Below are 57,671 nucleotides of genomic sequence, written 5' to 3'. Positions count from 1 at the left end.
GCACATTGGCCATGACAGCCTGAGCTTTGCCGAGTTGTATGGCGAGTGGCTGGAATGCCGTACTTTGTCTGATGGCCAGCTGCGCTTGCTGCCCAAGCGCATCGAGCAGTGGCCTTCGCGGCCACGCATTGTCCCCGCAGTATTCTGCCGTGAGGGCGACGAGCGAGCATTGCGCCGGACGCTCGACAGCCTGGCCGTGCAATCCTATCCCGCGCAGCGAGTGCTGGTGATCGGCCCGGCCTCGCTGCAAGCCAGTGTCGGCCGCGACGTCGACTATCTGCTCGGCGACGAGTACGCGCAGGCTCTGCTAAATGGCTGGTTGCAGGACGATCAGCAAGCTGACTGGCTGCTGCTGATGCGTGCTGGCGATTGTCTGCAACCCCACGCGCTGGTGATCATGGCCGAGCGCATGGCGCTGCGCAGCGATATCCAGTGCCTGTATTTCGATGAAGGAGCGAATGACAATCTCGCACCGTCCGAGCCGGTATTCAAACCGGATTTCAACCTGGATTTGATGCGCAGCCTGCCCTATGTCGGCCGCCTGCTGGCGTTCAAAGCCAGCGGTGTGCGCGCACTGGGAGGCTGGGACGGGGAGTTCGGCGGGTTGGCAGCACACGATCTGCTCTGGCGTATGGTCGAGGCGCACGGGCCACAGGTGATTGAGCACATCGCCGAGGTGCTGGTGCAGTGCCAGTACCGTTATGCGGACTGGTTGCAGGAAAGCGCCAGCCACCCTCAGGCGGCGCGTATCGTGCAGGCCCATCTGCAGCGCCTGGCAATCGGTGCGAAGGTAGTCGCTGTCGAAGGCTCGCTGATCACCCGCGTGACCTATGAGCATCCACACGTGGCCAGCGTGTCAATTGTGATTCTCGCCGACGGCGAGCTGCAGGCGCTTATGCAGTGCGTCGAATCACTGTTCGCGCATACCGCCTACAGTGGCTTCGAGGTGCTGCTGGTGGCCGACGAAGACACCCCGGCGGCGCTGCTCGACTGGCTACAGGCGATGGCCGGCCTTGGCAGTGCGCAACTGCGCTGCATCAGCGTTATGGGGCGCGGCAGGGCTGCCAGCTTGAATCAGGCCAGCGTCCACGCCTGCGGCGACTACCTGTTGTTTGTCGACAGTGGCTGCCTGCTGTTTGACGATCAGTGGCTGGCCGAGATGATGCACCACGCTCAGCGTCCCGAGGTGGGGGTGGTCGGGCCGAAGCTGCTGGATCCTACTGGCGCTGTAATCTCTGCGGGTATGGTGCTCGGTATGCAAGGGGCAGCTGGCAGTGCGTTTGCGTCCTGCGCCGGCAACGCCGAAAGTTACATGAATCGCTTGAGCCTGGTCCAGAACTGGAGCGCGCTGAGTCTGGATTGCCTGTTGGTGCGGCGTGAGCTGTTTGATGCCTTGGGCGGATTCGAGGCGCTGGCATTGCAACACCAGTTGCACGACGCCGACCTGTGCCTGCGCGCTCGTACCGCCGGCTATCTGGCAGTGTGGACGCCATTCTCCAGAGTCGCCCGCACTCCTCATAGCGACCCGCAGGTGGCGACGCAAGCCGAGGAAAACGACCGTCTGGCGTTCTATGAGCGCTGGCTGGCGTGGGTCGCGTTGGATCCGGCCTACAATCGCAACCTCAGCCTGGTAGTGCCCAACTTCAATTTTGAACCGGGGCTGCGCAATGGCTGGGATCCTTTCATAGCTCGGGCCATGCCATCGGTGCTGGCGCTACCGACCAACGCCACAGCGATCGGCCACTACCGGGTAATTCAACCGTTTGTCGAACTCGAGCGGGCCGGCTGGGTGCAGGGACGCATCGATTACAGCGCCTCTGGCCTGGTCGAACTCGAGCGCGAAAAGCCCGATGTAATGATCCTGCAGTGCCGCTACACCCCGGGCAACATCCATGACATGACTCAGTACAAGCGTTTCTCCAACGCGCGCCGTGTGTATGAGCTGGATGACTACATCATCGAGCCTGCGAAGAAGAACGATCATGCCCGCAACATGCCCGGCAATATGCGCGAGCTGGTCGGTCAGGCCATTGCCCTGTGTGATCGAGTCGTGGTTTCGACCGAGCCGCTGGCCGATGCGCTGTCGCATTTGCATCACGATATCCGCGTAGTCCCGAACATGCTCGCAGCGGGATTGTGGACAGGCCTTGCCAGTCAGCGTCAGACCAGTGCACGGCCGCGGGTAGGCTGGGCGGGGGGCACCAGTCACCGGGGTGACCTTGAGCTGTTGGAGGATGTTGTCAAAACGCTCGCCGATGAAGTCGATTGGGTGTTCTTCGGTATGTGTCCAGAGCCCCTGCGGCCGTATGTGAAGGAGTTCCATGAAGGGATCTCGTTCAGCCAGTACCCGGCCAGGCTGGCCAGTCTGAACCTCGACCTGGCGCTGGCGCCGCTCGAGCGCAACCTGTTCAACGACTGCAAGAGCAACCTGCGTCTGCTCGAATACGGTGCCTGTGGCTTCCCGGTGATCTGCAGCGACACCAAGGCCTATTCCGGATATCTGCCATGTACTCGGGTGCGAGAGAACACCAGTGATCACTGGCTTGAGGCGATTCGGATGCACCTGGCCGACCCATTGGCCAGTTACCGCCAGGGTGATGCCCTGCGAGAGGCAGTGCTGCGCGACTACATACTCAACGAACATCATCTGCAGCATTGGGCGAATGCCTGGCTGGCGGACTGACCTTTGGCACCTGCTCCTGGTGGGTGCTGCAACGACCATTTCAACAGGTGTCATATGATCGAAATCGCAATCGGGTCCGCCAGTGATGTGACCGTGGTCCTGCTCGGGCATGACCAGGCAGGTCATCGCCCTCGGGCGCTTCACTACTATCGTGCGGCGGAGGTTGCCTGTGTGGCCGTGGAGCCGCTGCTGACGGGCACTTCGAGCGCAACGTGCAGCGCACGGCTGCTCGCAACGCTGACGGCGGTAGAGACGCCTTTGGTCATGCTGACGTTGGATGCCGATTTTGTCATCCCGACCGCGCTCGCTTGCGCTCAGGCACGTCTGCGCGAGTTGCCCCAGGCAATCGCAGCGCAGGGTTATGCCTTGGCGTATCAAGCTGACAGCGCCCGGCTAACTTATCACGCTGTCGGCACTGCCCTGGAGCATGCTGATGCCGGCAACGTCCGTGCGCGTCTGCAACAGTACGCACAGACCGGGCTGCAGGCCTGGCGCGCTGTGGTGCGCTTGGCAGACCTGCAGGTAGCTGTAGCGAGTGTACCGGACGACCTCGATTTCGCGGGCTGGCGCCTTGCGCTGTCATGGGCGATTCTGGCTCGTGGCGACGTGGCGATACTGCACCAGACTGATGTCGTGTGTGAACTCGCAACGGATCAGGCCAGCGCGCATGCGCGCGAAGAGCAACTGGCCAGCGCTGTGCGCTTGCTGCGGCAGTGGGACAGTGCGGGGCAAGGTATCGCTGCCGATGAGCACGGCTTTGAACTGGTCAACAACTTTGTCCGGCAGACTTGGGATCAGCAGCAGGCGCGTTTGCTGGTAACTTCGCGCTGGAGCAGTGTGATCGATGACCCGGAGCGTGATTTCGAGCCGCGCCAGTACGTCGAACTGCCTTACTACAATGCACAGCTGTTTGCTCAGCTGACGGCGGTGGAGTTCCTCTGTCATGCGTGGCCGACCGGTCAGCAGCATCAGTATGCGCTGGAAGGGGTGTGGGTGCGCCAGGGCGAACTGATGCGCGAGCACGCCAATGACACCCCAGAAAGCCTGGTCGAGCGCTACTGGCAGGCACTCTCTCTGGGCTTGTTCAGTCGCGAAGTGTGCCGGCGCTTGCAACTGATGCTGCTTGATGATGCCGACTCGGCCCGCGCCCGCGAACTGGCCAACTGGCTCGAGCGCCTTGGGCAAGTACCAGGCGCCGACAGTCAGCAGTTGCTCCAGGCAACACCTTCGGGCCAAGTCCTGGCAGCTATCGAAGCCAGTACTCCGGATGAGCAAGGTCGGACACGGGTGCTGGCGCATCTGGCACGCAACCCAGCTGCGACTGTCTGCTTTGTGCTGGTGGACCTGGGCAACGATGACGCCGCTCTGCAAGCGAGCTTCGACAGCCTGCTGGCCAGCGGCATGCGCAACTTCAAACTGGTGGTGCTCAAAGCCGGTCGACCGCCGGCGGTCACCACCCCGCGCGACACCTTGCACTTTGTTCAGGTGACAGAGGGCAACTGGGTCTCGCACCTCAACCGCATCGTCAACCAACTGACCAGCGAGTGGCTGATGCTGCTGCAGGCCGGTGACACGTTGCTTGCCGGCGGCCTTTTGCGTCTTCTGGCAGAGCTTGCAGATGCACCGGTCTGTCAGGCTATTGCCAGTAATGAAGTTCAGCGCGACAGCGATGGGCGACTGCTCGCCGTAGTGCGGCCTGGCAGCAATCTGGATTTGCTGCGCAGTCAGCCCGGGCTGATGTCGCGCCATTGGCTGGTGCGGCGTGAGGCGGTGGTCGAGCTGGGCGGTTACAGCGAAACCTGCCCGCATGCACTGGAGTTAGATCTGTTGCTACGCCTGGTCGAGAGCCAGGGACAAGGCAGCCTGGCGCACATGGATGAATACCTGGTGATTGGCCAGCAGGCCACGCCAGCACTGGCCACCGAAGCGCTCGGCGTGCTCAATCGGCACCTCGCCCAGCTGGGATACCGCGGCCATGTGCGTGCGCAGGAGGCGGGTGCACTGAGCATCGACTTCCGCCACTCGGCGACGCCACTGGTGAGCATCTTGCTGGCTAATCAAGGCGATATGGCGCAACTGCAGGCGTGTCTGACCGGCATCCTGCAGCGTACCCGTTACCCACGCTATGAAGTATTGGTCGCACGGCCTGTCGAAGGCGGCTCGACTTCGGGTGAGGCGCAGGCGTTCGGCAGTCGCGTGCGTCTGGTCAGCGCTCCGACGGGCAGTTCGCGTAGCCAACTGCTGTCGTTGGCGGCTGCAGAAGCGCGTGGTGAATACCTGTTGCTGTTGTCCGAAGCCTGTCAGGTGATCAACCCCGCCTGGATCGAAGCCTTGCTCAACGAAGCTCAGCGTCCTGAGGTGGGTGTGGTTGGCGCGCGTCTATGGGCGCCTGACGGCACCTTGGCGCACGCCGGCTATGCCCTCCTGGAAGGTGCGCAGGTGCACAGTCCATGGCAGAGCTTCACTGCGCAGCGGAGTGCTGCAGATCGCTGGCCGCTTTCTGTACGTAGTTGTGATGCGGTCAGCGGCGATTGCCTGATGGTGCGCAAGGAGGTGTTCGACGCGTGTGGTGGTTTGGCTAGGCGGGACGGTGCTGATATCGAGTTGTGCCTCACAGCACGCGCTACCGGCTTGATGGTGGTGTGGACGCCGCGGGCCGAGCTACTGCTCACCGCACAGTGTGCGGTCCAGGCTGGCCATGAGCTGGCAGAGCGCTGGCCGCATGCGTTTAGCGGCCAGCTAAGGGGGGGGATTGACGCACCTGGGCCGGTCGCGCCCGCAAGCCTGCAGTGGCTCGCCCAGCTCGGTTAAGTGGCGCGGGAATTGCAAAGCCGGGCTTAGTGCCCGGCTTTTTCGTCGCTGGGCGGCAAATTATTGACAGGGCAGGGCGACCCCAGTTGTGCTGCGGCGTGCGCGAGGTTCGGGATGCAGAAAAAAGTGGCCGTGGTGCAGTCCAATTACATTCCGTGGAAGGGCTATTTCGACTTGATTCGCAGTGTCGACGCGTTTGTTCTGTACGACGATGTGCAGTACACCCGACGCGACTGGCGTAACCGCAACAAAATCAAGACCGCCCAAGGTGAGCATTGGCTGACCATTGCCGTGAAGAACCGTGGGCGGTATGAGCAGTTGATCAACGAAGTTGAAGTCAGCGACGCGGACTGGGCGGCTCAACACTGGAAAACGATCGAGATGAGTTACCGCCGCGCGCCGTGTTTTGCGCAGATGGAAGCACCGCTGCGTGCTCTGTTCGAGCAGGCCGCCAAGCTCCAGCATCTGTCCAGCATCAATCATCTACTGATCGCTGGGCTGTGCCCGCTGTTGGGAATCCACACCCCGCTTTATCGCTCCGAAGATCTGCCCGGTGCTGATGGTCGCAATGAGCGCTTGATCCAGCTTTGCCTGGCTTTGGGCGCCAGCGAATATCTGTCCGGGCCTGCCGCCAGTTCCTACATGGATGAAGCGGCGTTCGCCGCTGCCGGGCTCGACGTTTCGTACATGAATTATGCCGGTTATCCCGAATACCCGCAGATGTACGGTGAGTTCGCGCATGCGCTGAGTGTTATCGACCTTTTGTTCAACACCGGAGCAGATGCCCCGGCTTTCCTGGAGCGCCGGGCGTGAGCGAAAACATCCTGCAGGACGTCGAGGCTTACTATTCGTCGCGTATCCGCAGTCATGGAGCGACCCCCGAGGGGGTCGACTGGAATGGCCCCGATTCGCAGCAGCTGCGCTTTGAGCAATTGCTCAAGCTGGTCCCGCTCGCGGAGCGTGAGCAGGGGTTCAGCCTGATCGACGTCGGCTGCGGCTATGGTGCCCTGCTGACTTGGCTGCGCGAGCGCAGCTTCGCGGTTGACTACCATGGCTACGACCTGTCGGCGGAAATGATCAACGCTGCGCTTGCCAGGCATGGCAGCGACGCCAATGCCTTTTTCGAAGTGGCCGCAGCGCCCTCGCGCCAGGCTGACTACGCCGTGGCGAGCGGTATCTTCAATGTCTGCCAACAGACATCAGCTGAGGCCTGGCAAGGCTATATCGCCGAGGTCTTGCGTTGTATGGATGCCAGCAGCCGCAAGGGCTTTGCCTTCAACTGCCTGACCAGCTATTCCGACCCACCGTTCATGCGCGATTACCTTCATTACGCTGATCCGTGCTTTTACTTTGATCTGTGCAAAAGAACCTACTCCAGACAGGTGTCACTCTTGCACGACTACGGCTTGTACGAGTTCACCCTGCTGGTGCGCAAGGCATCGTAAGCGGCCGTCCGGTTTTCCTGTTTCCTGGAGATTCACATGCTCAAAAGCGGTTCCACTTCTGTTACCCAGTCTGACGAAAGCCAGCTCGAGGCTCGCGAGCAACTCTGGCAGGCGTTCACCAAGGCGCCGCTGGACGACGCCGAGAAAGAACGCAACCTGGGATTGTTCATCCGCTCAGCTTCGCTGGCGCGACTGCTGGCGATTTCCGACCTGTACCGGGAAATCGTTCATTTGCCGGGCTCGATTCTCGACTTCGGCACCTGGCGCGGGCAGAACGCCGTGCTCTGTGAAAACCTGCGAGCAGTATTCGAACCGTTCAACAAGCAACGTCGCCTTGCCGCGTTCGATACTTTTGCCGGCTACAAGTCGCATGACAATGACGGCAAGGTCAACAACGAGCACTTCCAGGACGGTTGCTACCACACCGGCAACGGCTACGCCGACTATCTGCGTCACCTGCTCGGTCTGCACGAAAGCATCAATGCGTTGCCACAGGTGCCCAGTGGTCACCAAGTGGTCGAAGGGGACATCAAGGACACCCTGCCGCCGTTCATTGAAGACAACCGCAACTTGCTGGTAGCGCTGGCGTTCTTCGACATGAATCTGGAAGGGCCGACGCGCTTCGCCCTTGAACAGATTCTGCCGCGCTGCGTACCCGGCTCGTTGCTGGTGTTCTTCCAGTTGCAGCGCGACTTCCTCCCCGGCGAGGGCTATGCCTATGCTGCCGACGTGCTGGGTAAGGTACGCCATGAGATCAAGCGCTCAGAAACCTACCCGTCGCTGTGTATCGTCAAGCTGCTCTGAGGAGGACTGCGCATGTTCCTTATCATTGGTAATGGCATGGTTGGCCTGGCTATCGCAGCGGGTTTGTCGCGCAGTGTGCCGGCTGATCAGATTCAGGTCATCGGCCCCGCCGACCGAACCAACAGTGCCTCGATGGCCGCTGCGGCGATGCTCAACTCGTTTGCCGAGCTTGAGCCGGGCGCGCTCGATCAGCCGCGAGATCGGCTCAAGTTCGAATTGAGTCAGGCCTCTGCGCGCTTGTGGGGCAACTTTGTCGAGGAGTTCGACATCCCTGCTGCCCACTACCGCTTGGGTACCGTGCTGGTCAACAACAATGCCTCAAACGCATTTGAAGACGCGGCATTCGATGCCATCGCCGGTTACCTGGACGAGTTCGCCGAGCCCTTCGAGCGAATCGAACCGAATATGGAGCCGGCCTATATGCCAGGTTCCAGCTACCGCAGCCGGCAGGCGTTGTTCCTGCCACGTGAAGGCGTGGTCAATCCCGACGGAGTAATCCATGCGTTGCAAGCGAGCCTGGTCAAGCGCGGCGTGCGCTTTATTGACGGCACTGTACAGGCGCTGGACAAGGTTGGCGGGTGCACCCGCGGTGTGACCCTGGCAGATGGCCGCGTGCTGGCAGGCGAGCGCGTTGTGCTGGCCAACGGCAGCATGGCCACCCGGCTCTGGCAAGAGCAGGACTGCATCCGCGTGATCAATGGCGTCGGCGCCACCGTAGTGCTGAAAAACCCTGGCATCAAGGGTCGCTATGTACTGCGCACACCAAATCGTGGTGGCGCCTGTGGCATCTACCATGCGCCCTATCAGGATGACTTGTTCGTGGTCGGCGCGACCAACCTGGTGACCACTGTCGATGAGCAGTATCCGCGCGCCGAAGCGGTTGCCGCGTTGATCAACGGCGCGATCAATCAGGTCAACCAGATGCACCGTGCCAGTGGCCTGGTGCGCTACAACTTTGGCTATCGTCCTGTCAGTCTCGATGGCTATCCGGTGCTCGGTCAGCTCAATGACAACACATTCATTGCCACCGGCACGCGCCGCGATGGCTACCACTTTGCTCCATGGCTGGCCGATAACTTCGCCGCACTGCTGCTCGACAAGCCGATTACAGGGCAAGCGCGTGCCTACTTTGAGCATGCCCGGCCGCAGCGCAGCGCGCTGCTCGACCAGCCGATCGAGGCCTGCTGCCGCAAGTACGCAGCCGTCAAATGCTCTGCGCTTTCGCAGCACGGCTATGACGCTGGCCATACCGATGCCGACCAGGCGATGGAGCAGTACTACTATCACCGGGCCCGCGATTTTTTCGAGATGCACGGGCTTGAGCAGGCGATACAGGTGGACTTCCTCGATGCCTTGATCGGCGGCTATCTGTCGCTGGACGACTTCACCTGAAACGCGTGACCGGAGAAACGAACGTGGACAAGCAGGTTATTCCTTTCAACAAGCCTTTCGTGGTTGGCAAAGAGCTGTTCTATATCGCACAGGCGGTCATGAACGGTGGCATTGCCGGCGATGGTCACTTCAGCCGGCTGTGCCATCAGTGGCTGGAAAGCAATCTTGGTTGCCACAAGGCATTGTTGACGCACTCGTGTACCGCTGCCTTGGAGATGGCTGCGATCCTGGCTGACGTGGGGCCTGGTGATGAAGTCATCATGCCGTCGTTCACCTTCGTTTCCACCGCCAACGCCTTTGTCCTGCGCGGCGCGATACCCGTGTTTGTCGATATCCGCCAGGACAGCCTCAATCTCGACGAGCGCTTGGTTGAAGCGGCCATTACCGAGCGCACCAAGGCGATCGTGGCGGTGCACTATGCCGGCCAGCCTTGTGACATGGACGCGCTGATGCGGATCTGCGAGAAGCACGGCTTGATGCTTATCGAAGATGCTGCACAGGCTATTCTGGCTCGGCAGAAGACGCGTGCGCTAGGCACCATTGGCCACCTTGGCTGCCTGAGTTTTCACGAGACCAAGAACGTCATTAGCGGGGAAGGCGGTGCATTGTTGATCAATGATCCGAAGCTGATCGAGCGCGCCGAGATAATCTGGCAGAAAGGCACCAACCGCAAGGCGTTCGCCCGTGGCGAAGTCAGCAAATACACCTGGGTTGACGTTGGCTCGTCCTTTCTCCCAAGTGAGTTGACCGCAGCGTTCCTGTACGCACAGTTGGAGCAGGGGGAAAGCATCAACGATCATCGGCGATCGTTGTATGAGGCTTATTACAATCAGCTCGGCGCGCTGGAAGTTGACGGTTGTTTCACCCTGCCACGCACACCGGGCGGCAAGCCGGCCAATGCACACATCTTCTACGTGTTGATGCGTAGCAGTGTCGAGCGGGACGCGTTGATCCGCTTCCTGCGCGAGCGTGAGATCTATGCGGTGTTCCATTATGTACCTTTGCACGACTCGCCGGCAGGTCTGCGCTTTTCGCGTAGCGTCGGAGAGCTGCCGATAACCCGCAAGGTTTCCGACTGTCTGGTGCGTCTGCCGCTGTTCTCCGACATGGCGGGTTGCCAGGTCGATGAGGTTTGCGCGGCCATTCAGGACTTTTTCACCCAGCTCACTAGCGCTTGAAACCCAAGCGCAGTCGCCCCGATTCTGGAGTTTCAACCGATGTCCAATCCTGCGCTGGGTCAGGGTTGCTCACCCGAGCAAGCTCTGGCCAATCTGCGGCAGCTGTACGCCAGGCCAGAGCATCCTTATTACATCCTGGCGCCGGACTACCGGGAAACCTCCTCAGGCATTGCCTCGCTGCACTACCTCTGCCATCTGCTCAATCTGCGCGGGCGAGAGGCCTATATTCTGGGTAAGGCTCAGGTCAACCCAGACCTGAAAACACCTTTGCTCGATGCTCAGGCGGCCCAGCGTCATGTCGATACTGGCCAGGTACCGATTGCGATCTATCCAGAGGTCGTCGAAGGCAATCCGTTCGAGTGCTCGGTGGTGGCGCGTTTCCTGTTGAACTTCGAAGGGTTCATCACTGGCCGCGGTATGGCTGCTGCTCCATCCGACCTGTTGTTCTATTCCGGCGCGTTGATTGCAGCGCGTCACGGTAACCCCGAAGGCGACCTGCTGTGCCTGCCGACCATCAATGTCGATCTGTTTTGTGCAGCTGCGCCCGGGACCGTGCGCGAGGGCAAGTACCTGTACCAGAACCGCTTCGCATTGGAGCAGATCGACTATTCGCAGTTGCCGGCCGACATTCGCCTGCTGAGCATGGCCAATGCCCTGACCCTTGCCCAACTTGCTGATCTTTTGCGCAAAGCGCAGGTGATGTACACCCACGAGTGGTCGATGACGTGCGTGATTGCCGTGCTCTGTGGTTGCCCGGTGATTTTCATACCGGGTCATGGCATTGATCAGCAGTTCCTTGATGCCAGCTTTGTCGGTAGCAGCGGTTTTGCCATGCTCGATCAGCCCGATGCATTGCGCCACGCCAGCGCTGGCGTCGAAGGTGCATTGCAACGCTACGTTGAGCGTACCGCGCCGTTCTGGCAGCAACTTGAAGTGTTTGTCGACAAGACCCAGCAGGCCGCGCGGCGTGAGCAACAGGGCAATGCCCTGGGTGTTCTGGGCTGGCTGCGGCAGCGTTATCCGCTGGCTGAGCCGCTGCGCCTGATCAACGCAAAACTTGACGCAGCTGCGGCACCCACGATTGCCGTAGTGGTGCGCGCCAGCACCGATCAGGTGGCTCTGGCGCGTACCCTGGACAGCCTGCAGCGCAGCCTTTACAAGCGTCTGGAGGTGATCGTTCTGAGCCGCGATGAGCCGGATCAAGCAACGGCGCGGTGGCTGCCAGGTGATTCAGAGCAATGGCAGGCGCCGGTCAACACATTACTCGCGGACAGCACCAGTGACTGGTTCATGCTGGTCGAGGCGGGTGTCGAATTTACCGCCAGCGGCATGCTGATGGTGGCCTTGAAACTACTTGAGACCCCGCCCAGTTGTCTGGCGCTGTTCGGCGACGAAGCGGTACGCCTGGACGGTGGAGCTGTTGATCTCTGCCTGCGGCCGGAGCTGAACCTTGATCTGCTGCTGGCGCAGCCTGCCAACCTGGCCCGACACTGGTTGTACCGACGCCTCGCCGTGCTGAGCCAGCAAGGTTTCGGTCTGGCCAGCGGAGCGGCGGCGGAGCTGGCCTGCCAGCTGCGATTGCTCAACGAGCACGGGCTGAGTTGCGTAGCGCACGTCAGCGAGCCCCTCTTGGTCGCCGACGGTGCGCCTGTCCGCGACTGCCCTGACGAGCGCGCTGTGATTGCAGCGCATCTATACGAGCGCGGTTATGCCCAGGCACAAGTACTGGCGCTGGCGCAGGCGGCTGGCTGTTACCGTATCGATTACCAGCACGCGCAGCAGGCCACCGTCAGTATCATGATCTATGTGCAAGGTGGTCTTGTGCAGTTGCAGCGTTGTCTGGAAATCCTCCTCACGCAAACCACCCACCCTGCTTACGAAATCGTCCTGATCGAGCCGGGGTCCGACGATCCAGCTGTGGCGCAGTGGCTGGAGATGGTCAGCCAGATTGACCAGGCGCGCTTCCAGGTGCTGCGGTTCATGCCTGGCCAGTCACGCGCTGCCTTGTGCAATGCTGCGGCGCAGGAGGCTCGCGGTGATTATCTGGTCTGGCTTGATGCTGGCGTCAGTGTGCTTGACGGGGGCTGGCTGCAGACGCTGCTCAACCAGGCCCAGCGCCCGGAAGTAGGGGCCGTGGCCGGCAAGTTGCAGACGGGCACTGGCTTGCTCCACCGCGCCGCGCTGGTACTAGGCCTGGGCGGCAGTGTGAGTAGCGGCGTAGACGGCGCTGCCCATGACCATGTCGGCTACATGGGCAGGTTATGGCTGGAACATGATTGCAGCGCGCTTGCGGATGAGTGTCTGATGGTCCGCCGCGACAGTTTCCTGCAGGTAGGCGGTTTTGCGCTCGATCCTTTGCTGGTGCCTTGGGTCGGCGCGGATTTGTGCCTCAAGCTGCAGCAGACCGGCTACCTTAACGTCTGGACCCCTTATGCACGGTTTTTGATCGAAGCTGAGGTGGTCTCGCCACCCGGCGCCGATGAAGAAGATGCGCTGTTCGCCCGCTGGCTACCGCAATTGCTGCACGACGCTTGCTACAACGAGAATTTCTCGTTGGTGGCAGGCGAGGCCTTCGCAGTGCAAAGCAATGCCATGAGCTGGCGTCCACTCAAGGACATCGCGCCTACCGTCCTGGTGTTGGCCTCTGCTTGCGAGGGGGATGGCCAGTTGCGTCTGATCCAGCCCCACCAAGCCCTTGGCCGCGCAGGTCTGATCGATGGCACGGTTCATATGGGCTTGATGTCGCCCGTGCAGATCGAGCGCTTTGCGCCTGCAAGTATTGTCATGCAGCGGCCGATTGACGAAGACCAACTGTTGACGCTGCGCCGCTTGAGAGCGTTCTCGCAGGCCTTCAAGATTTGTGACCTGGATGGCTTTGCGCCGGGCCTGGCAGCTGGAGGCGGCGCTGCCGCTCTGTTGGAGCACCTCCAGCCAGGATTGATGCAGGCGGACCGCGTTGTGGTTTCCAGCCCTGTGCTGGCTGACCTGTTGCGTGGGGCACATGACGATATTCGCTTGCTTGAGAGTGCGTTGTCGGCAGATTGGGGTCGCCTGCAAGGGCAGCGCCGCACGGCCGAGCGGGCGCGCGTCGGATGGCTGGGCAGCACAGACGCCGCTCTGCTTGAAGTGGTCGTGCCAGCGCTTGCCAATGAGGTCGATTGGGTGGTGATCGGCGAGTGTCCGTCCGTGCTGCAGCCATTTGTCAAAGAGCTGCACCCGGCAGTTGAGCCTGGACAGTTGGGGCTGGCATTGGCGGCACTGAATCTGGATCTGGCGCTGGTGCCGCTTGCCGATACGCTGGTCAATGCGTGTGGGAGTGACTTGCGAGTGCTGCAGCACGCGGCCTGTGGTCATCCGGTAGTCTGTAGTCGGGTGGCCGGATTGGCCGGTGCGGACAGTTTGCCGCTGTCGCGGGTGGCTAACCAGACAGAGGAGTGGTTGCGGGCAATTCGCCTGCACCTGGAGGATCGCGATGCATCTGCAGCCTTGGGCGATGCGCTGCAGGCGGCTGTCCGTGCTGACTGGTTGCTGGCCGGGCCGCGTCTGCAGGCCTGGCGTCAGGTGTGGCTGGAGCGCTAGTCTGCGCGTGGGCAGGGCGCGCCGTGAGATGATCGACGCTCGGGCCGTGGCTTTCTTTGCAGAGCGCGCAGGAGGGTGATTCTCGATTGTCTGGTGAGTCGTGACTTGGCAGTCGAAACGTGCATCTTTACTCTATTGGGTCAGCGGGCAGTAAATTGCCATAGTAAAGGCGCGATCGTAAGGTCGTGGCCCCTGCGAATATCCGCCATATCTACCGGGAAGCCACAATGATTGGCATTAAAAGCATCGCCAGCTACGTACCTGCCGAGGGCGTCGACAATTACGCCCAGGGTGCGAAATTCGGCAAAGACCAGGATTTTATCTTCGGCAAGATCGGTTCGACCTTCTTGCCGCGCAAGGACGCCGATCAGGAAACCTCTGACTTGTGTGTCGAGGCCGCCAAGGCATTGTTTGCCAGTAATCCAGGGCTGGACCCGGCAGCCATCGATGCAGTCATCGTGGTTACCCAGAACGGCGATGCCGAGGGCCTGCCGCATACTGCCGCGATCGTTCAGCACAAGCTTGGCCTGGCAACCCATATTGCTGCTTTCGATATTTCCCTGGGCTGTTCCGGCTACGTTTACGGCCTGTACGCTATGAAGGGCTTCATGGAAGCGGCAGGGCTCAAGAACGGTTTGTTGATCACTGCCGACCCGTACTCGAAGATCGTCGATCCAGAAGATCGCAACACGACCATGCTGTTTGGTGATGCCGCGACGGCCACCTGGATGGGTGAGCAAGCCAGCTGGCAGCTAGGCAAGTCGTTGTTTGGCAGCGATGGCGGCGGTGCAGAACATCTGCGTACCACTGACGGCAAGTTCTTCATGAATGGTCGCCAAGTGTACAATTTTGCCTTGGTCAAGATCCCTGCTCATCTGCAACAGCTGCTCGATGCCAGCCAACTGCAGGCTGACGATATCGACTTGTATTGCCTGCATCAGGGCAGCGCGGCGATCGTTGACGCGGTCTCGTTGCGCTTCAAGGAGGGCGAGCACAAGCACAAGTTCGTCAAAGACATGGTCGAGACCGGTAATACCGTATCCTCGAGCATTCCATTGCTCCTCGAAAAGCACGTGCTCGGCTCCCGGCATCAGCGCGTTGCCCTCAGCGGTTTTGGGGTAGGCCTGTCGTGGGGCTCGGCGATCATCGAGCGTTGCGACTGAGCACCGCCCATCTCCTCGTTGTCGAAGCGCCGCCTTGTTCAAGGCGGCGTTCTTTTATCCGCCATGCGCCAAACCTTACAAAAGGATGAGCATTCATGGCTCAAGCGCTGCCTGTATCTTGGCGTCAAGTCCTTGAATTCACTGGGCTGGCACGTTGCCAGCAAATTATTTTGAAATTTCGCTAAAGCAACCCGCCCTGACGACGATAACTATTACGAAGGTTCTCTGTGCCACACCCGGCGAATTGCCAAGGCCGGAAGCCGTAGTACCCAATCCAACGAGGAATTCGTCATGGCTTTGACTGTTAACACCAACACCACCTCTCTGGGCGTTCAGAAGAACCTGAACCGTGCTTCCGATGCACTGAGCACCTCGATGACCCGTCTGTCCTCCGGCCTGAAAATCAACAGCGCCAAAGACGACGCTGCCGGCCTGCAGATCGCTACGCGTATGACTTCGCAGATCCGTGGTCAGACCATGGCTATCAAAAACGCCAACGATGGTGTTTCGATCGCTCAGACCGCTGAAGGCGCGATGCAAGAGCAGACCAACATTCTGCAGCGTATGCGTGAACTGGCCGTTCAGTCGCGAAACGACTCGAATAGCTCGACCGACCGTGACGCGCTGAACAAAGAGTTCCAGTCCATGCTCCTGGAAATCGACCGTATCGCTGACAGCACCCAGCTGAACGGCAAGAACCTGCTGGACGGTACCGCTGGCGTCATGACCTTCCAGGTCGGCTCCAACGTTGGCACTCAGAACCAGATCACCATCAGCCTCAGCGGCGCGATGAAAACCACCGGTGCTGGTGCAGCACTGACCGGTCTGGCTGGCAAAACCATCGCTGGTGCAGACACCACTGCTGCCCAGAACAACTTCAGCGCCGCCGTCAGCGCCATCGACGACGCTCTGAACGCGATCAACAGCTCGCGTGCTGACCTGGGTGCTTCGCAGAACCGCCTGACCAGCACCATCAACAACCTGAACAACATCAACGAAAACGCTGAAGCTGCTCGCGGCCGTGTTCAGGACACCGACTTCGCTGCTGAAACTGCCCAGCTGACCAAGCAGCAGACTCTGCAACAAGCTTCGACTTCGGTTCTGGCCCAGGCCAACCAGCTGCCATCGGCAGTTCTGAAACTGCTGGGCTAATCTGCCAGTAGGTTCTCGGCGGGGGAGTGCGTTGAAGCGCTTCCCCGCTTTTTCGTTGCGAGGTGGTAGAAATGGACATGAGCGTCAAGCTGAATCTATCCTACCCGGCCGCGCGTCCGACCGAGCAGGTCGCCGAAAAGCCGGTTAGTGATGTAGCGGTATCCCGCCCTGAGGAAGGCAAGCGTCTCAGTGACGGTAACAAACCTTCAGCGGAGATCGATGCTGAACAAGTACGAAGTGCTGTTGCCGAGATCGAAAAATTTCTGAGCAACGGTAGACGCAACTTGGAATTCTCCACGGATGAAGAATCCGGCAAGGTCGTTGTCAAAGTCATCGCCAGCGAAACCGGTGAGCTGATTCGTCAATTGCCCTCGGAAGAGGCTTTGCGAATTGCAAACAGTCTGAGTGATGTCAACAGTCTTCTGTTCGACGCCAAGGTTTGACCGGCGGCGAACTATAATGATGCGGTGAAGGCCGGGAGCGCAGGAATGGCGCCTGGCCTATCAATGAGAGGGAAAACAGCATGGCAAGCCCGATAGCTTCCAGTCTTGGCCTTGGGTCCGGTCTTAATATTACCGATATCGTCAAGGTGCTGGTCCAGTCCGATACTGCCGCCAAGCAGGCGCAGATCTCCCGGCAGACCAGTAACAACGCTGCGTATATATCCGGGGTTGGCGCGCTGCGCAGCGCTCTCACTGCGTTTACCACTGCCATGGGCAAGCTCAACGACAAGTCTGCGCCGTCCTTCAATGCCTATGCAGCGACGTCGGCGAGCGACAGTATTGTCAAGGCGACGGCTGGCAATACCGCAGTTGCAGGCAGTTACAGCATCGAGGTGAAGAACCTTGCCACGGGCTCGAAAGTTGCCAGCGCAGCCTACGCCGAAGGTGCAAGCAAGTCGGTAACGGCCGGTGAGATGGTGATCGAGCAGAATGGCAAGACCTACAAGGTCACCATTGGCGATGATGCCACTCTGCAAACGGTGCGCGACCAGATCAACAAAGAACTGAGCGCCAGCGGCATCTCTGCCAACATCATCACCGGGAAGGATGGTGCCCGCCTAGTGCTGGGCTCTACTACCACTGGCGCGGGTAATGATCTCAAGGTCTCGGGTATCCCTGAGCTTGAGATCGACGGGACCAAGTCGATGGCCAGCGAAGGCGCTGGCTACATCGATGACGTTGCCAAGGATGCGCTGCTGACCATCGATGGCCTGGAAGTCAGCAGCGCCTCGAACACGGTCACTGACGCCATCAGTGGCTTGTCGTTGGAGCTGACTGGCAAGAGTGCCGTGGGTGTGGCGACCAAGGTGACTGTTGCCGCCAACAATGACGGCCTGAAGACCTCGGTGCAGGCTTTTGTCGATGCCTACAATACCATGCAAAGAGCCATCACCGCGCTGACCAGCACCAGTACTGACGCCGATGGCAATCTGGTGCTTGGTTCGCTGACGAACGACCCGACCACTCGCTCGCTGCTCTCCGATGTGCGCGGCGTGTTGGCAGAGGTAGGTGCAGGGGACCGCCTGACAACGTTGAGCCAGTTGGGTATCAATACCCAGAAAGACGGCACCCTGGAGTTCAGTGCCAGCAAATTCACCGCAGCGATGAGCGACAAGAAGCTTGGCGCTGAAGTGCAGGAACTGTTCACTGGCACAGGCGGTATCTTCGAGCGGATGAACAAGGCAATTGATCCGTATAACGCTACAGATGGCAGTCTGGCTGCACGCAAGACCAGCCTGGACAAGACGGCCAAGAGTCTGACCGACCAGCAGGCGGCGCTTGATCGTCGCACCGAGTCGCTGACCGAAGCGCTGACCAAGAAATACGTTGCACTGGACACCGCGTTGGGCAAGATGAAAGCCCAGGCCGAACAGATCACTTCGATCTTCGACGCTATCAACGCCCAAGCCAAGAAGTCCTGATCCGGCAACGCTGAGTCTCCCAAAAGCCCGGCTGCGTCCCTTCGACGCGCCGGGCTTTTTTATTTGCCGCTAAAGTTTTTTGACGCGGCGGCGATATACAGGGTATACGCAACCTTTTTTGCTGGAACGAGGCAGATCCATGAACCCGATGTTGGCCCTTCGGCAGTACCAGAAAGTGAACGGCGCGGCGCAGACCTCCGAGGCCAGCCCGCATCGCCTGGTGCAAATGCTCATGCAAGGTGGTCTTGACCGCCTGGCTCAGGCCAAGGGCGCGATTGCGCGCAATGACATTGCCCAGAAGGGCATCCTGCTGGGCAAAGCCATCGACATCATCGGCGGCCTGCGTGAAGGTCTCGACCTGGAAAACCACGCCGACAGCCTGGCCGAGCTTGATAATCTGTACACCTACATGAGCCGGCGCCTGGTCGAGGCCAACCTGAAGACCGACACCGCGATCATCGACGAAGTCGCCCGCCTGCTGATCACGGTCAAGGAAGGCTGGGATGCGATCGCCGACCAACAGCCGGAAGGCTGATCCAAGGAGCGTGGCATGAGCATGGTGATCGAGCGTATCGAACAGACCCGTGAGGCGCTGCTGGCAGCGCTCGCCGGCCGCGACTGGGATGCAGTGAGCGAACTCGACCTCGAGTGCCGCCTGTGCGTCGAGGACGTGCTGTCCGAGGCCACGCACAACGAAAGCCAGGTACGTGCCAGCCTTGAGCAGCTACTCGAGGTCTATCGGCATCTGATTGAAGTTGCAAGTGGGGAACGTCAAACTTTAGTCGACGAGATGACGCAAATCCGTCAGGCGAAAAATGCCGCCAAGGTATACCATCTGTTCAGCTGACACTGATGAGATACAAAAACTGAGCGCCATAAATTTGACTGTGCGTTTTTTTTTGACTTTACTAGTGGCTGTATTCGAATTTCAGACGTCCGAACACTGACCATTCAGTCGGAATGATGTCGAGCACGCCCTCAGGGCGCCGATATGACTAGGGAAGTTGCTATTGCATGTGGCGTGAAACCAAGATTCTCCTGATCGATGACGACAGCGCCCGCCGCCGCGATCTGGCAGTGGTTCTGAACTTTCTCGGCGAAGACAACCTGTCTTGCTCAAGCCAGGACTGGCAGCAAGCGGTAGAGTCGCTGGCCTCCAGTCGTGAGGTGCTGTGCGTACTGATCGGTGCGGTCAATGCGCCTTCCAGTGTGCAAGGGCTGCTTAAGACAGTGGCAGGCTGGGATGAGTTCCTTCCGATGTTGCTGCTTGGCGATGTTTCTGCTGCAGAGTTCCCTGAGGACCTGCGCCGCCGGGTGTTGTCCAACCTGGAAATGCCTGCCAGCTACAGCCAGCTGCTCGACTCCCTGCACCGCGCCCAGGTCTATCGCGAAATGTATGACCATGCCCGCGAGCGTGGCCGTCAGCGCGAACCGAACCTGTTCCGCAGCCTGGTCGGCACCAGTCGCGCCATTCAGCACGTGCGGCAGATGATGCAGCAGGTGGCCGACACCGACGCCAGCGTGCTGATCCTCGGCGAGTCAGGCACTGGCAAGGAAGTGGTTGCGCGTAACCTGCACTATCATTCCAAGCGCCGTGAAGCACCGTTCGTGCCGGTCAACTGTGGGGCGATCCCGGCCGAGTTGCTCGAAAGCGAACTGTTTGGTCACGAAAAGGGCGCGTTCACCGGTGCGATCACCAGTCGCGCTGGGCGCTTCGAGCTGGCCAACGGCGGCACGCTGTTCCTCGACGAGATCGGCGACATGCCGCTGCCGATGCAGGTCAAGCTGCTGCGCGTGCTGCAGGAACGTACCTTCGAGCGTGTCGGTAGCAACAAGACCCAGAGCATCGATGTGCGCATCATTGCCGCCACGCACAAGAACCTTGAGGTCATGATTGAAGAGGGCACCTTCCGCGAAGACTTGTACTATCGCCTGAACGTGTTCCCGATCGAGATGGCGCCGCTGCGCGAGCGAGTTGAAGACATCCCGCTGCTGATGAACGAGCTGATCTCGCGCATGGAGCACGAGAAGCGTGGGTCGATTCGGTTCAATTCGGCCTCGATCATGTCGCTGTGCCGGCATGGCTGGCCTGGCAACGTCCGCGAGCTGGCCAACCTGGTCGAGCGCATGGCGATCATGCATCCCTACGGTGTGATCGGGGTGTCCGAGCTGCCGAAGAAATTCCGCTACGTCGACGATGAAGACGAGCAGTTGGTCGACAGCATGCGCAGCGACCTGGAAGAGCGCGTTGCGATCAACGGCCATACGCCGAATTTCTCCAATCACGCGATGCTGCCGCCCGAAGGCCTCGACCTCAAGGACTACCTCGGTAGCCTCGAGCAAGGCTTGATCCAGCAGGCGCTGGACGACGCCAATGGTATCGTTGCGCGGGCCGCCGAGCGCTTGCGGATTCGCCGTACGACGCTGGTGGAGAAAATGCGCAAATACGGCATGAGCCGTCGCGACGGCGAGGAACAGGCAGAGGATTGACGCCTGCCGTTTCCCTTGCATAGGGCTGCAGCGCAGCCCTGATAAGCCCTCCACCCCGTTAACCCTATCTCCGGCACGGCTATTGCTATATCGCAGGCAACACACCGTTTTTATGACGGTCAGCCACGCGAGAGAGCACGATGCCCCACGCCGCCCCGATTTCCCGAGCCGCTGATCCGCAGGGTCGCATCCCGGTCGAGCAGGAAAGCCGACAGGGCCTTGAACACGCATTCGCGTTGTTCAATCAGGTTTCCAGCCAACTGAATCAATCCTACGGCATGCTCGAGGCGCGGGTGCGCGAGCTCAAGGGCGAGCTGGCTGTAGTCAGTGCGCAGCGCATGGCTGAACTGGACGAAAAGGAACGCCTGGCCAATCGCCTGCAGAACCTGCTCGACCTGTTGCCAGGCGGGGTGGTGGTGATCGATGAGCACGGCAGGGTGCGCGAGGCGAATCCTGCGGCCTGCGAGTTGCTGGGCGAGCCGTTGCTCGGCGAATTGTGGCGCCAGATCATTGCCCGCAGTTTCGCTCCACGCAAGGACGACGGCCATGAAGTGTCCCTGCGCGATGGCCGCCGTGTGTCGATCGCTACTCGTTCGCTGGATGCCGAGCCTGGCCAGTTGGTCCTGTTGACCGACCTGACCGAAACCCGTCGCCTGCAGGATCAACTCGCCCGGCATGAGCGCTTGTCCTCGCTCGGGCGCATGGTTGCCTCGCTGGCGCATCAGATCCGCACGCCGCTGTCGGCGGCCATGCTCTATGCCAGCCACCTGGCGGATCCGCAGCAACAGTTGCCCAGCGAAACCCGTCAGCGCTTTGCTGGAAACCTCAAGGAGCGCCTGCACGAGCTTGAGCATCAAGTGCGCGACATGCTGGTGTTCGCCCGCGGTGAGTTGCCGTTGGCTGATCGGCTCAGTCCGAAGGGTTTGTTCCAGGCGTTGCAACAAGCTGCGCAGGTGCATGTGCAGGGCCATGCAGTGCGTTGGCAGTGCGACACCCACCTGGGTGAGTTGCTGTGCAATCGCGACACCCTGGTCGGGGCACTGCTCAATTTGCTGGAAAACGCCCTGCAGGCAAGCACGCTGCCGGCGCGGGTAAAAATTCATTTGTTCCGCCGTGGGCATGCGCTGCACCTGTGCGTCAGTGATGCTGGCTGCGGCATCGCGCCGGCGCTGCTGGCGCGCCTCGGTGAGCCGTTTCTGACCACCAAGACTACCGGTACCGGGCTCGGTCTGGCCGTGGTTCAGGCGGTGGTGCGCGCACATCAGGGCGAAGTACGCATGCGCTCGCGAGTAGGTCGGGGCACCTGCGTGCAGGTGATCCTGCCGCTGCTGGGCGAGTTGCCTGGGGAGGCGCGCTGATGGGTATCAAGGTGCTGCTGGTCGAGGATGACCGGGTGCTGCGTGAAGCGCTTGGCGATACCCTCGAGATCGGCGGTTTTGCCTATCGGGCGGTGGGCTGTGCCGAAGAGGCGTTGGCCGCTGTGGCCGGTGAAGCGTTCAGTCTGGTGGTGAGTGACGTCAACATGCCGGGCATGGACGGCCATCAGTTACTGCTGCAATTGCGCAGCAGCCATCCGCAATTGCCGGTGTTGCTGATGACCGCCCATGCTGCGGTTGAGCGTGCAGTCCAGGCCATGCGCCAAGGCGCGGTGGATTACCTGGTCAAGCCGTTCGAGCCGCAGGCGCTGTTAAGTCTGGTGGCGCGTCATGCTGGCGGTCGCGTCGGCGGAGCCGATGAAGACGGCCCGGTGGCATGCGAGCCGGCCAGCCGGCGCTTGCTGGAGCTGGCTGCGCGAGTCGCCCAGAGTGATTCGACGGTGTTGATTTCCGGCGAATCGGGTACCGGCAAGGAGGTCTTGGCGCAGTACATCCATCGCCAGTCCGCGCGAGCGGCGCAGCCGTTTGTGGCGATCAACTGCGCAGCAATCCCGGACAACATGCTCGAGGCAACCTTGTTCGGCCACGAGAAGGGCGCCTTCACCGGCGCCATTGCCGCTCAGCCAGGCAAATTCGAGCAGGCCGATGGCGGTACCTTGCTCCTTGACGAGATTTCCGAAATGCCGCTGGGCTTGCAGGCCAAGCTGCTGCGGGTGTTGCAGGAGCGCGAAGTGGAGCGGGTGGGTGGACGCAAGCCGATCGCGCTGGATATTCGCGTGCTGGCTACCACCAACCGCGACCTGGGCGCTGAAGTGGCGGCGGGGCGCTTCCGTGAAGACCTGTTCTATCGATTGTCGGTGTTCCCCTTGGCCTGGTGCCCGCTGCGCGAGCGCAGCGGCGATATTCTGCCGCTGGCCGAGCGCCTGCTGGCACGCCATGTGGCGAAGATGAAGCACGCGCCGGTCCGGTTGTCTGCCGAGGCGCGCCACTGCCTGCAGAACCATCCGTGGCCGGGCAACGTGCGCGAACTCGACAATGCCCTGCAGCGGGCGCTGATTCTGCAGCAGGGCGGCTTGATCGAGGCGGCGGATTTTTGTCTGGGTGGGGTCATTGCCTTGTCTGCACCGGCAGCGCTGGTCGCGCCTGCACAGGCAGTCACTAGCGATTCGCCTGCTGATTCCGGGGTGTTGGGCGATGACCTGCGCCGGCACGAATTCCAGATGATCATCGACACCCTGCGCGCCGAGCGCGGACGGCGCAAGGAAGCGGCCGATCGACTGGGCATCAGTCCACGTACCCTGCGCTACAAGCTGGCGCAGATGCGCGATGCAGGCCTTGATGTCGAGGCCAGCCTGTTCGGCTGATTCACCTTAATTAACCCGCTTACAGGATGGCTGGCATCGCTCTTGCTAGCACCAGCCTATCCGCTGCATGAGTGTCAAAAAAATGCGGCCGCCGGAGAGAGAAGTTCATGAGCCAAGGTGTTGAATTCAATCGTCTGATGTTGGACATGCGGTCCATGCAGGCCGATGCCATGTCCCTGCCCAAAGTGGCAGCTGCGCCTGAGCTGGCGCCAGGGCAGAGCAGTTTTGCCGACATGCTCGGCCAGGCCATTGGCAAGGTCCATGAAACCCAGCAGGCCTCGAGCCAGCTCGCCAACGCTTTCGAAATTGGCAAGAGCGGCGTGGACCTGACCGACGTGATGGTTGCTTCACAAAAAGCCTCGGTGTCATTCCAGGCGTTGACCCAGGTGCGCAACAAGCTGGTTCAGGCGTACCAGGACATCATGCAGATGCCGGTTTGAGGACTAATTGACTCATGGCCGAAGCAGTCGTCGATAACGCCCCCGCCAAGAGCGGGCCGCCAGTGGCCAAGCCGCCGCTGTTCGGCATGTCGTTCCTGGAAAACATCTCGCGGATGCCCGCCCTGCGTCAGGTCGGCCTGTTGGTCGGGCTGGCTGCCAGTGTGGCTATCGGCTTTGCCGTGGTGCTCTGGTCGCAGCAGCCGGACTACCGGCCGCTGTATGGCAGCCTGGCCGGCATGGACACCAAGCAGGTCATGGAAGTGCTTGGCGCTGCCGACATCCCCTACAACGTGGAGCCCAACTCCGGCGCTCTGCTGGTCAAGGCCGACGACCTCTCCCGTGCGCGCCTGAAACTGGCAGCCGCTGGCGTGGCGCCAAGCGACGGCAACGTCGGCTTCGAGATGCTCGACAAAGAGCAGGGTCTGGGCACCAGCCAGTTCATGGAGGCGACCCGTTACCGGCGCAGCCTGGAAGGCGAGCTGGCGCGCACCGTGTCGAGCCTGAACAACGTCAAGGCCGCCCGCGTCCATCTGGCGATCCCGAAAAGCTCGGTATTCGTGCGCGACGAGCGCAAGCCAAGTGCGTCGGTACTGGTCGAACTGTATCCGGGCCGTGCGCTGGAGCCGGGCCAGGTGATGGCGATCGTCAATCTGGTGGCGACCAGCGTGCCGGAACTGGACAAGACCCAGGTCACCGTGGTCGACCAGAAAGGCAACCTGCTCTCCGATCAACTGCAGGACTCTTCGCTGACCATGGCCGGCAAGCAGTTCGATTACAGCCGACGCATGGAAGGCATGCTCACCCAGCGTGTGCACAACATCCTGCAGCCAGTGCTGGGCAATGACCGCTACAAGGCTGAAGTGTCGGCCGATGTCGACTTCAGTGCAGTCGAGTCGACCTCCGAGCAGTTCAACCCTGATCAGCCAGCCCTGCGCAGCGAACAGTCGGTCGACGAGCAGCGCACCAGCAGCCAGGGACCGCAAGGCGTGCCGGGTGCTCTGAGCAACCAGCCGCCAGCTGCGGCTGCTGCACCGCAAAACGCCACCGCCGCGGCAACCCCAGCGGGTGCCATTCAGCCTGGCCAGCCATTGCTGGATGCCAATGGCGCGCAGATCATGGACCCGGCCACCGGCCAGCCTATGCTCGCACCGTACCCGGCCGACAAGCGCAAGCAGTCGACCAAGAACTTCGAGCTGGACCGCTCGATCAGCCATACCCGTCAGCAACAGGGCCGCCTCAGCCGCCTGTCGGTGGCAGTGGTAGTGGATGATCAGGCCAAACTCGATGCTGCGACTGGCGAAACCACCCGTGCACCGTGGGGCGCCGAAGATCTGGCGCGCTTCACCCGCCTGGTCCAGGACGCGGTGGGCTTCGATGCGAGCCGTGGCGACAGCGTGACCGTGATCAACGTACCGTTCGCCGCTGATCGCAGCCCTGAAATCGCCGATATCCCGTTCTACTCGCAGCCCTGGTTCTGGGACATCATGAAGCAGATGATGGGTGTGCTGTTCATTCTGGTGTTGGTGTTCGGCGTATTGCGTCCGGTGCTCAACAACATCACCGGCGGTGGCAAGCAGTCTGCTGCCGACGGCGACATGGAGCTGGGTGGGATGATTGGTCTGGATGGCGATCTGGCCAACGACCGTGTCAGCCTGGGTGGCCCGCAAAGCATTCTGTTGCCAAGCCCGAGTGAGGGATATGAGGCGCAGTTGAACGCAATCAAAGGCCTGGTGGCCGAAGACCCGGGCCGTGTCGCCCAGGTCGTGAAAGAGTGGATCAACGCCGATGAGTGATAACCGAGCCGTTACCGCCAAACTGAGCCGCACCGACAAGGCCGCGATCCTGCTGCTGTCGCTGGGCGAAACCGATGCCGCGCAGGTCCTGCGCCATATGGGCCCCAAGGAAGTGCAGCGAGTCGGTGTGGCCATGGCGCAGGTGGGCAATATCCACCGCGACCAGGTCCAGCAGGTGATGAGCGAGTTCGTCGAAATCGTCGGCGAGCAGACCAGCCTTGGCGTCGGCTCCGACGGCTACATCCGCAAGATGCTCAACCAAGCCCTTGGCGAGGACAAGGCCAATGGCCTGATCGACCGCATTCTGCTCGGTGGCAACACCAGCGGCCTGGACAGCCTGAAGTGGATGGAGCCACGCGCCGTGGCTGACGTGATCCGCTTCGAGCACCCGCAGATCCAGGCCATCGTGGTGGCCTACCTGGACCCTGACCAGGCCGGTGAGGTGCTGGGTAACTTCGACCACAAGGTGCGCCTTGACATCATCCTGCGCGTATCGTCGTTGAACACGGTACAGCCAGCGGCGCTCAAGGAACTCAACCAGATCCTCGAGAAGCAGTTCTCCGGCAACTCCAATGCCGCGCGGACCACACTGGGTGGTATCAAGCGGGCTGCCGATATCATGAACTTCCTCGACAGTTCGGTCGAAGGTCAGCTGATGGATTCGATCCGCGAGATCGATGGCGACCTGTCCGAACAGATCGAAGACTTGATGTTCGTCTTCAACAACCTCGCCGACGTCGACGACCGTGGCATTCAGGCGCTGTTGCGCGAAGTGGCCTCGGACGTGCTGGTGGTGTCGCTCAAGGGCGCCGACGAGCGGGTCAAGGACAAGATCTTCAAGAACATGTCCAAACGTGCTTCCGAGCTGCTGCGTGACGACCTCGAAGCCAAGGGCCCGGTGCGGGTCAGCGACGTCGAGACCGCGCAGAAGGAAATCCTCACCATCGCGCGGCGTATGGCCGATGCCGGCGAGATCGTGCTGGGCGGCAAGGGCGCCGAAGAAATGATCTAAGCCTTGTTCAGGCTGGCGCTGAAAGGTTCGACCTCAGGCGCCAGCGCTGGCACGCTGGATTTTTCCACCGACGCGCGCGCGAGCAGGGCGTACGTTGGCCGAACATGGTTTTTGAGAGCCCCACAGCATGTCCACCACCGAACACCCCAGCGACCTGATCCGTGCCCGCGACCTTGAAGGCGTCGATGTCTGGGCGCTGCCCAGCTTTGACCCGGCGCCTGCGCCAGCACCGGAGCCTGAGCCTGAAGTCATCGAGCCGGAAATCGAAGAGGTGCCCCTCGACGAGGTCCAGCCGCTGACCCTCGAAGAGCTCGAAGCGATTCGCCAGGAAGCCTACAACGAAGGCTTTGCCACCGGTGAACGCGAGGGTTTTCACAGCACCCAGCTCAAGGTCCGCCAGGAAGCCGAGGAAGCCCTCGCCGCCAAGCTGGGTGAGCTTGAGCAGTTGCTGGCGCATCTGCTCGAGCCGATTGCCGAGCAGGACACCCAGATCGAGCGCTCGCTGGTGCACCTGGTGGCGCACATGACGCGGCAGGTCATCGGCCGTGAGCTACGCACTGATTCGAGCCAGATCACCCAGGTGCTGCGCAGCGCGCTGAAGCTGCTGCCGATGGGCGCCGACAATATCCGCATCCACCTCAATCCGCAGGACTTCGAACTGGCCAAGGCCCTGCGCGAACGCCACGAAGAGAGTTGGAAAATCCTTGAAGACGAATCGTTGTTGCCCGGCGGGTGCCGTATCGAAACCGCCCACAGCCGCATCGACGCCAGCATGGAAACCCGCATCGAGAAGGCCGTAGCGCAGCTGTTCGACCAGTTGCACGATCAGGCCCTGCATCCGGCGCCTGCCGATATCAGCCTGGACCTGGGCAGCACCGATGCGCCTTGACCGCACCAGCTTCGGCAAGCGCCTGGGCGGCTACGCCGAGGCGATCAGCCTGCCTGAGCAGCCGGTGGTCGAGGGTCGCCTGTTGCGCATGGTCGGCCTGACGCTTGAGGCCGAAGGCCTGCGCGGCGCAGTCGGCAGTCGCTGCCTGGTGATCAACGACGACAGCTACCACCCGGTGCAGGTCGAGGCCGAGGTGATGGGCTTTGCCGGGACCAAGGTGTTCCTCATGCCGGTTGGCAGCATTGCCGGGATCGCGCCGGGCGCGCGGGTGGTGCCGCTGGATGACAGCGGGCGCCTGCCGATGGGCATGAGCATGCTTGGCCGGGTGCTCGATGGTGCTGGCCGGGCGCTGGATGGCAAAGGAGGGATGAAGGCCGAAGATTGGGTGCCGATCGACGGGCCGATCATCAACCCGCTGAACCGTGACCCGATCAGCCAACCACTGGATGTCGGCATCCGCAGCATCAACGGTCTGCTTACCGTCGGCCGCGGCCAGCGCCTGGGTCTGTTCGCTGGTACCGGCGTCGGTAAGTCGGTGTTGCTGGGCATGATGACGCGCTTCACCGAAGCCGAAATCATCGTGGTCGGCCTGATCGGCGAGCGGGGGCGGGAGGTCAAGGAGTTCATCGAACATATCCTTGGTGAAGAAGGCCTGAAGCGTTCGGTCGTAGTCGCCTCGCCGGCCGACGATGCGCCGCTGATGCGCCTGCGCGCTGCGATGTACTGCACGCGCATCGCGGAATACTTTCGCGACAAGGGCAAGAATGTCCTGTTGCTGATGGACTCGCTGACCCGGTTTGCCCAGGCCCAGCGCGAGATCGCCCTGGCCATCGGTGAGCCGCCAGCGACCCGCGGTTACCCGCCGTCGGTCTTCGCCAAGCTGCCCAAGCTGGTCGAGCGCGCCGGTAACGGCGAGGCCGGCGGGGGCTCGATCACGGCGTTCTATACCGTGCTGTCCGAAGGTGATGACCAGCAAGACCCGATCGCCGATGCGGCGCGGGGTGTGCTCGACGGCCACTTTGTGCTGTCGCGGCGGTTGGCCGAAGAAGGTCATTACCCTGCGATCGACATCGAAGCCTCGATTAGCCGGGTCATGCCGCAGGTAGTAGACGCCGATCACTTGCGCCAAGCGCAGAAATTCAAGCAGTTGTGGTCGCGCCTGTCGCAGAGCCGCGACTTGATCAGCGTGGGCGCTTACGTTGCGGGCGGCGATCCCGAGACCGACCTGGCGATTGCCTTGCAGGCACGCCTGGTCGGCTTCCTGCGTCAGGGACTGGACGAAAACGTCAGCGGCACGCAGAGCCGTGAGCAGTTGGCCGGCGTGTTTGCCACGCCCACAGGCGGTGGCTAAGCCATGAGCACGCCAAGCCGTGCCGCGCGCCTGGCGCCAGTGGTGAACATTGCCGAAGAGGCTGAGCGCAAGGCGGTCCAGCGCCTTGGTCACTTCCAGCAGCAGGTAGCCCAGGCCCAGGCCAAGCTGGCCGAGCTCGAGCGTTTTCGCGAAGACTACCAGCTGCAGTGGATCAACCGTGGTGGGCAGGGCGTCAACGGCAGCTGGCTGCTCAACTATCAGCGCTTTCTGGCCCAGCTGGAAACGGCCATGACCCAGCAGCGGCAGAGCCTGGCCTGGCACCAGAGTAACCTCAACAATGCCCGTGCCACCTGGCAGCAGGCTTACGCCCGGGTTGAGGGCTTGCGCAAGCTGGTACAGCGCTACATGGATGAGGCGCGCCGGCTCGAAGACAAGCGCGAGCAAAAGCTGCTGGACGAGCTGTCCCAGCGCCTGCCGCGATCCAGCGCTTACTAGGGCATTGGTCGAGTTTGTTGGCGCTGTCGCTTGCAACTTGTCGGCGCGTCTTCTAAACCTTCTGAAGCTGCATCCGCCATCATCGAAGGAATCGCTAGCATGGCAGTGGAACCTACGCTTTCCCCCGACGGCAAGAAGCTGACGATTGCGATCAAGGGCCGTTTCGATTTCGCCAAGCATCAGGCGTTTCGCGATGCTTACGAGCGGCAGAACGGCCGGCCCGAGCAGGTCGTGGTCGACCTGAGTGAGGCAACCTACCTGGACAGTTCTGCGCTGGGCATGCTGTTGCTCTTGCGCGACCATGTTGGCGGTGACGACTCCGACGTGCGCGTGGTGCACGCCACAGCCGATGTGCGCAAGATCCTGGCGATCTCCAACTTCGAAAAACTGTTCGACATCAGTTGACTGCGCTCATGCCGGCTGAAGCCACTTTGCAGGTGCTGATTGCCGAGGATGGCGCTGCCGATCGTCTGTTGCTGGCGCAGATCGTACGCCGCCAGGGTCATCAGGTGTTGACTGCCGAGAATGGCGCCGAGGCGGTGGCGCTGTTTCGCCAGCACCGGCCGCAACTGGTGCTGCTCGACGCCTTGATGCCGATCATGGATGGCTTCGAGGCCGCGCGGCAGATCAAGGCGCTGGCCGGCGAGACCTTGGTGCCGATCATCTTTCTCACGTCATTGAGCGAGGAGCAGGCACTGGTGCGCTGCCTTGAAGCCGGTGGCGACGACTTCATCGCCAAACCCTACAGTGCGGTGATTCTGGCGGCGAAGATCGGCGCCATGGAGCGCCTGCACAGGTTGCAGGCCAAGGTTCTCGAGCAGCGCGATGAAATAGCCCTGCACCACCAGCATCTGCTCAACGAGCAGCGCGTGGCCAAGGCGGTATTCGACAAGGTCGCCCATACCGGCTGCCTGCAGGCGCCGAATATCCGCTATTTGCAGTCGCCTTTTGCGCTGTTCAATGGCGACCTGCTGCTGGCGGCCTACACGCCCTCGGGTGACATGCATGTGCTGCTGGGTGACTTTACCGGGCATGGCCTGCCCGCAGCGGTCGGCGCCATGCCGCTGGCAGAGGCGTTCTATGGCATGACCGGCAAGGGCTATGGTCTGGCGCAGACGCTGCGCGAAATGAACGCCAAGCTCAAGCGCATCCTGCCGGTAGACATGTTTTGCTGTGCGTTGCTGCTGAACATCAGCTACCAGCGCGGCACCGTGGAGTTCTGGGGTGGCGGGATGCCCGATGGCTATCATCTGGCGGCCAGCGGCGAAGTGCTGGCGACCTTGCCGTCTACCCAGCTACCGCTGGGTGTGCTGGCCCCGGAACGCTTCGATGACCGTACCCAGGTGATGCCGCTGGCGCCAGGTGAGCGGCTGTTGCTGCTGTCCGATGGTGTAGTCGAGACCAGCAACGCCGGCGGGCAATTGTTTGGGGTCGAGCGCCTGCAGCAGGTGATCGCCCTGAACCGCCCCCCCGCACTGTTGTTCGAGGAACTGCTGCAAGCCTTGCAGGCGTTTGGCGGGCGCGCTCGGGATGATGTCAGCCTGTGTGATATCCGCATGCTCGAGCCAGCCGCGGATTTACCCGCCAACGCCGGCCATGCCGACAGAGGGCGCAGCAGCCCGCTCGATTGGTCGCTAGGCTTCGAGCTGCGCGGCGAGACGTTGCGGTGGGTCAATCCAGTTCCGCAACTGCTGCAGCTGCTGCAGGAAATCCATGGCCTGCGACCGCTTGCGGGACAGTTGCACAGCGTCTTTGCCGAGCTCTATACCAATGCCCTGGAACACGGCGTGCTCGGCCTTGATTCAGCGCTAAAGGGCGATGCGGCAGGGTTTTCAGAGTTTTACCGGTTGCGCTGTGAGCGACTTGCGCAGCAGGTCGATGGTTACATTCGGATAGATCTCAAGGTTGAACCCTGGGAGCGAGGAGGGCGTCTGATCATCGAAATCCGTGACAGCGGCGTCGGCTTCGATGTCGAGCAGGTGCTGGCACGGTTGCCACGCCAGGATGCCTTCAGTGGGCGCGGAATACATCTGGTGCGGCGCCTGAGTCAGGATGCACAATGGATCGAGGGCGGTCGATGCGCCAAGGTAGAGGTGCTCTGGTGAGCACGCTGCCAGGCCTAGCCGCCTCAACAGGGAGTGAACAGATGATGGACGTGCACATCGATGAGCGGGTCTTGCGTGACTTGCAGGACATCATGGAGGGTGGCTATCAGCAACTGCTGGAGATTTTTCTGGAAGACTCCGAGCGGCGCCTGAGCCAATTGCATGGCGCGAGAAATGCCAGTGAGTTGGGCATGGCCGCGCACAGCTTCAAGGGCAGCAGCAGCAACATGGGTGCGGTCGGTTTGGCCGCCCTTTGCCAGCAGCTCGAAGAGCGGGTCAAGCAGTCGCCGGCCTATGGCGTTGAAGACCTGGTCAACCGTATCGACTCCGAATACCGCCAGGTGAAGTGCTTCTACCTACTCGAATGTGAGCGTGTCTCCGGCAGTTGAGCAAAACTGGCGCGAGTTTTGCCTGTCTCTGTGCAGACGATTTTGCCGCAAGCCGGCGCGGAGACCCTCGATGCCTGTCGCACCCAACCCACTGATCCAAGCCAGCGCCCCCGTCAAGCAGACCCGGGTGGGCGCCGACAAGCCGCCTGCGGCCGCTGTTGCGCAGGATAAAGGCTTTGATCAAGTGATGGCAAAGCAGGCCCGCGACAGTGTCGGCCAACGTGACGACAAGGTGGCCCCGGCCAAACCGAAGGACAAGCCCGACGCCGCCTCGGCCGGCAAGGCCCAGACCGCCGACAAGCCTGAGGTTGCCGCTGACGGCAATAACTTGCCAGGCAGCGACCCGGCGCAGCAGGCCGACGCCAGCACTGACGGCGATAACAAGGCTTCTGTGGATGCCAGCCTGGTTGCCGGCCAGGTCACCGACGCCCCAGCCGGTGCCCAACTGATCCAGGCTCAGGCGCAGGCGGTTGCTCCCGTCTTGCAGGCTGGTGTGCCGGCAACTGCAGCGCCGCAAACCGGCGAGCCGGCCGAGGCTGCGTTCGACCCCGAAGCTGACGCCTTGGCAGGCCTGCCAAGCCTGCGCTTTGCACTTGAGCACAGTGCTCAGGCCAAAGGCACGACCTCGGCGCATGCGGCCAATCAGTCAGAAACTGGCAAGGCACCCGCAGACGGCAACCAGGCTGCCGTCAATACCTTGGCGAACGTGGTCGAGAAAGGCGAGCACGAAGGTGACAAGTCCGAGTCAGGCCACAAAGCTTTCGGCAGCCTGATCGAGGACGGCCTGAAAGACATCAAGAGCGCCAGCAGTGATACCCGCGTCGACAACTTCGCTGACCGCCTGGCCACGCTGACCCAGGCCGCCACCGCCAAGACCGCCAACGCCGTGCCGGTCAACCCCAGCCCGCTGCAACAGCCGTTGGCAATGAACCAGGGCGCCTGGACCGAAGGCCTGGTCAATCGGGTCATGTACCTGTCGAGCCAGAACCTCAAGTCGGCGGATATCCAGCTTGAGCCGGCCGAACTGGGTCGGTTGGACATCCGCGTCAATATTGCCACCGACCAGGCCGCGCAGATTACCTTTGTCAGTGGTCACGCCGGTGTGCGTGACAGCCTCGACAGCCAGCTGCACCGTTTGCGTGAGTTGTTCGCGCAGCAGGGCCTGGCCCAGCCTGACGTCAACGTTGCCGATCAGTCCCGCGGTCAGCAGCAGCAGGCGCAGCAAGAGGCATCGCAGCTGTCCGGTGTGGCGGCACGGCGTGGCGCGGCCGCTGCGGCTGAGCAAGGTGAGCTGAGCGAGGCTTCACGCGCGGCCGAGCAGCAAGTAGTGATCGGCGACAGCGCAGTCGATTACTACGCCTGACCCAGCATTTGCTGATCCAGGACGCCGGGCCAGTCTGCCGTCACTCTGTTGGGTGACGACGGGCGGGCCCGGCGTTTTGTCTACGTTGCAATATCTGGCATAACACTTGCTCAAGCCACGTCATCCACCTACGAACCCCTGATGGACGACGGATTATTGGCATGGCGAAGAGCGAAGCAGTGAAAGACCCCGCCGCAAAAGGCAAACTCAAGTTGATCCTGCTGATGGTAGTGGCACTGCTGCTGGCGGTTGGCCTGTCGGTGGGCGCTACCTGGTTCATCATGCACAAGGGCGAAGCGGCGCCAGCCACCGACCCGGCCCTGGCCAACGTCAAGCCGGCTGCGATCTACGAGCCGCTGGCGCCGGCCTTTGTGGTCAATTTCAACCAGAACGGCCGCCAGCGCTACATGCAGGTGAGCATCACCCTGCAAGGCCGTAACCAGGCTGACATCGACGCACTCAAGGTGCACATGCCGGTGATCCGCAACAACCTGGTGATGATGTTCTCGGGGCAAGGCTTCGACACCCTGGCCAGCAGTTCGGTGGGCCAGGAGATGCTGCGCCAGAAGGCCACTGCGGTGGTCCAGGAAGTGGCGCAGAAAGAAGTCGGCAAACCGGTCATCGACCAGTTGCTGTTCACCAACTTCGTGTTGCAGTAGGAGTCCGTAATGGCCGTACAGGACCTGCTGTCCCAGGATGAGATCGACGCGCTGCTGCATGGCGTCGACGATGGCCTGGTACAGACCGAAAGTGCTGCCGACCCCGGCAGCATCAAGAGCTACGACCTGACCAGTCAGGATCGGATCGTGCGCGGGCGCATGCCGACCCTGGAAATGATCAACGAGCGTTTTGCCCGCTACACCCGGATCAGCATGTTCAACCTGCTGCGCCGCTCCGCCGATGTGGCGGTGGGTGGCGTGCAGGTGATGAAGTTCGGCGAGTACATCCATTCGCTGTACGTGCCCACCAGCCTCAACCTGGTCAAGATCAAGCCGTTGCGCGGCACCTCGTTGTTCATTCTCGACGCCAAGCTGGTGTTCAAGCTGGTCGACAACTTCTTTGGCGGTGACGGGCGTCACGCCAAGATCGAGGGGCGCGAGTTCACCCCGACCGAGCTGCGCGTGGTGCGCATGGTTCTGGATCAGTGCTTCGTTGACCTCAAGGAAGCCTGGCAGGCGATCATGCCGGTCAACTTCGAGTACATAAACTCCGAGGTCAACCCGGCCATGGCCAACATCGTTGGTCCCAGTGAAGCGGTAGTGGTGTCGACCTTCCACATCGAGCTCGATGGCGGCGGCGGCGACCTGCACGTGACCATGCCCTACTCGATGATCGAGCCGGTGCGCGAGATGCTCGACGCGGGCTTCCAGTCCGACCTCGACGATCAGGACGAGCGCTGGGTCAAGGCCCTGCGCGAGGACGTGCTCGATGTCAGTGTGCCGGTCACCGCCACGGTTGCCCGCCGCCAGCTGAAACTGCGCGACATCCTGCACATGCAGCCGGGCGATGTGATCCCGGTTGAGCTGCCCGAGCACCTTGTGCTGCGCGCCAATGGCGTGCCGTCGTTCAAGGCGCGGCTGGGCTCGCACAAGGGCAATCTGGCCCTGCAGATCATCGATCCGATCGAGCGCCGCTGACGGCGTGCCGGTCGCAACCCCGAATTGAATGCTTGTCGAGGACACTATGGCTAACGAAAACGAAATCACCTCTGCCGAGGACCAGGCCCTGGCCGATGAATGGGCTGCCGCGCTGGAAGAAACCGGTGATGCCGGCCAGTCCGACATCGATGCACTGCTGGCCGCCGACAGTGGCGGCGCCGGGCGCCTGCCAATGGAAGAGTTCGCCAGCTCGCCCAAGCCCAATGAAAACGTCAGCCTCGAAGGGCCGAACCTGGATGTGATCCTCGACATCCCGGTGAGCATTTCGATGGAAGTCGGCAGCACCGACATCAACATCCGCAACCTGCTGCAGCTCAATCAGGGGTCGGTGATCGAGCTCGACCGCCTCGCCGGTGAGCCGCTGGATGTGCTGGTCAACGGCACCCTGATCGCCCATGGCGAAGTGGTTGTGGTCAACGAGAAGTTCGGCATCCGCCTGACCGACGTGATCAGCCCTAGCGAACGCATCAAGAAGCTGCGCTGAGTGAAGCCGGTGATACGCGCTGTGGCCGCTGTCGCCACGCTGCTGGTCAGCGAAGTGGTGGTTGCCTCGCAAGCGCCTGCTGCTGCCCCGGTTACCGCTGCGACGCCGCCAGGTGGTCTGGGCGGGCAACTGGCGCAGATGGTCTTTGGCTTGTTGCTGGTGGTCGGCCTGATCTTCGCGCTGGCCTGGCTGCTGCGGCGCATGCAGGGCGCCGCGCCGCGCGGTGGCCAGGTGATCGAGATCATCGGCAGCCGCACCATCGGCCCGCGTGACCGGCTGTTGCTGGTGCAGGTCGGCAAGGAACAGATCCTGCTCGGGCACAGCCCGGGCAGCATCAAGGCCTTGCATGTGCTGGCCGAGCCGGTCGAGGTGCCTGCCAGTGCCCGCCCGGCGCCTCCAGAGTTCGCCCAGCGGCTGTTGGAGCTGATGGGCAAGGATCAGAAGGACACCAAGTGATGATCGGCGCCGTGCGCATGCTGTTGACCCTGGCGCTGCTGCTGGCCGCGCCGCTGGCCCTGGCCGCCGACCCGCTGTCGATCCCCGCCATTACCTTGTCCAGTGGCGCCGACGGCCAGCAGGAGTATTCGGTCAGCCTGCAGATCCTGATGATCATGACTGCGCTGAGTTTCATTCCAGCGTTCGTCATCCTCATGACCAGCTTTACCCGCATCATCATCGTCTTTTCGATCCTGCGCCAGGCCCTTGGCCTGCAGCAGACGCCATCCAACCAGGTGCTCACCGGCATGGCCTTGTTCCTGACCCTGTTCATCATGGCGCCGGTGTTCGACAAGGTGAACAAGGATGCCCTGCAGCCGTACCTGAGCGAGCAGATGACGGCTCAGCAGGCCATCGACAAGGCCCAGGGGCCGCTCAAGGACTTCATGCTGGCGCAGACCCGGCAGAGCGACCTGGACATGTTCGTGCGCCTGTCCAAGCGCACCGACATTGCCAGCCCCGAGCAGGCACCGCTGACCATTCTGGTGCCGGCGTTCGTCACCTCGGAGCTGAAGACCGCGTTCCAGATCGGTTTCATGATCTTCATCCCGTTTCTGATCATCGACATGGTGGTCGCCAGCGTGCTGATGGCGATGGGTATGATGATGCTGTCGCCGCTGATCATCTCGCTGCCGTTCAAGATCATGCTGTTTGTGTTGGTCGATGGCTGGGCACTGATCATGGGCACCCTGGCCGGTAGTTTCGGTGGCCTCTGACACCGTCAAGGAGAGCGTGGCATGACCCCTGAAGTTGCCGTTGACCTGTTCCGTGATGCGCTCTGGCTGACCGCCCTGATGGTTGCCGTGCTGGTAGTGCCGAGCCTGCTGGTCGGTCTGGTGGTAGCGATGTTCCAGGCTGCGACCCAGATCAACGAACAGACCCTGAGCTTTCTGCCGCGTCTGCTGGTGATGCTGGTGACGCTGATCGTGGTCGGGCCTTGGCTGGTGACCAAGTTCATGGAATACATGCTTGGTCTGTACACCAGCATCCCGCAGTTGATCGGTTAGCCGGCGATGCTGGAGCTTACCGACGCGCAGATCGGCACTTGGGTAGCGACTTTCATGCTGCCCTTGTTCCGCGTCACTGCGGTGCTGATGACCATGCCCATCTTCGGCACCAAGATGCTGCCGGCGCGGGTGCGCCTGTACGCCGCGCTGGCGATTACCGTGGCCATCGTGCCGGGGTTGCCGCCAATGCCGGAGTTCGACCCGCTGAGCCTGCGCGGGCTGATGCTGTGCGGTGAGCAGATCCTGGTGGGCGCGCTGTTCGGTTTCTCGTTGCAGATGCTGTTCCAGGCGTTTGTCATCGCCGGGCAAATTGTCGCGATCCAGATGGGTATGGCATTCGCCTCTATGGTCGACCCGGTCAACGGCGTCAACGTGGCGGTGGTCAGCCAGTTCATGACCATGCTGGTGAGCATCCTGTTTCTGCTGATGAACGGCCACCTGGTGGTGTTCGAGGTGCTCAGCGAAAGCTTTACCACCTTGCCGGTCGGCAATGCCCTAGTGGTCCAACACTTCTGGGAAATAGCCGGGCGTCTGAGTTGGGTATTTGGCGCTGGGGTGCTGTTGATTCTGCCGGTGGTCACCGCACTGCTGGTGGTCAACGTATCGTTTGGCGTAATGACCCGTGCGGCGCCGCAGTTGAACATCTTTTCGATCGGTTTTCCGCTGACCCTGGTGCTCGGCCTTGGCCTGTTCTGGGTCGGCCTGGCCGACATCCTCTCGCATTACCAGGCACTGGCCAGCGAAGCGCTGCAGTGGCTGCGTGATCTGGCACGGGCGCGCTGAGCATGGCAGAAAGCGAGAGCGGCCAGGACAAGACGGAAGACCCCACCGACAAGCGCAAGCGTGACTCGCGCAAGAAAGGTGAGATCGCCCGTTCCAAAGAACTCAATACGGTGGCGGTGACCTTGGCCGGCGCTGGCGGTCTGTTGGTGTTCGGCGGCCATCTCGCTGACACCCTGATGGACTTGATGCGAATTAACTTCTCGCTGTCGCGCGAGGTGCTGATCGACGAGCGCTCGATGGGTCTGTTTCTGCTGGCATCAGGCCAGAAGGCGCTGTGGGCGGCGCAGCCATTGTTGATCATGCTGTTCGTGATTGCCTTTGTGGCGCCGATCATTCTGGGCGGCTTCATCTTCTCCGGCAGCCTGCTGCAACCCAAATTCAGCCGGATGAATCCTTTGGCCGGGATCAAGCGGATGTTCTCGCTGAACGCGCTGACCGAGCTGCTCAAAGCGATGGCCAAGTTTGTACTGATCCTGTTTGTGGGCTGGCTGGTGCTGGTCAATGACCGTGTAGCGCTGTTGTCCATCGCCAACGAGTCGCTTGAGCAAGCGATCATCCACAGCGCGGTAGTGGTCGGCTGGAGTGCGTTGTGGGTCTCGGCGGGGCTGCTGCTGATCGCTGCGGCGGACGTGCCGTTCCAGCTCTGGCAGACACAGAAAAAACTCAAGATGACCAAGCAGGAAGTGCGCGACGAGCACAAGGACTCCGACGGTAAGCCCGAGGTCAAGCAGCGCATCCGGCAATTGCAGCGCGAGGTCTCGCAGCGGCGCATGATGGCGGCAATCCCTGACGCCGACGTGATCATCACCAACCCGACCCACTATGCCGTAGCCCTGCAATACGACCCGGAGAAGGGCGGGGCCGCGCCGTTGCTGCTGGCCAAAGGCAGCGACTTCATCGCCCTCAAGATCCGCGAGATCGGCGCCGCGCACAACGTGCAGATTCTCGAGTCGCCGGAGCTGGCGCGGGCGATCTACTACTCCACCGAGATCGAGCAGGAAATCCCTGCCGGCCTGTATCTGGCGGTAGCCCAGGTGCTGGCGTTCGTCTTCCAGGTCCGCCAGCACCGCGCCGGCAAGGGCAAGCGCCCTGATCCGCTGAACAAAGACCTGCCGATTCCGGACGATCTGCGCCGCGACAGCTGATCGCAGGCATCCGTTGGCAAAGTTGGACAGCTTCTTGCAAAGGCAGCGCAGGCGCTCTACAGGCGTCAAAGTTTTGCTTGAAGAGGAATCGCGGTGGATCGCAGTCAGTTAATCAGCAACGCGCGCAGCAACCTGAGCGGACTCGGTCGGGGCAACCTGGGTGTGCCGTTGTTGCTGTTGGTGATGTTGGCAATGATGATGTTGCCGATCCCGCCGTTCCTGCTCGACGTGTTCTTCACCTTCAACATCGCCCTGTCGCTGGTGGTGCTGCTGGTCTGCGTATATGCCCTGCGGCCGCTGGACTTCGCCGCCTTCCCGACCATTCTGCTGGTAGCGACGCTGTTGCGCCTGGCGCTCAACGTCGCCTCGACGCGGGTGGTGCTGCTGCACGGCCACGAGGGCCATGGCTCGGCGGGCAAGGTCATCCAGGCCTTTGGTGAGGTGGTGATCGGCGGCAACTACGTGGTCGGTGCCGTGGTGTTCGCCATCCTCATGATCATCAACTTCGTGGTGGTGACCAAGGGCGCCGGGCGTATCTCTGAAGTCAGCGCGCGCTTCACCCTCGATGCTATGCCCGGCAAACAGATGGCGATCGACGCCGACCTCAACGCCGGCCTGATCGATCAGGCCCAGGCCAAGGCGCGCCGCGCCGAAGTCGCCCAGGAAGCCGAGTTCTACGGCTCTATGGACGGTGCCAGCAAGTTCGTTCGCGGCGACGCCATTGCCGGCCTGCTGATCCTGTTCATCAACCTCATCGGCGGCGTGCTGATCGGTATCCTCTCGCACGGCATGTCGGGCGGGGAGGCCGGTAAGGTCTATGCGTTGCTGACCATTGGTGACGGTTTGGTGGCGCAGTTGCCATCCTTGCTGTTGTCCACCGCCGCCGCAATCATGGTGACGCGCGCCTCGGGCTCCGAGGACATGGGCAAGCTGATCAACCGGCAGATGTTCGACTCGCCAAAAGCCTTGGGCGTGTCGGCCGGCATCATGATCGTCATGGGCCTGGTCCCGGGGATGCCGCATGTGGCCTTCCTCAGCCTCGGTGTAATGGCCGCCGGTGGCGCCTATCTGGTCTGGCGCAAACAGCAGGTCAAGGCGGTCAAGGCGCTGGAAGAAGTGCAGCGCCAGCAGGATCTGCTGCCATCCCCGCAGCGCGCAATGGACACCAAGGAGCTGGGCTGGGACGACGTCACTCCGATTGACATGATCGGCCTGGAAGTAGGCTACCGGCTGATCCCGCTGGTCGACCGCAACCAGGGCGGCCAGTTGCTGGCGCGGATCAAGGGCGTGCGCAAGAAGCTCTCGCAGGATCTGGGCTTCCTCATGCCGACCGTGCACATCCGCGACAACCTCGACCTGCAGCCAAGTGCCTATCGTCTGACCCTGATGGGGGTAATCCTCGCGGAAGCCGAGATCTACCCGGACCGCGAGCTTGCAATCAACCCAGGTCAGGTGTTCGGTACCCTCAATGGTATCGCCGCGCGTGACCCGGCGTTCGGCTTGGAGGCGGTTTGGATCGACATCGGCCAGCGCGCGCAGGCGCAGTCGCTGGGCTACACCGTGGTCGATGCCAGCACTGTGGTGGCGACCCACTTGAACCAGATTCTGCAAAAGCACTGCCACGAACTGATCGGTCACGAGGAAGTCCAACAACTGTTGCAGGTGCTGGCCAAGGCCTCGCCGAAGCTGGCCGAAGAATTGGTACCTAGTGTCATTTCCTTGTCGGGGCTGCTCAAGGTCTTGCAAGCTCTGCTCTCCGAGCAAGTGCCGGTGCGCGATATCCGCAGCATTGCCGAAGCTATCGCCAACAACGCTGGCAAGAGTCAAGATAATGCCGCGCTGGTCGCCGCAGTGCGCGTCGGATTGTGTCGCGCCATCGTGCAAAGTATTGTCGGCGTTGAGTCCGAGCTGCCTGTTATCACCTTGGAGCCAAGGTTGGAACAGATTTTGCTCAATAGTCTGCAAAGGGCCGGGCAAGGTCAGGAAGATGGTGTTCTTCTTGAGCCGAGCATGGCCGAAAAGCTACAGCGTTCGCTTATCGAAGCGGCCCAGCGTCAGGAGATGCAAGGTCAGCCAGCTATCCTTCTGGTAGCCGGCCCGATCCGGGCAATGCTGTCGCGCTTCGGCCGCCTGGCTGTACCGAATTTGCATGTTTTGGCGTATCAGGAAATACCTGACAACAAGCAAGTCACCATCGTTGCCACCGTGGGCCCGAACGGCTGAGGTAGTGGAGTATGCAAGTTAAGCGTTTTTTCGCCGCAGATATGCGTCAGGCCATGAAGCTGGTCCGCGATGAGCTTGGCTCCGATGCCGCTATCATCGGTAACCGGCGCATCGCCGGCGGCGTTGAGCTGACCGCTGCACTGGACTACAAGCTGTCGGCGCTGGCGCCGCGGGTGCCCAACCCTGAGCTTGAAGACGAGCTGCGCAAGACCCAGTCGCGCATCGCTACCGCCCAGGCCGAACTGAGTAGCCGCAGCGATGCCGATGACGGCAACCGTCAGTTGTTTGCCGGCCTCTCGCTGACCGCTTCCGAGCCCTTGGTCGAGCCGCACGTCGAGCAGCCCGCCGCCCCGGCTGCGCCGGCAGTGGCGCCGGTTGATCCGCGCCTGTTCGATGCCATGCGCTCGGAGCTGTCCGGCCTGCGTGAACTGCTCGAAGTACAGCTCGGCTCGCTTGCCTGGAGCCAGTTGCAGGGCAGCAAACCGCTGCAGGCCAACCTCTGGCGGCGCCTGCAGCGTGTTGGCCTGACCGGTGCGCTGGCCCGTGAACTGCTCGACCTGACCGGCGAAATCGACGAGCCGCGGCAAGCCTGGCGGATGATCCTCGCGCACCTGGCGCGAATGATCGATGTACCCGAGATCGAACCGATCGAGGAGGGCGGGGTAATTGCCATGGTTGGCCCGGCCGGCATGGGCAAGACCACCACCCTGGCCAAGCTGGCAGCGCGTTATGTGCTCAAGTACGGCGCGCAGAACCTGGCGCTGGTGAGCATGGACAGCTTCCGTATCGGCGCTCAGGAGCAACTCAAGACCCTGGGCCGCATCCTCAACGTGTCGGTGACCTACGTCGACCCGGGCGAGTCCCTCGCCCAGGCCCTGGAGCCGCTGCTGCGCAAGCGTGTGGTGCTGATCGATACCGCCGGCCTGCAGGCCAGTGATCCGGCCCTGCGCATGCAGCTGGAGACGCTCGCCGGGCGCGGTATCGCTTCGAAGAATTATCTGGTCCTGGCAACCACCAGCCAGAAACAGGTGCTGACCGCCGCCTATCACAGCTACAAGCGCTGTGGCCTGGCTGGCTGCATCCTGACCAAGCTTGATGAAACCGCTTGTCTCGGTGAAGTACTGAGCCTGGCGATCAGTCATGAACTGCCCGTGGCCTATCTTACCGACGGCCCGCGTATTCCTGACGACCTGCACCTGCCGCGCAAGCACCAACTGGTCAGCCGCGCCGTCAGCGTGCAAATGCAGGAAGACCCCAGCGAAGAGGCCATGGCCGATATGTTCGCTGATCTGTACCACAACTCCGGCAAACGCGTGGGTTGAAGATGAACACAATGCAAAGTACCTACAGCAAGGGCTTTAATCACAGCCCTCCATGTGGCCTCGGTTCAAGCGCGACAAGGTAAAGAACAAATATGGGTAGCATGCATCCCGTACAGGTTATCGCCGTGACCGGTGGCAAAGGTGGCGTCGGCAAGACCAACGTTTCAGTCAACCTGTCCCTGGCGTTGGCCGAACTCGGCCGCCGGGTCATGTTGCTGGACGCCGATCTGGGTCTGGCCAACGTCGACGTGCTGCTGGGGCTGACGCCCAAGCACACCCTGGCCGACGTCATCGAAGGCCGCTGCGAGTTGCGCGACGTGCTCCTGCAGGGGCCTGGCGGGGTACGCATCGTGCCGGCCGCCTCGGGCACCCAGAGCATGGTCCACCTGCAGCCGGCGCAACACGCCGGGCTGATCCAGGCCTTCAGCGAGATTGGCGACAACCTCGACGTGCTGGTCATCGACACCGCTGCCGGTATCGGCGATTCGGTGGTGAGCTTTGTCCGCGCCGCGCAGGAAGTGCTGCTGGTGGTGTGCGACGAGCCGACCTCGATCACCGACGCCTACGCGCTGATCAAACTGCTCAATCGCGACTATGGCATGAACCGTTTCCGCGTCCTTGCCAACATGGCCCAGAGCCCGCAGGAAGGGCGCAACCTGTTCGCCAAGTTGACCAAGGTCACGGACCGCTTCCTTGACGTCGCCCTACAATACGTCGGCGCCGTGCCGTACGACGAATGCGTGCGCAAGGCGGTGCAGAAGCAGCGTGCAGTTTACGAAGCCTTCCCTCGCTCCAAGTGTGCGCTGGCGTTCAAGGCCATCGCGCAGAAGGTCGATAGCTGGCCGCTGCCTGCCAACCCTCGTGGGCATCTGGAGTTCTTCGTCGAGCGTCTGGTGCAGCCCACCAGTGCGGGACCAGTGCTATGAGTGCAAGCGGTTTTCAGATGTACAGCAAGGCTTCCAAGGACGCCCAGTACGAGTTGGTCGAGCGTTACGCGCCGCTGGTCAAGCGCATCGCATACCACCTGCTGGCGCGCTTGCCGGCCAACGTGCAGGTCGAGGACCTGATCCAGGCCGGCATGATCGGCCTGCTCGAAGTGTCCAACAAATACGATGCCAGCAAGGGCGCCAGCTTTGAAACCTACGCCGGTATCCGCATCCGTGGCGCCATGCTCGACGAGGTCCGCAAGGGTGACTGGGCGCCACGTTCGGTGCACCGCAATACCCGTATGGTCAGCGACGCGATGCGCGCTGTTGAAGCAAGAACCGGTCGCGACGCTAAAGATCACGAGGTTGCTGCCGAACTCCAATTAGGTCTCGATGATTATTACGGGATTCTGAACGATACCCTGGGCAGCCGACTGTTCAGTTTTGACGACCTGTTGCAGGACGGCGAACATGAAGGTCTGCACGAGGATGGCGCCAGTGCGCAGGTCGAACCGTCGCGTGATCTGGAAGAAGAACGCTTCCAGACGGCGTTGACCGATGCGATCGCCAACCTGCCGGAACGCGAGCGGTTGGTGCTGGCGCTGTACTACGACGAAGAGCTCAACCTCAAAGAAATCGGTGAGGTGCTGGGGGTCAGCGAGTCGCGTGTCAGCCAGCTGCACAGCCAATGCGCGGCACGTCTGCGCAGCCGGCTGGGTGAATGGCGAGCGCGTTGAAACCGGGGTCGCTGCAGTCGTTTTGACGGTGTACCGAATTGATTGAATGCGCGCTCGGGGCCGAGCGCGTTTAAGACTGCTTGGAGGTCTAATTGAACAAAGACATGAAAATCCTCATCGTTGACGACTTTTCGACGATGCGGCGGATCATCAAGAACCTCTTGCGTGATCTGGGCTTCACCAATACCCAGGAAGCCGACGATGGCCTGACCGCCATGCCGATGCTCGAAAGCGGCCACTTTGACTTCCTCGTCACCGACTGGAACATGCCCGGCATGTCCGGCATCGACCTGCTGCGCAAAGTGCGTGCCGATGAGCGTCTCAAGCATCTGCCGGTGCTGATGGTAACTGCCGAAGCCAAGCGTGATCAGATCATCGAAGCGGCCCAGGCCGGCGTCAATGGTTACGTGGTCAAGCCGTTCACCGCCCAGGTGCTCAAAGAGAAGATCGAAAAGATCTTCGAACGCGTGAATAGCTAAATCACGCCAGGGGGCGCCATGGACTCTAACAACAACTCTTTGGGTGAGTTTGAAAACACCCTGAAGAAGCACGCTCAGGAACTGGTCGAGAGCCTTGAGCGCGGCCGGTTTGGCGATGCGGTGCAGCTGATTCATCAGCTCAACCAGACACGCGACCGTGGCCTGTACCAGGAAGTCGGCAAACTGACCCGCGAGCTGCACAGTGCGATCGTCAGTTTCCAGATCGACCCGGCAATGCCGCAGGCCGAGGAAGTCTCGCAGATCACCGATGCCACCGAGCGTTTGTCCTACGTGGTCAAGCTGACCGAGGGTGCCGCCAACCGCACCATGGACCTGGTCGAAGCGAGCACCCCGGTACTCAACGACCTGGCCGGTGAGGCCCAGGCGCTGAGCACTGACTGGCAGCGCTTCATGCGCCGTGAAGTGGCCGCGCCGGAGTTTCGCGATCTGGTCAAACGAGTCGACAGTTTCCTGACGCACAGTGCCGAGGGCAACCGCAAGGTGTCCGGGCACCTCAATGACATCTTGCTGGCTCAGGACTATCAGGACCTGACCGGCCAGGTGATCAAACGCGTCACCGCGTTGGTCACCGAAGTAGAAAGCAATCTGCTCAAGCTCGTGCTGATGGCCAGTCAAGTCGACCGCTTTGCCGGTATCGAACATGACCACGATCAGTTGCGTGCTGAAAAAGATCAAGAAAAACATCCGACTCGGGGTGAAGGTCCGCAGATTCATGCCGATAAGCGTGAAGACGTTGTGTCCGGTCAGGACGATGTCGACGATCTGCTGTCCAGCCTTGGTTTTTAGGGAGCACGTTTAATGAGCTTCGGCGCCGATGAAGAAATCCTTCAGGATTTCCTGGTAGAAGCCGGGGAAATTCTTGAGTTGTTGTCCGAGCAATTGGTCGAGCTGGAAAGCCGACCGGATGATGCCGACCTGCTCAATGCGATTTTCCGCGGTTTTCACACTGTAAAAGGGGGCGCCGGCTTCCTCCAGCTCAATGAGCTGGTGGAGTGCTGCCACATTGCCGAGAACGTCTTCGACATCCTGCGCAAAGGTGAGCGCAGGGTCGACGCCGAGCTGATGGACGTGGTTCTGGAAGCGCTGGATTCGGTCAACAGCATGTTCGGCCAGGTGCGCGAACGCACCGAGGTGACCCCGGCTTCCCGCGAGTTGCTGGCAGCGCTGTCGCGTCTGGCCGAGCCGGGTGCGGCGCCCGCGCCTGCCGCGGTGGTCGAGCCTGAGCCAGCGGTGGTCGAGGAAGACATCACCGACACCGAGTTCGAACAACTGCTCGACTCGCTCGATGCGGTCAAGGCCGAGGCCGAGGCTGCTGAACAGCCGCAGCCAGGTGCAGCCAGCGCCGAGTCGGATGAAATCACCGACGCCGAATTCGAATCTCTGCTCGATCAACTGCACGGCAAGGGCCAGTTCTCGGTCGAGGCGGCCACGGTCGCTCCCGAGGCTGTCGTGCCAGCGCCGGCCGGTGACGAGATTACCGACGACGAATTCGAAGCATTGCTCGACCAGTTGCATGGCAAGGGCACCTTCGCTGCCGATGCGCTGCCGACTGCTGCGGTTGCCGAGGCTGCAGCCAGCCCCGCGCCGGCTGCCAGCGGCGACGAAATCAGCGAGCACGAGTTCGAAGCGCTGCTCGATGAGCTGCACGGCAAAGGCAAGTTCTCGACCGACGCTGCCGAAGCGGCTGCTGTGGCCGTTGCGCCGGCAGCAGCCAAGGCTGAGGTGAAAGCTGCGCCCAAGCCTGCTGCACCCGCAGCAGCTGCCAAGCCTGCGCCAGCGGCCCCGGCACGTGCGCCAGCGCCAGCAGCGCCCGCAGAAAAGCACGCCAGCGAAGCCGAGACGACCGTACGCGTCGACACCGCGCGGCTGGATGAGATCATGAACATGGTTGGCGAGCTGGTGCTGGTGCGTAACCGGCTGGTGCGCCTGGGCCTGAACAGCGGCGACGAAGCCATGTCCAAGGCTGTGTCCAACCTCGATGTGGTCACGGCCGACCTGCAGACTGCGGTGATGAAGACCCGCATGCAGCCGATCAAGAAAGTCTTCGGGCGGTTCCCGCGACTGGTTCGCGACCTTGCCCGCCAGCTCAAGAAGGAAATCAACCTGGAGCTGGTCGGCGAAGAAACCGACCTCGACAAGAACCTCGTCGAGGCTCTGGCCGACCCGTTGGTCCACTTGGTGCGCAACGCGGTCGACCACGGCATCGAAATGCCCGACGAGCGCGACGCCTCAGGCAAGGCTCGCACCGGCAAGGTGGTGCTGTCGGCCGAACAGGAAGGCGACCATATCCTGCTGTCGATCTCGGACGACGGCAAAGGCATGGACCCCAACGTGCTGCGTGCCAAGGCCGTGGAAAAAGGCCTGATGGACAAGGACGCCGCCGAGCGCCTGAGCGAATCGGACTGCTACAACCTGATCTTTGCCCCGGGCTTCTCGACCAAGACCGAGATTTCCGACGTGTCCGGCCGCGGCGTCGGCATGGACGTGGTGAAAACCAAGATTTCCCAGCTCAACGGCTCGATCAACATCTACTCGGCCAAGGGCCAGGGTTCAAAGATCGTCATCAAGGTGCCGCTGACCCTGGCGATCATGCCGACCCTGATGGTGATGCTGGCCAACCAGGCGTTTGCCTTCCCGCTGGTCAACGTCAACGAGATATTCCACCTCGACCTGTCGCGCACCAATGTCGTCGACGGCCAGGAAGTGGTCATCGTCCGCGACAAGGCGCTGCCGCTGTTCTACCTCAAGCGCTGGCTGGTCCAGGGCCAGGTGCATGAAGAGCAGCACGAGGGCCATGTGGTGATCCTCTCGGTCGGCACCCAGCGCATCGGCTTTGTGGTCGACCAACTGGTGGGCCAGGAAGAAGTGGTGATCAAGCCGCTGGGCAAGATGCTGCAGGGCACCCCGGGCATGTCTGGCGCGACGATCACTGGCGATGGCCGGATTGCGTTGATCCTCGACGTCCCGAGCATGCTCAAGCGTTACGCCGCCAAGCGTTATTGATTTTCGGTGGCGCAGCCTCGCGGTTGCGCCATCTAATGGAGTGTTTATGGCAGTCAAGGTCCTGGTGGTGGATGATTCCGGTTTCTTCCGCCGGCGCGTTTCGGAAATTCTCTCGTCCGACCCGACGATCCAGGTTGTGGGTACCGCGACCAATGGCAAGGAAGCAATCGACCAGGCGCTGTCGCTCAAGCCCGATGTCATCACCATGGACTATGAAATGCCCATGATGGACGGCATCACCGCGGTGCGGCACATCATGCAGCGCTGCCCGACGCCGGTGTTGATGTTCTCGTCGCTGACCCATGAAGGCGCCCGGGTAACCCTCGACGCGCTGGATGCCGGGGCGGTCGACTACCTGCCGAAAAACTTCGAAGACATTTCGCGTAACCCAGAAAAGGTCAAACAGATGCTCTGCGAGAAGGTACATACCATCTCGCGCAGCAACCGCCGCCTGAGCAGCTATGCCGCACCGGCGCCGGCGCCAGCCGCGAGCAGCCCTGCACCGGCCAGCAGCCTTGGCCACACACCTGCGGCGCGCACTCCGACGCCTGCTCCTGTGCGTAGCCCGGCAGCGCCTGCTGCGGCGCATTCGCCGGCGCCCAAGCGCAAGCCCTACAAGCTGGTTGCGATCGGCACCTCGACCGGTGGCCCGGTTGCGCTGCAGCGTGTCCTGACGCAACTGCCCGCCAGCTTCCCGGCACCGATCGTGTTGATCCAGCACATGCCCGCGGCGTTCACCAAGGCTTTTGCCGAACGCCTCGACAAGCTCTGCCGGATCAACGTCAAGGAAGCCGAAGACGGCGACATGCTGCGCCCAGGTCTGGCGCTGCTGGCGCCTGGCGGCAAGCAGATGATGGTCGATGGCCGCGGCATGGTGAAAATCCTGCCGGGCGACGAGCGCCTCAACTACAAGCCATGTGTGGATATCACCTTCGGCTCGGCGGCCAAGTCCTACGGTGACAAGGTCCTGTCGGTAGTACTTACCGGCATGGGCGCGGATGGCCGTGAAGGTGCGCGCCTGCTCAAGCAGGGCGGTAGCACGGTGTGGGCGCAGGACGAAGCCAGCTGCGTGATCTATGGCATGCCCATGGCCATCGTCAAGGCCAACCTGGCCGACGCGGTGTACAGTCTCGACGATATCGGCAGGCACCTGGTCGAGGCCTGCGTCTGATGGACGTACTCAGCCTGATCGGCCTGATCCTGGCCTTCGTCGCCATTGTCGGCGGCAACTTCCTCGAGGGCGGGCATGTCGGTGCGCTGCTCAACGCGCCAGCTGCGTTGATCGTGCTCGGCGGCACCCTCGGCGCGGCCATGCTGCAGGCACCGCTGCCGTCGTTCAAGCGTGCGCTGCAGATCGCTCGCTGGATCATCTTCCCGCCGCGGGTCGACCTGGCCGGTGGTATCGATCGGGTAGTCAATTGGAGCCTGACCGCACGCAAGGAGGGCCTGCTCGGCCTGGAAGGCGTGGCTGACGGCGAGCCTGATCCGTATGCGCGCAAGGGCTTGCAACTGCTGGTCGACGGCGCCGAGCCGGAGGCTATCCGGAGCATCCTCGAGGTGGATTTCCTGACCCAGGAAAGCCGCGATATCCAGGCGGCAAAAGTGTTCGAAAGCATGGGCGGCTATGCGCCGACCATCGGCATCATCGGTGCTGTGATGGGCCTGATCCATGTCATGGGCAACCTGGCCGACCCGTCCCAACTGGGCAACGGCATCGCCGTGGCGTTTGTCGCCACCATCTATGGCGTGGCCAGTGCCAACCTGATCCTGCTGCCGGTCGCCAACAAGCTCAAAGCCATCGTCATGCGTCAGTCACGCTACCGCGAGATGCTCCTCGAAGGCCTGCTGTCGATCGCCGAAGGCGAAAACCCACGCTCGATCGAGCTGAAGCTGCAAGGCTTCATGGAGTAAGCCATGCGTCGCCGTCGCCATACCGAAGAACCCGAGAATCACGAGCGCTGGCTGGTGTCGTACGCCGACTTCATCACGCTGCTGTTTGCTTTTTTCGTGGTCATGTATTCGATCTCTTCGATCAACGAGGGCAAGTACAAGGTCGTCTCGCAGGCCTTGCTCGGCGTGTTCAATGACCCTGAGCGGGCCATGCGGGCCATCCCGATCGGCGAAGAACAGCCGCTCAGCATCAAGCCAGCCGAGCCGTTGATCAAAGACAGCGAGCAGACCGATGCGGGCCTCGGCCAGACCAGCGCCGACCCGCTGCAGACCATCAGCGATGATGTGCGCAGCGCTTTCGGCGATTTGATCAGCTCCAACCAGATGACCGTGCGCGGCAACGAACTGTGGGTCGAGGTTGAGCTCAATTCGGCGCTGTTGTTTGGCAGTGGCGATGCCATGCCCAGCGACGCTGCATTCGCGATCATCGAGAAGGTGGCGAATATCCTCAAGCCGTTCGCCAACCCGGTGCACGTCGAGGGCTTTACCGACAACCTGCCGATCCGCACTGCGCAGTACCCGACCAACTGGGAACTGTCGGCCTCGCGTGCGGCCAGTATCGTCCGCCTGTTGGCCATGAACGGCGTCAATCCCGGCCGCATGGCCTCGGTCGGCTATGGCGAGTATCAACCGGTCGCCAGCAACGATACGGCCGAAGGCCGTGCGCGCAATCGACGGGTCGTGCTGGTGATTTCGCGCAACCTGGAAGTACGCCGCAGCCTGACCGCAACCGGCAGCGCCAATGCGACCCCGGATGCGGCGATGCGCCGGGCTGGCACACAAAGTGCACCGCCAAGCGCAGTAGCGGCGGGAGGGGGCTAGCCCCGTCAAATCCCCGTCACAGAATTTCACACCGTTCCCGGGAGGGCAGGCGGCCATACCGGGAGGAAGCAGCGCACCATGAGAGTCTGGGCAGTAGCCAATCAAAAAGGTGGCGTCGGCAAGACCACCACAACCATCGCCCTGGCCGGCTTGCTGGCCGATGCGGGCAAGCGCGTGGTCGTTGTCGATCTCGACCCGCACGGCTCTATGACCAGCTATTTCGGGCATAACCCGGATGCGCTGGAGCACAGCTGCTACGACCTGTTCCTGCACAAGGGCACGGTGCCCGAGGGCTTGCCGGGGCAGTTGCTGCTGCCGACCAGCCACGAACGTATCTCCCTGCTGCCGTCGAGCACAGCGCTGGCGGTGCTCGAGCGGCAGTCGCCGGGCCAGAGTGGCCTGGGCCTGGTGATCGCCAAGAGTCTGGCGCAGCTGTGGCAGGATTTCGACTTTGCCCTGATCGACAGCCCGCCGTTGCTCGGCGTGCTGATGGTTAACGCGTTGGCGGCCAGCCAGCAGTTGGTGATCCCGGTGCAGACCGAGTTCCTCGCCGTCAAAGGCCTGGAGCGCATGGTCGGCACCTTGGCGATGATCAACCGCTCGCGCAAGCAGGCGCTGCCGTATCAGATCGTGCCGACCCTGTTCGACCGTCGCACCCAGGCATCACTGGGCACCCTCAAGGTGCTGCGTGATACCTATGCCGACAGCGTCTGGCAGGGCTATATCCCGGTCGACACGCGCCTGCGCGATGCCAGCCGGGCCGGGGTCACGCCATCGCAGTTCGATGGCAAGAGCCGCGGCGTTGTGGCCTATCGGGCCTTGCTCAAACATATGCTCACCTACAAACCCGCATTGCAGGTGGCCTGATGAAACACGCGCAACAGCTTGCCAGCAAACCGCAACTGGCCTTGCAGAGTTACCTCGATGGCCTGTTGCAGGAGGCTACCGAGCCGTTCGACCTTGACCTGCCAGCGGTAGTGGTCGAGGAGGCGCCAAGCAGCGACTTCGAAGCCGCCGTGCGCGAAGAGCAGGCACGTGATGCCCAGCGCAAGGCTGCTGTTGTCGACGTAGCTGGCGCCAGGCCGTTTGCCGAGCCGCAGGCCAAGCTGCTGCCGACCGTGCTGGCCCCCGCTGTGGCAGCGCCAGAACCGCTGCTCAGCGTTGTCGAGACTACGGTGGTGGCCGAGGCGAGCATTCCGTTGCTGACCGAGGTCGAAGCGCCTGAGCCGGCCGCGCCGCTGGTCGAAGTGCACTTGCCGGCAGCCAATGTGCCGACGCCGCCTACGACCAGCGATGGTCGTCCGGCCTGGGCCGCGGAGCCGTTCGAATGCCTGTTGTTCGATGTAGCCGGGCTGACCCTCGCGGTGCCGCTGGTGTGCCTGGGCTCGATCTACACCCTGGCCGGGCAGGAGCTGACCCCACTGTTCGGTCAGCCGGACTGGTTCCTGGGCATCCTCACCTGCCAGGCGGGCAACCTCAAGGTACTCGATACGGCGCGTTGGGTGATGCCCGATCGCTACCGCGACGACTTCCGCCAGGGCTTGCAGTACGTGATTTCGGTGCAGGGCTACGAATGGGGGCTGGCGGTGCACCAGGTCAGCCGCTCGTTGCGCCTGGACCCCAACGAGATCAAGTGGCGTAGTCAGCGCGGGCAGCGGCCCTGGCTGGCTGGCACGGTCATCGAACACATGTGTGCGTTGCTCGACGTCGCTGAACTGGCCGAGTTGATCGCCAGCGGCGCCGTCAAGCAGATGCACGCCAAACACCAATAATTCGCGGCCACGGCCGCACCGAGCACACCGCCGCTGGCGGCATTTGAGGGTAGGGGAATGAAAAAGTCGTCCGCACAGGGTTCTGAAGATCCGATTCTGCAGTGGGTTACCTTCCGTCTGGACAACGAGTCCTACGGCATCAACGTCATGCAGGTGCAGGAAGTTCTGCGTTACACCGAGATCGCGCCAGTGCCGGGTGCGCCGAGCTATGTGCTGGGCATCATCAACCTGCGCGGCAACGTCGTCACCGTGATCGACACCCGCCAGCGCTTTGGCCTGGTGCCGACCGAGGTCACCGACAATACTCGTGTGGTGATCATCGAAGCCGACAAGCAAGTGGTCGGCATTCTGGTCGACAGTGTTGCCGAAGTGGTTTACCTGCGTCAGTCGGAAATCGAAACCGCGCCGAACGTGGGTAACGAAGAGTCGGCCAAGTTCATCCAGGGCGTGTGCAACAAGAACGGCGAGCTGTTGATCCTGGTCGAGCTGGACAAGATGATGACCGAGGAAGAATGGTCAGAGCTGGAGAATATCTGAGTTGATTTTCGAAGCTGCTGTCATCTTCCTGGCGCTGCTTTGGGCGCTGAGCCTGTGGTTTTTTCTCAATTACAGCAAGCGCCAGCGTGAGCTGGCTGCGCAACAGGCTCAAGGTGACGCCGTGCGTGACCAGCGCATCAAGGAGCTGGCCAAGCGGGTGGACGATTACCAGAACGGCACGGTGCGCATGGGCGAGGCGATCCATGAATTGCGCGCTGTGGTCGCGCCGTTGCCGGACAAGCTGCAACAACTGGAGCAGCGCGATCCCAATGATGTGACCTTTTCCCAGGCGGCCAAGCTGGTTGGCATGGGCGCCAGTGTCAGCGAGCTGACTCAGACCTGTGGTTTGACCCAGGCCGAGGCCGAGCTGATGCGCAAGTTGCATGGCAGTGACTGAAAGATAGCGTCGGACCGGTCGGAAAGGGCTGCAAAGCAGCCCCAATCCAGCCGCCAAGTCCTGTCAGTGCGCCCAGGAATTGAACCCCCCAGTCTCGGCAATCCGGTTCAGCGGCAGATATCTCTGCACCGCGCTCTGGTACTGCTCAATGCTCAGCAGGCTCCAGAAGTTCTGCGGGCGCATGCTGTAAAGATTGTTCAAGTTGCGCAATGTGCGCATCGCCGGCAACTGCCGATCAACGACCGTGCTCAGCAGCGCCGGCCCGGTCAAGCGGGACAGGGTATTGGCGTATTGGTAAAACGCCCGGCGGTCCTCTTCCAGCCGTGGCTTGCTGTTGTAAAACTCCGGCTGTGCGAGAAACCGCTCATTCATTTCTGCACTGATCGCGTCCAAGGTCGGATTGCCTGCGCGGCTGCCGAGAAAGCTGTTGTTGTACAGGCAGTCCATGCCCATCTTCTCGTTGGACATCGGTGTCGACAGCAGCAGGCCATCGACAGTGGTCGCCAGCTCGAATTGATTCAGTGGTTCGATCGGCTCGGCGCCAGCCGGCTGGCGGTCTGCAGGATGTTCGCCGGGAGCAAACAAACGGTCGTCGATATCCATGTACAGCCCACCTTCCTCGTTGAGTAGCGGATAGCGCAGCACATCTGCCGCCGAAGCGTAGTTGCGGGCGACCCCGCCGTTGCCCTGCAGAGCGGCTTCGTACTGGCGGTAGGCGGGTGACCTGCGGAATGTGGCAAAGAATGGCTGTTCCTCCAGAGGCAACACGCGCAGGCTCGGTGCCTGCTCCGTCAATTGCCGCAGATTGCCGCTGAAGGCATCGCTGTCGGCGCTGGAGAGATACAGACGGAACGCCCAGCCGCTGCGTTCAACCCTGGTCGCGTTGTTGGCAATGTTGCTCAACAGCTGAGGCGGAATCGGGTCGTTGCCCACCCAGACACTCAAGACTTGTCTGGGGATCGGCTGCAGGCTGTCGGCAGTCGGCAGTGGCAACTGGACCGGCAACTCGAGATCCACCCCCAGCGCGCGCAAGGTGCGCATGCGCGTTGCATCGCTGACCGTTCGCGTGGCGCGGTCGACCGAGATCAGGTCGCGCCCCTGTGTGGGGGCGGTCATGTAGGTGGGATTGACCTCGTTGAGATCGCTTCCGGTAATGAACGCATCCTGCTCGACGTCATACAGCACCTCGATCGAGTAGCCATAGAGTGAGGCTTGCAGCGTATCTGGCTCGCCGGTGTAGTGGGAGGTCCTGATCACCGCACCTGCCACGTTGTCGTCACCACCTGGCAACGGCGCAATGGTGTTGTCGCTGCGGAAGAACTCACTGGCATCTGCCGGCGGCAGCCGTGGCGGGTCGAGCGGGCTGAGCGGATATCCCCACTGCTCGTTGATCCGGCTGGGCCTGACGAAGCGATCCTGCTTGAAGGCGAACAACAGCGGCTTGTCGCTGGCCAACTGCTCGACCAGCGGCAGGGCATTGAGCAGGCCGAACTCGGCGGCGCTGACGCCTTCGGCTTGCTCCTGTAGTGACTTGCCGTTGATCGCCTGATCAAGGCCCAGGCCGAACTGGGCAACGCCACCTATGGCAAACAACGGCCACAGTTCAGGCACTGCCAGCGCCAGTGGGGCCAGGTAAGTCAAGGTTGAATCCAGATACCCGCGCCATCTGGCCTTGCTCACATCGCTGTCGCTTTTGATCAGGAAGTCGGCATCCTGGAAGCTGCGTTGGCGATAACGCTTGGCCAGCGTTGCAAATAAAGGGCCTTCAAGGCGCGGGCTGTAGGTTTTACCTTTGTAATTGACGTAATCGCGCGGCGGCCAAGGGCCTGCTGTGGTGAAACCAGGGCGATTGGCGTCCAGAGGTAGTACTTGCGGGTAGGCTCCAAGGCCTTCCAGCGCCGTGCTCAGACCGCTGAAACTGAGGCCATCCGGCGTGTCTGCCTGATTGAAGTGGGCCTGCAGCGCCAGGCGTTTGGCTGGATCCTGGCATTGCTGTGCAAACCAGTCCTGTAACTCGCCGTGGGAGGCAAACTCGTGCAGCGGTGAGGTGTTGCCGGGGATGTACAGCAGGACTCGGTCGACATCCCTGCGTTTGAAGCAGACGAGGTCCGTGGCGGGGTAGCCGTAGACGTTGAGTATCCGCGCCTGCACGGTTGCCGGGGCGGTTTCTTCCAGTCTTGCCACTTGCCAGGCGAGCCTGACCGCGTCCTCGCTCAGGCTGCCCTCGGCCGCCTGTTTGTTGCAGGCGGCGATGAAGTTCAGCTTAAGACATTGGCCAAATTCTTCCAGATGCTGGCGCCAGTAGCTTTTCAGCGTTGCGGTGTAGTGTGTGTGAAAGTCCAGATCCCAGACAAAAGCCTGCAAGTCCTGCATCTGCACAGGAATGTGCGTGGCGTGTTCATAGGTTTGTGGCTGGGTCCGGCGAAAGATGCCGCTGAACACGTAGTAGTTGATCGCGCCCGGCTGATGCGGAGGACGCAGTTTGTCGACCAGGCGGATGATGCGATCCGAACCCGCCGGCTGATTGTCTTCGAGCATGTGCGGCAGCGCGTTGTTTTCAGGTGCTTGGTAGTTGCAGAGCAAGGCCTCGGTCAAGCTGAGTTTCTGCGCTACCACGCCGGTCCAGCCATAATCGGCGCCCAGCTGATAATGCAAGGTCACCACGTCGAGCTGTTCCGGCGGATGCTGGATGCCCTTGGCTTGCAGCCATTGACGCAGTTCGGCGGTGGCCGCGCGGTCTGCACGCGGTAGTTTGGCAAGATGGTCGCGGACGAACTGGATGCCGTCCTGGCCGAGGTTGGGGATGGGCATGATGCAGGCCTCAGAGAATTGAGGCACGACGGTGACTGAACTGTGCTGTCAGCCAGCGTTAATTATGTCTGCTGGCAGGTCCCCTAGCTGTATTTCAGCCACGTTTGGCCGGCGGCGCCAGCAGGGCAGTGGGCGGGGTGATGTCGCGCGGTGTCGCATCAGCCTCGGCAAACCCGACCGGGACCTTGCCGCGTAGCTGCCAGGCAAAGGCAATGATCTCGGCGATGGTCAGGTACAGCGCCTCGGGGATCTGCTCGCCCAGTTCCAGGCGTGCCAGCAGCCGCACCAGTTCGGCGTTCTCGTAGATGGGCACGTCGTGCTCGCGGGCAATCGCCAGGATCGCCTCAGCCAGCTCATCGTCACCTTTTGCGCTCAATGTCGGTGCCTGTTGACCGTCATAGCTCAGGGCAATGGCCTGACGTGATTGCTTGTCACTCATGCGGTCTCATCCACCCAGCGTTGTTCGACACGTGTTTTCGGACCCTGTGGCGGCGTGCCAGTGTGGCATTGCAGGTCACCGACTTCGAGACCGCGATCAAGCAGGCGTGTGCGCAAACTGCCCAGTTGGCTGTCGATCAATTGCGCGGTCTGCGCAAGCTCCGCCCACAATTGCCCGGACAAGCGGCCCTGACTGAGCTGCGCCTGCACCTGCAACGGGCCGAGCGGCGGCAGGTCGAAGGCCAGCTCGATGCGCCACAACGACTCGAGCGGATCGCGTTGCTCGCGCTGGCCGTCAGCCTGTTGCTGCGGGGTTTCTTCGCGCTGCAGCTTGGCTTGCAAAGGGATGAACTCCTGGCCGTGGCGGATCGGGATTTCGGCCTGCCAGGTGGTCTGCAGGTTACCGTTTTCGCTCACACCGGTCTGTTGCAGGCTGCTCAGGGCGTGGCTCTGCAAGCGCGACACGGCAGCCGCAGCCAGACGCAGCAGTTGCTCCAGATCGCCTTCCTGCTCCAGGCTCTGCAGCAACCGTGACGGTAGCGGGAAACTGCCTGGTTGCGGTCGGGGGCTGACCCGGTCAAGCATGCCCAGTGCACTGCGGGCGAAGCCGGGCATCACCTGCGCCAAAGTATTGGCAGCAACGGTGGGGTTGCTCATGGGGTTGGCGGCGTTCGGCAGCGCCTGCGCAACCAGCCTGATCAACTGCGCTTTGAGGTCTGGGGCGATACCCGCAGGCAAACCGGCCAACAGCTTCGCCTCAAGAAAACCACCACTGTTACTCAATGCCTGCGCCACGCCTTTGGGATCGCTGAGCTGGCGCGCATCCGGCAGGCTAGCCAGCAGGCGCTCGGCGCTGGCGCGCAGTAGGCTGCCCGTGTCGGGATCGCTGGCGAGCTGCTGCAATGCGCTGAGCACACCGGGCAGCGAAGCTTGCCGAGCCTGCTGGTTGGCCAGTTGCTGGCTGATCAGCAACTGATCCTGACGCCCGCTCAACGGCACGAAGCGCAGTGACTGGTCGCCCTGCACCAAAGCGCTGAGCAGGCTGCCCACCGGCAACGGGCGCGGGCTGTCGATACTCAGGGTGGCGCCGGCCTGGCTGCTGTTGAGCAGGCTGACCAACGCGCGAAAACTGGCAGTTTCACCGGGGTTGACTGGCAATGCCTGGTTGCTCAGGACCTTGCCCTGCAGCAGGGTACCGATCGGCACCTGGCTGGTGTCGAGGCGGGTGAGGGTGCTGACATTGTTGGCGTTGGCTTGCTGCACCATGACTGCCAGGCGATTGCTGTCGGCCTGGCTCAGCAGCAGCTGGCTGCCCGGAGCCAATGGTTGGCTGGCGGTGGTCTGGACCTGGGTCTGAGTACCGTTGGCGGCAGTCAGGCGCAGCAGCAACTGGAAGTCGACGCCAAGCTGGCGCAGCGACATGACCTCGGCCTTGGCAGTCTCGCCGGGCGCGATCAGCCCGGGCTGCGGTTGCAGCAGGCGCAGCAGTTCGCCGGTCATGG

The 57,671-nt window shown here is 61.9% G+C and carries 52 protein-coding genes (2 of these 52 running past the window's edge); 49 read left to right on the top strand and 3 right to left on the bottom strand.

Annotation, left to right across the window (positions count from 1 at the left end):
- From M2396_RS20030 to M2396_RS19790, 49 genes are all read left to right on the top strand, one after another.
- On the top strand, positions 1-2,683 hold the 3' portion of the coding sequence (locus M2396_RS20030) for a glycosyltransferase (protein ID WP_220633281.1). It extends 890 nt beyond the left edge of the window; the window shows 2,683 of its 3,573 coding nt (coding positions 891-3,573); its start codon lies beyond the left edge, outside the window; the stop codon is at positions 2,681-2,683.
- 54 nt (positions 2,684-2,737) lie between these two features.
- A complete protein-coding gene (locus M2396_RS20025; protein ID WP_259077458.1) occupies positions 2,738-5,494 on the top strand; it encodes a glycosyltransferase in 2,757 nt (918 codons plus the stop codon).
- Between the two features lie 114 nt (positions 5,495-5,608).
- Positions 5,609-6,307 (top strand): WbqC family protein, encoded by a 699-nt coding sequence (locus M2396_RS20020; RefSeq protein WP_220633283.1) that lies wholly within the window; start codon positions 5,609-5,611, stop codon positions 6,305-6,307.
- Entirely contained in the window at positions 6,304-6,939 is a 636-nt protein-coding gene (locus M2396_RS20015; RefSeq protein ID WP_259077455.1) for a class I SAM-dependent methyltransferase, read from the top strand. The genes M2396_RS20020 and M2396_RS20015 overlap by 4 nt, the downstream gene beginning before the upstream one ends.
- 36 nt (positions 6,940-6,975) lie before the next feature.
- Positions 6,976-7,743, top strand: coding sequence for a hypothetical protein (locus tag M2396_RS20010; RefSeq protein WP_181107582.1), 768 nt, complete (start codon positions 6,976-6,978; stop codon positions 7,741-7,743).
- A 12-nt stretch (positions 7,744-7,755) separates the two neighbouring features.
- Complete coding sequence (locus M2396_RS20005) at positions 7,756-9,135, top strand: FAD-binding oxidoreductase (RefSeq protein WP_181107583.1); 1,380 nt, start codon at positions 7,756-7,758, stop codon at positions 9,133-9,135.
- Positions 9,136-9,158: 23 nt separating this feature from the next.
- Positions 9,159-10,313 (top strand): dTDP-4-amino-4,6-dideoxygalactose transaminase, encoded by a 1,155-nt coding sequence (rffA, locus tag M2396_RS20000; protein ID WP_181107584.1) that lies wholly within the window; start codon positions 9,159-9,161, stop codon positions 10,311-10,313.
- A 39-nt stretch (positions 10,314-10,352) separates the two neighbouring features.
- The gene (locus tag M2396_RS19995; RefSeq protein ID WP_259077450.1) at positions 10,353-13,892 is read left to right on the top strand and encodes a glycosyltransferase; all 3,540 of its coding nucleotides are present in this window, start codon (positions 10,353-10,355) and stop codon (positions 13,890-13,892) included.
- A gap of 227 nt (positions 13,893-14,119) precedes the next feature.
- Positions 14,120-15,055: a ketoacyl-ACP synthase III gene (locus M2396_RS19990; RefSeq protein WP_220633286.1), complete on the top strand. Its 936-nt coding sequence runs from the start codon at positions 14,120-14,122 to the stop codon at positions 15,053-15,055.
- A 291-nt stretch (positions 15,056-15,346) separates the two neighbouring features.
- The gene (locus M2396_RS19985; protein ID WP_103436641.1) at positions 15,347-16,207 is read left to right on the top strand and encodes a flagellin domain-containing protein; all 861 of its coding nucleotides are present in this window, start codon (positions 15,347-15,349) and stop codon (positions 16,205-16,207) included.
- Positions 16,208-16,278: 71 nt separating this feature from the next.
- Positions 16,279-16,650 carry a flagellar protein FlaG gene (locus M2396_RS19980; RefSeq protein ID WP_181107587.1) on the top strand — a complete coding sequence of 124 codons (372 nt, stop codon included), beginning with the start codon at positions 16,279-16,281 and terminating at the stop codon, positions 16,648-16,650.
- Positions 16,651-16,730: 80 nt separating this feature from the next.
- Positions 16,731-18,131 (top strand): flagellar filament capping protein FliD, encoded by a 1,401-nt coding sequence (fliD, locus tag M2396_RS19975; protein ID WP_220633287.1) that lies wholly within the window; start codon positions 16,731-16,733, stop codon positions 18,129-18,131.
- A gap of 139 nt (positions 18,132-18,270) precedes the next feature.
- Positions 18,271-18,666, top strand: coding sequence for a flagellar export chaperone FliS (gene fliS, locus M2396_RS19970; RefSeq protein WP_103436644.1), 396 nt, complete (start codon positions 18,271-18,273; stop codon positions 18,664-18,666).
- Between the two features lie 15 nt (positions 18,667-18,681).
- Positions 18,682-18,978 (top strand): flagellar protein FliT, encoded by a 297-nt coding sequence (locus tag M2396_RS19965; RefSeq protein WP_150569773.1) that lies wholly within the window; start codon positions 18,682-18,684, stop codon positions 18,976-18,978.
- A 167-nt stretch (positions 18,979-19,145) separates the two neighbouring features.
- Entirely contained in the window at positions 19,146-20,621 is a 1,476-nt protein-coding gene (gene fleQ / locus M2396_RS19960; RefSeq protein ID WP_103436646.1) for a transcriptional regulator FleQ, read from the top strand.
- A gap of 140 nt (positions 20,622-20,761) precedes the next feature.
- Positions 20,762-21,979, top strand: coding sequence for a PAS domain-containing sensor histidine kinase (locus M2396_RS19955; RefSeq protein WP_259077446.1), 1,218 nt, complete (start codon positions 20,762-20,764; stop codon positions 21,977-21,979).
- Positions 21,979-23,361, top strand: coding sequence for a sigma-54 dependent transcriptional regulator (locus M2396_RS19950; protein ID WP_259077444.1), 1,383 nt, complete (start codon positions 21,979-21,981; stop codon positions 23,359-23,361). The genes M2396_RS19955 and M2396_RS19950 overlap by 1 nt, the downstream gene beginning before the upstream one ends.
- Before the next feature lie 107 nt (positions 23,362-23,468).
- Positions 23,469-23,801 (top strand): flagellar hook-basal body complex protein FliE, encoded by a 333-nt coding sequence (fliE, locus tag M2396_RS19945; RefSeq protein ID WP_101317840.1) that lies wholly within the window; start codon positions 23,469-23,471, stop codon positions 23,799-23,801.
- A gap of 14 nt (positions 23,802-23,815) precedes the next feature.
- Positions 23,816-25,594: a flagellar basal-body MS-ring/collar protein FliF gene (gene fliF / locus M2396_RS19940; RefSeq protein ID WP_101317842.1), complete on the top strand. Its 1,779-nt coding sequence runs from the start codon at positions 23,816-23,818 to the stop codon at positions 25,592-25,594.
- Entirely contained in the window at positions 25,587-26,606 is a 1,020-nt protein-coding gene (gene fliG / locus M2396_RS19935; protein WP_101317844.1) for a flagellar motor switch protein FliG, read from the top strand. The genes fliF and fliG overlap by 8 nt, the downstream gene beginning before the upstream one ends.
- A 127-nt stretch (positions 26,607-26,733) precedes the next feature.
- Complete coding sequence (fliH, locus tag M2396_RS19930) at positions 26,734-27,495, top strand: flagellar assembly protein FliH (protein ID WP_220633289.1); 762 nt, start codon at positions 26,734-26,736, stop codon at positions 27,493-27,495.
- A complete protein-coding gene (gene fliI / locus M2396_RS19925; protein ID WP_101317848.1) occupies positions 27,485-28,846 on the top strand; it encodes a flagellar protein export ATPase FliI in 1,362 nt (453 codons plus the stop codon). Before fliH ends, fliI begins: the two co-directional genes overlap by 11 nt.
- 3 nt (positions 28,847-28,849) lie before the next feature.
- Complete coding sequence (gene fliJ, locus M2396_RS19920) at positions 28,850-29,302, top strand: flagellar export protein FliJ (protein ID WP_101317850.1); 453 nt, start codon at positions 28,850-28,852, stop codon at positions 29,300-29,302.
- A 99-nt stretch (positions 29,303-29,401) separates the two neighbouring features.
- A complete protein-coding gene (locus tag M2396_RS19915) occupies positions 29,402-29,707 on the top strand; it encodes an STAS domain-containing protein (protein WP_101317852.1) in 306 nt (101 codons plus the stop codon).
- A gap of 8 nt (positions 29,708-29,715) precedes the next feature.
- Complete coding sequence (locus M2396_RS19910) at positions 29,716-31,407, top strand: fused response regulator/phosphatase (RefSeq protein WP_259077432.1); 1,692 nt, start codon at positions 29,716-29,718, stop codon at positions 31,405-31,407.
- 41 nt (positions 31,408-31,448) lie between these two features.
- On the top strand, positions 31,449-31,796 hold the full coding sequence (locus M2396_RS19905; RefSeq protein ID WP_101317857.1) for an Hpt domain-containing protein: 348 nt from the start codon (positions 31,449-31,451) through the stop codon (positions 31,794-31,796).
- A 70-nt stretch (positions 31,797-31,866) separates the two neighbouring features.
- Positions 31,867-33,159, top strand: a complete 1,293-nt coding sequence (locus M2396_RS19900) for a flagellar hook-length control protein FliK (protein ID WP_259077430.1) — start codon at positions 31,867-31,869, stop codon at positions 33,157-33,159.
- Positions 33,160-33,320: 161 nt separating this feature from the next.
- The gene (fliL, locus tag M2396_RS19895) at positions 33,321-33,818 is read left to right on the top strand and encodes a flagellar basal body-associated protein FliL (protein WP_101317860.1); all 498 of its coding nucleotides are present in this window, start codon (positions 33,321-33,323) and stop codon (positions 33,816-33,818) included.
- A 9-nt stretch (positions 33,819-33,827) separates the two neighbouring features.
- Complete coding sequence (gene fliM / locus M2396_RS19890; RefSeq protein WP_101317862.1) at positions 33,828-34,796, top strand: flagellar motor switch protein FliM; 969 nt, start codon at positions 33,828-33,830, stop codon at positions 34,794-34,796.
- A gap of 46 nt (positions 34,797-34,842) precedes the next feature.
- The gene (fliN, locus tag M2396_RS19885) at positions 34,843-35,301 is read left to right on the top strand and encodes a flagellar motor switch protein FliN (RefSeq protein ID WP_101317864.1); all 459 of its coding nucleotides are present in this window, start codon (positions 34,843-34,845) and stop codon (positions 35,299-35,301) included.
- Complete coding sequence (fliO, locus tag M2396_RS19880) at positions 35,302-35,757, top strand: flagellar biosynthetic protein FliO (RefSeq protein ID WP_259077425.1); 456 nt, start codon at positions 35,302-35,304, stop codon at positions 35,755-35,757. It begins immediately after the preceding gene.
- Entirely contained in the window at positions 35,757-36,512 is a 756-nt protein-coding gene (gene fliP / locus M2396_RS19875; RefSeq protein WP_178080752.1) for a flagellar type III secretion system pore protein FliP, read from the top strand. Before fliO ends, fliP begins: the two co-directional genes overlap by 1 nt.
- A gap of 21 nt (positions 36,513-36,533) precedes the next feature.
- Positions 36,534-36,803 (top strand): flagellar biosynthesis protein FliQ, encoded by a 270-nt coding sequence (gene fliQ, locus M2396_RS19870; RefSeq protein ID WP_101317868.1) that lies wholly within the window; start codon positions 36,534-36,536, stop codon positions 36,801-36,803.
- Positions 36,804-36,809: 6 nt separating this feature from the next.
- Positions 36,810-37,586, top strand: coding sequence for a flagellar biosynthetic protein FliR (gene fliR, locus M2396_RS19865; protein WP_101317871.1), 777 nt, complete (start codon positions 36,810-36,812; stop codon positions 37,584-37,586).
- A 2-nt stretch (positions 37,587-37,588) separates the two neighbouring features.
- Positions 37,589-38,731 (top strand): flagellar biosynthesis protein FlhB, encoded by a 1,143-nt coding sequence (flhB, locus tag M2396_RS19860; protein WP_259077421.1) that lies wholly within the window; start codon positions 37,589-37,591, stop codon positions 38,729-38,731.
- A 93-nt stretch (positions 38,732-38,824) separates the two neighbouring features.
- Positions 38,825-40,954 (top strand): flagellar biosynthesis protein FlhA, encoded by a 2,130-nt coding sequence (flhA, locus tag M2396_RS19855; RefSeq protein ID WP_259077420.1) that lies wholly within the window; start codon positions 38,825-38,827, stop codon positions 40,952-40,954.
- A gap of 11 nt (positions 40,955-40,965) precedes the next feature.
- Positions 40,966-42,276, top strand: a complete 1,311-nt coding sequence (gene flhF, locus M2396_RS19850; protein ID WP_101317881.1) for a flagellar biosynthesis protein FlhF — start codon at positions 40,966-40,968, stop codon at positions 42,274-42,276.
- Between the two features lie 92 nt (positions 42,277-42,368).
- A complete protein-coding gene (gene fleN / locus M2396_RS19845) occupies positions 42,369-43,202 on the top strand; it encodes a flagellar synthesis regulator FleN (RefSeq protein WP_101317883.1) in 834 nt (277 codons plus the stop codon).
- Entirely contained in the window at positions 43,199-43,939 is a 741-nt protein-coding gene (fliA, locus tag M2396_RS19840; protein WP_101317885.1) for an RNA polymerase sigma factor FliA, read from the top strand. Before fleN ends, fliA begins: the two co-directional genes overlap by 4 nt.
- Positions 43,940-44,043: 104 nt before the next feature.
- Positions 44,044-44,418: a chemotaxis response regulator CheY gene (locus M2396_RS19835; RefSeq protein ID WP_178080754.1), complete on the top strand. Its 375-nt coding sequence runs from the start codon at positions 44,044-44,046 to the stop codon at positions 44,416-44,418.
- An 18-nt stretch (positions 44,419-44,436) separates the two neighbouring features.
- The gene (locus M2396_RS19830) at positions 44,437-45,225 is read left to right on the top strand and encodes a protein phosphatase CheZ (protein WP_103436662.1); all 789 of its coding nucleotides are present in this window, start codon (positions 44,437-44,439) and stop codon (positions 45,223-45,225) included.
- A gap of 12 nt (positions 45,226-45,237) precedes the next feature.
- Positions 45,238-47,442, top strand: a complete 2,205-nt coding sequence (locus M2396_RS19825; protein ID WP_101317891.1) for a chemotaxis protein CheA — start codon at positions 45,238-45,240, stop codon at positions 47,440-47,442.
- Between the two features lie 46 nt (positions 47,443-47,488).
- Positions 47,489-48,613 (top strand): chemotaxis response regulator protein-glutamate methylesterase, encoded by a 1,125-nt coding sequence (locus M2396_RS19820; RefSeq protein ID WP_220633295.1) that lies wholly within the window; start codon positions 47,489-47,491, stop codon positions 48,611-48,613.
- On the top strand, positions 48,613-49,353 hold the full coding sequence (locus M2396_RS19815) for a flagellar motor protein (protein WP_101317895.1): 741 nt from the start codon (positions 48,613-48,615) through the stop codon (positions 49,351-49,353). Before M2396_RS19820 ends, M2396_RS19815 begins: the two co-directional genes overlap by 1 nt.
- Before the next feature lie 3 nt (positions 49,354-49,356).
- Positions 49,357-50,214, top strand: coding sequence for a flagellar motor protein MotD (gene motD / locus M2396_RS19810; protein ID WP_101317897.1), 858 nt, complete (start codon positions 49,357-49,359; stop codon positions 50,212-50,214).
- A 78-nt stretch (positions 50,215-50,292) separates the two neighbouring features.
- Positions 50,293-51,081, top strand: a complete 789-nt coding sequence (locus M2396_RS19805) for a ParA family protein (RefSeq protein WP_101317899.1) — start codon at positions 50,293-50,295, stop codon at positions 51,079-51,081.
- Positions 51,081-51,986 (top strand): CheW domain-containing protein, encoded by a 906-nt coding sequence (locus tag M2396_RS19800; RefSeq protein ID WP_181107604.1) that lies wholly within the window; start codon positions 51,081-51,083, stop codon positions 51,984-51,986. Before M2396_RS19805 ends, M2396_RS19800 begins: the two co-directional genes overlap by 1 nt.
- A gap of 57 nt (positions 51,987-52,043) precedes the next feature.
- Positions 52,044-52,523 carry a chemotaxis protein CheW gene (locus tag M2396_RS19795; protein ID WP_101317903.1) on the top strand — a complete coding sequence of 160 codons (480 nt, stop codon included), beginning with the start codon at positions 52,044-52,046 and terminating at the stop codon, positions 52,521-52,523.
- 1 nt (position 52,524) lies between these two features.
- Entirely contained in the window at positions 52,525-52,920 is a 396-nt protein-coding gene (locus tag M2396_RS19790) for a DUF2802 domain-containing protein (protein ID WP_150569762.1), read from the top strand.
- A gap of 63 nt (positions 52,921-52,983) precedes the next feature.
- Here the strand turns inward: M2396_RS19790 and M2396_RS19785 are convergent, their stop codons facing one another.
- The 3 genes from M2396_RS19785 to M2396_RS19775 all read right to left on the bottom strand — a co-directional run.
- Complete coding sequence (locus M2396_RS19785; RefSeq protein WP_188035629.1) at positions 52,984-55,731, bottom strand: dermonecrotic toxin domain-containing protein; 2,748 nt, start codon at positions 55,729-55,731, stop codon at positions 52,984-52,986.
- A 94-nt stretch (positions 55,732-55,825) separates the two neighbouring features.
- Entirely contained in the window at positions 55,826-56,170 is a 345-nt protein-coding gene (locus M2396_RS19780; protein WP_150569760.1) for an EscU/YscU/HrcU family type III secretion system export apparatus switch protein, read from the bottom strand.
- Positions 56,167-57,671 carry the 3' portion of a flagellar hook-length control protein FliK gene (locus M2396_RS19775; protein WP_188035630.1) on the bottom strand. 61 nt of this gene lie beyond the right edge of the window, so 1,505 of the gene's 1,566 nt are visible here — the last part of the coding sequence; the start codon falls outside the window, past its right edge — the gene reads right to left on this strand; its stop codon occupies positions 56,167-56,169. Before M2396_RS19775 ends, M2396_RS19780 begins: the two co-directional genes overlap by 4 nt.

It is taken from the genome of Pseudomonas sp. BIGb0278 (assembly GCF_024809895.1).
GTDB lineage: Bacteria > Pseudomonadota > Gammaproteobacteria > Pseudomonadales > Pseudomonadaceae > Aquipseudomonas > Aquipseudomonas shirazensis.
The sequence above is the reverse complement of the archived record's forward strand: the minus strand, read 5'-3'. Positions and strand labels throughout refer to the sequence as shown.

Coding starts and splice junctions, on each gene's coding strand:
- M2396_RS20025 (WP_259077458.1), top strand. CDS start 2,738: ATGATCGAAATCGCAATCGGGTCCGCCAGTGATGTGACCGTGGTCCTG.
- M2396_RS20020 (WP_220633283.1), top strand. CDS start 5,609: ATGCAGAAAAAAGTGGCCGTGGTGCAGTCCAATTACATTCCGTGGAAG.
- M2396_RS20010 (WP_181107582.1), top strand. CDS start 6,976: ATGCTCAAAAGCGGTTCCACTTCTGTTACCCAGTCTGACGAAAGCCAG.
- M2396_RS20005 (WP_181107583.1), top strand. CDS start 7,756: ATGTTCCTTATCATTGGTAATGGCATGGTTGGCCTGGCTATCGCAGCG.
- M2396_RS19995 (WP_259077450.1), top strand. CDS start 10,353: ATGTCCAATCCTGCGCTGGGTCAGGGTTGCTCACCCGAGCAAGCTCTG.
- M2396_RS19990 (WP_220633286.1), top strand. CDS start 14,120: ATGATTGGCATTAAAAGCATCGCCAGCTACGTACCTGCCGAGGGCGTC.
- M2396_RS19985 (WP_103436641.1), top strand. CDS start 15,347: ATGGCTTTGACTGTTAACACCAACACCACCTCTCTGGGCGTTCAGAAG.
- M2396_RS19980 (WP_181107587.1), top strand. CDS start 16,279: ATGGACATGAGCGTCAAGCTGAATCTATCCTACCCGGCCGCGCGTCCG.
- fliD (WP_220633287.1), top strand. CDS start 16,731: ATGGCAAGCCCGATAGCTTCCAGTCTTGGCCTTGGGTCCGGTCTTAAT.
- fliS (WP_103436644.1), top strand. CDS start 18,271: ATGAACCCGATGTTGGCCCTTCGGCAGTACCAGAAAGTGAACGGCGCG.
- M2396_RS19965 (WP_150569773.1), top strand. CDS start 18,682: ATGAGCATGGTGATCGAGCGTATCGAACAGACCCGTGAGGCGCTGCTG.
- fleQ (WP_103436646.1), top strand. CDS start 19,146: ATGTGGCGTGAAACCAAGATTCTCCTGATCGATGACGACAGCGCCCGC.
- M2396_RS19955 (WP_259077446.1), top strand. CDS start 20,762: ATGCCCCACGCCGCCCCGATTTCCCGAGCCGCTGATCCGCAGGGTCGC.
- M2396_RS19950 (WP_259077444.1), top strand. CDS start 21,979: ATGGGTATCAAGGTGCTGCTGGTCGAGGATGACCGGGTGCTGCGTGAA.
- fliE (WP_101317840.1), top strand. CDS start 23,469: ATGAGCCAAGGTGTTGAATTCAATCGTCTGATGTTGGACATGCGGTCC.
- fliF (WP_101317842.1), top strand. CDS start 23,816: ATGGCCGAAGCAGTCGTCGATAACGCCCCCGCCAAGAGCGGGCCGCCA.
- fliG (WP_101317844.1), top strand. CDS start 25,587: ATGAGTGATAACCGAGCCGTTACCGCCAAACTGAGCCGCACCGACAAG.
- fliH (WP_220633289.1), top strand. CDS start 26,734: ATGTCCACCACCGAACACCCCAGCGACCTGATCCGTGCCCGCGACCTT.
- fliI (WP_101317848.1), top strand. CDS start 27,485: ATGCGCCTTGACCGCACCAGCTTCGGCAAGCGCCTGGGCGGCTACGCC.
- fliJ (WP_101317850.1), top strand. CDS start 28,850: ATGAGCACGCCAAGCCGTGCCGCGCGCCTGGCGCCAGTGGTGAACATT.
- M2396_RS19915 (WP_101317852.1), top strand. CDS start 29,402: ATGGCAGTGGAACCTACGCTTTCCCCCGACGGCAAGAAGCTGACGATT.
- M2396_RS19910 (WP_259077432.1), top strand. CDS start 29,716: ATGCCGGCTGAAGCCACTTTGCAGGTGCTGATTGCCGAGGATGGCGCT.
- M2396_RS19905 (WP_101317857.1), top strand. CDS start 31,449: ATGATGGACGTGCACATCGATGAGCGGGTCTTGCGTGACTTGCAGGAC.
- M2396_RS19900 (WP_259077430.1), top strand. CDS start 31,867: ATGCCTGTCGCACCCAACCCACTGATCCAAGCCAGCGCCCCCGTCAAG.
- fliL (WP_101317860.1), top strand. CDS start 33,321: ATGGCGAAGAGCGAAGCAGTGAAAGACCCCGCCGCAAAAGGCAAACTC.
- fliM (WP_101317862.1), top strand. CDS start 33,828: ATGGCCGTACAGGACCTGCTGTCCCAGGATGAGATCGACGCGCTGCTG.
- fliN (WP_101317864.1), top strand. CDS start 34,843: ATGGCTAACGAAAACGAAATCACCTCTGCCGAGGACCAGGCCCTGGCC.
- fliP (WP_178080752.1), top strand. CDS start 35,757: ATGATCGGCGCCGTGCGCATGCTGTTGACCCTGGCGCTGCTGCTGGCC.
- fliQ (WP_101317868.1), top strand. CDS start 36,534: ATGACCCCTGAAGTTGCCGTTGACCTGTTCCGTGATGCGCTCTGGCTG.
- fliR (WP_101317871.1), top strand. CDS start 36,810: ATGCTGGAGCTTACCGACGCGCAGATCGGCACTTGGGTAGCGACTTTC.
- flhB (WP_259077421.1), top strand. CDS start 37,589: ATGGCAGAAAGCGAGAGCGGCCAGGACAAGACGGAAGACCCCACCGAC.
- flhF (WP_101317881.1), top strand. CDS start 40,966: ATGCAAGTTAAGCGTTTTTTCGCCGCAGATATGCGTCAGGCCATGAAG.
- fleN (WP_101317883.1), top strand. CDS start 42,369: ATGGGTAGCATGCATCCCGTACAGGTTATCGCCGTGACCGGTGGCAAA.
- fliA (WP_101317885.1), top strand. CDS start 43,199: ATGAGTGCAAGCGGTTTTCAGATGTACAGCAAGGCTTCCAAGGACGCC.
- M2396_RS19835 (WP_178080754.1), top strand. CDS start 44,044: ATGAAAATCCTCATCGTTGACGACTTTTCGACGATGCGGCGGATCATC.
- M2396_RS19830 (WP_103436662.1), top strand. CDS start 44,437: ATGGACTCTAACAACAACTCTTTGGGTGAGTTTGAAAACACCCTGAAG.
- M2396_RS19825 (WP_101317891.1), top strand. CDS start 45,238: ATGAGCTTCGGCGCCGATGAAGAAATCCTTCAGGATTTCCTGGTAGAA.
- M2396_RS19820 (WP_220633295.1), top strand. CDS start 47,489: ATGGCAGTCAAGGTCCTGGTGGTGGATGATTCCGGTTTCTTCCGCCGG.
- M2396_RS19815 (WP_101317895.1), top strand. CDS start 48,613: ATGGACGTACTCAGCCTGATCGGCCTGATCCTGGCCTTCGTCGCCATT.
- motD (WP_101317897.1), top strand. CDS start 49,357: ATGCGTCGCCGTCGCCATACCGAAGAACCCGAGAATCACGAGCGCTGG.
- M2396_RS19805 (WP_101317899.1), top strand. CDS start 50,293: ATGAGAGTCTGGGCAGTAGCCAATCAAAAAGGTGGCGTCGGCAAGACC.
- M2396_RS19800 (WP_181107604.1), top strand. CDS start 51,081: ATGAAACACGCGCAACAGCTTGCCAGCAAACCGCAACTGGCCTTGCAG.
- M2396_RS19795 (WP_101317903.1), top strand. CDS start 52,044: ATGAAAAAGTCGTCCGCACAGGGTTCTGAAGATCCGATTCTGCAGTGG.
- M2396_RS19785 (WP_188035629.1), bottom strand. CDS start 55,731: ATGCCCATCCCCAACCTCGGCCAGGACGGCATCCAGTTCGTCCGCGAC.
- M2396_RS19780 (WP_150569760.1), bottom strand. CDS start 56,170: ATGAGTGACAAGCAATCACGTCAGGCCATTGCCCTGAGCTATGACGGT.